Origin of the sequence: Arthrobacter sp. C9C5 (assembly GCF_013359735.1) — a bacterium.
In the GTDB taxonomy this organism is placed as follows: domain Bacteria; phylum Actinomycetota; class Actinomycetes; order Actinomycetales; family Micrococcaceae; genus Arthrobacter.
In genome coordinates this window covers 170,583-226,305 of the sequence record NZ_JABFMX010000003.1, presented here as the reverse complement: position 1 = coordinate 226,305, position 55,723 = coordinate 170,583, and the positions used below count along the sequence as shown (strand labels likewise).

Here is a 55,723-nt window from a genome sequence, read left to right as displayed (position 1 = left end):
AAAGGCCCCCGGGCTGGGCGACGCCGTCTCGCCGGGCCAATGCATTAAGAAATAGCCAGCGGTAGGAACCAAGCGGGAACCGCTTGCGGGCACCGTCAGGCCGGAGCCGCTTCGATCCACTCCAGGCTCTGGCCGTGCGGGCCCGCCATGGCCACCGGCAGGCCGTCCTCCAGCAGCAGGAAGCGGCCGCGGAGGCGGGATTCGTCCATTTCGGGAACCACGCTGGAGCCGTCCGCCTGCAGGATGACCGTGTGGCCCTCGTTCGAAATCCAGTGGCAGCCCCGGTCGGCGGCCAGCAAAGCGATGGTGTCGCGGAAACGTTCGCGGCCGGCGGCGTCGAGGTAGGCCATGACGGCACTGTGGAAGACCACCAGAGCGGTCTCCGGCGGCGCCTGCTCCGCCAATGACACAAGTTGTTCGTTGAGGTCCCCGGCCACCAGCAGCGGCGGATCCGTCCGTGCGACGGCGATCGCCTGGCGCAGCCGCTCGCGGCGGAAGTCCTGCTCCGGCCAGATCAGCGCCTCCAGCCAGTCGACGTCGTCGGGGTCCCGGATGTCCAAAGGGTTCAAATCGATGCCGGCGCGCCATACCACCGCGGGCAGCGCGGCCGGCAGCGGCACCGGGCCGGCCGTGGCGCAGCTCAGCACGGGGTAAGTCCCGGGCGCCGCACCGGCCGGGAACAGCCGCGTCACGGCGCCGGAGCCGCCGTCGAACTCGTAGCCGTAGCGGTCCGGGTACAGCGTCAGGCCGGCCGAAGCGCCGACTTCGATGAGGGCCAGCGGGCGTCCCTCCGCAGCTGCGATCCGGGCGAGGGACGGGAGCAGGGCGGCGCAGCGGCCGGCCTCGTTTGTCTGGGTGGACCGGGACAGGACAATTCGGGAGACCCCGTCCCAGTGGGTATCCAGGAAACTCCGGAACTCGGCGTAGGGGCCGATCCGGGCGCCGAGGAAGCGGGCGGCGGCCAGCATCAGCAGCGGCTGGCGCTTGTTGTGCGGCCACTCGTCGATGCGGCTGATCAGCTCGGGGTCGTCCGCGATGGCCGTGGACCATTCCGCGTAGCACGCGGAATTGCCGGGCGCGTCGACGGTGCCGAAATGGCGGTACCAGTCCGCGGTCCCCGGGGGCTCCGGCGCGGGGGACATGCTCAGCCCCGGCCCGCGTTCAGCTCGGCGAGGTACTCGACGGCGAAGCGGTACCCGAGGATGCCCGCGCCGGCGATCACAGCCTTGCTGATGTCCGAAAGGTAGGAGTGGTGCCGGAACGGTTCCCGGGCGTGCACGTTGGTGATGTGCACCTCGACGGCGGGCAGTTGCACGGCCGTGATTGCGTCCCGGATCGCCACCGAGGTGTGCGTGTAGGCGCCGGCGTTCAGGACGATGCCCACCGCTTTCCCCCGGGCGGCGTGGATGGCGTCCACGAGTGCGCCCTCATGGTTGGACTGGAAGCACTCGACGTCGAGCCCGTGCGCCGCTCCGGTGTCCTTGGCGAGCTGTTCGACGTCGGCCAGCGTGGCCGTGCCGTACTTTTCGGGCTCACGGGTGCCCAGCAGGTTCAGGTTGGGCCCGTTCAGGACCAGGATGGTGCCGCGCCGGGCGTCCGAGGGGGTGGCTTCGCTCATGCCTGCCAATGTATCGCGTTGTCCGGGACCGTACCCTGATGTTTCTTGCGGAGTCCATCAATCATGGTCAGGTCCGCGACCGGCGGGGGTCCCCGGGCCGGTCGCGAGCCGTTCTATCCGCCGCAGCGCCAGGGCGCAGACCGGCAGGTAGGCCGGTGCCCACCAGGGCACGGTGAAGGTGAGCAGACAGCCGTCGTCCTGCGGGGTTAACCGGTGGCCGGTGGCCGGGATGCCCGCAACGGACCACGCCCAGTACCGCCCGGCTTCAAACCCTGTCACCGCGTACGGCAGCGCTACCCCCAGGACGGTGCGTACCTTTCCGCGGCTGCCCGGCGCGAGTCGCGGGGAAGCGGCCGCGGCGGTGGCAGGTTCGACGCCGGTGACCGACGGGCCCCACGCCGGCCACTGCCCGGTGTCCGTGAGCAGCCTCCACACCACGCCCGCGGGCGCGGCCACCCGGCGCGAAACGGAGAAAGTCACCCGGGCCGGCCCAGAACGGCCAGCGCGGCGCGGTGGCCGCTGACGAGCGCGCCCTGGATGGAAGCCGTCTCCCGGTGGTCGCCGCAGACGGTGATCCCGTCCGGGCCCTCCACGGGCTGCCGGGTCCGCAGCGGCGGCGGCTGGTGCGGCAGGGCATCCGGGATCTCGTGCCTTGCCACCAGTTCCCAGCCGGCCGTGGAGCAGCCGAAAATGTCCCCGGCGTGCCGGAGGACGTCCGCGTCGCTGGGAACCGGCCGGCCCGCGCCGAACAGGGCAGAGGTCTGGATCAGGTGCCGGCCGGCGGGCGCGTAGCTTGGTGCAGAGTTGGAGATGACGGCCGCGTTGAGCAGCGGTCCGCCGGGGCGGGTACGGCCGTCGATGCAGAGCATGCGCGCGTCGGTCGGTGCCGAGTCGGCGGCGAACCAGTGCGTGAGCACTCCCTTCATGGCCGGCGCCTCGCTCCCGGCGAGCCTGGCCGCGTCCACCGGATCGGCGGCGAGAACGACGTGGCGGGCCCGGATGGCGGTCCCCGATGCGGTGACCAGGGCCCCGTTCCCGTCCGGCGTGATCTTCTCCACCCGGGTAGAGGTGCGGACCGGGGCGGCAAGGCCGTCCGCCAACTGCTGCGGGAGGGCCTGCATCCCGTCGCGCGGCACTCCGGGAACCCCGGTCGCGAAAACGCGCACCAGCTGCAAGGCAAAGTCGTTGGAGGTGCTGCCCACGTCCTCCAGCAGTACGCCGGCGAGGAACCGCTGCACCACGGTGCGGAGTTCGCCCGAGCAGCCGGCCCGGTCGAGGGCGTCGCGCAACGCAACATCCTGGCCGCTCCGCCGAAGGGGCCCGGCGAAGGCCGGGACGGCCCAGCGCAGCAGCCCCGCGACGGCGCGCGGGGTGAGAATCCCGCTGCGCAGGGTCTGCAGGATGAGCCCCGGCTCGCGCAGGGGATGGGCCAACACCGCCAGGGACTCCGGCAGCCGCACCCGGAGGCCGGCGCCGAAGGCCTGCAGCGCCAAGGCATCGACGTCGACCCACTGCCGGACCGCCGGGTACGCCGGGTTCAGGACCTGAAAGCCGCGGTCCACGAGGAACCCGTCCACCCGGTCCGTCCGGATCCTGCCCCCGACGGCGTCGGAGGCCTCCCAGACCACGACCTCGCGCCCGGCGGCCTGCAGTTCCCGGGCGCACTGCAGCCCGGCAAGACCGGCCCCGACCACCAGCACCTCGCACGAATCCGTCACGGCCTCATCGTTCCGTCCCGTGCAGCCCGGCCCGGATCCGCGCTCACTTCTTAAGCGAATGCGCGATCTGTGCCATCACGGTGTTGTCGGCCAGGGTAGTGGCATCGCCCACCTCGCGGCCCTCGGCGACATCCTTGAGCAGCCGGCGCATGATCTTGCCGGAGCGGGTCTTAGGCAGTTCCGGCACCACGAGGATGGTCTTGGGCTTGGCGATCGGCCCGATCTCCTTGCTCACATGGTTGCGGAGCTCCTGGACGATCGCATCGCCCGAGTTCACCGCGTCCCCGCGCAGGATCACGAACGCCACGACGGCCTGCCCGGTGGTCTCGTCCGCCGCGCCCACGACGGCGGCTTCCGCCACGGCCGGGTGGGACACGAGGGCGGATTCGATCTCCGCAGTGGAGAGCCGGTGGCCGGAGATGTTCATGACATCGTCCACCCGGCCGAGCAGCCAGATGTCGCCGTCGTCGTCCTTCTTGGCGCCGTCGCCGGCGAAGTACATCGTTTCGAAGCGGGACCAGTAGGTGTCCTTGAACCGTTCCGGATCACCCCAGATGCCGCGCAGCATGGCCGGCCACGGCTCGCGGATGACGAGGTAGCCGCCGGCGCCGTTGGGCACCGACTCGCCCGCTTCGTCGACGACGTCCACGGCGATGCCGGGCAGCGGGACCTGGGCGGAGCCGGGCTTGGTCGCGGTCACTCCGGGCAGCGGCGCGATCATCTGCGCGCCGGTCTCGGTCTGCCACCAAGTGTCCACGATCGGGGCCGGGTTCTGCTTCTTCTCCCCGTTCTTCCCGGCGTTGGCGCCGATGACCTCCCGGTACCACATCCAGGCCTCGGGGTTGATGGGTTCGCCCACCGAGCCCAGGACGCGGATGGAGGACAGGTCCGACTTTGCCGGGATTTCCTTGCCCCACTTCATGAAGGTGCGGATCGCCGTGGGGGCGGTGTAGAGGATGGAGACCTTGTACTTCTCCACGATCTCCCACCAGCGGCCCTGGTGCGGGGAATCGGGGGTGCCCTCGTACATGACCTGGGTGGCGCCGTTGATGAGCGGCGCGTAGGCGACGTAGGAGTGGCCGGTGATCCAGCCGACGTCGGCCGTGCACCAGTAGACATCCGTTTCCGGGTGCAGGTCGAAGACCGCCTTGTGCGTGTAGGCGCCCTGGGTGAGGTAGCCGCCGGTGGTGTGCAGGATGCCCTTGGGCTTGCCGGTGGTTCCCGAGGTGTAAAGGATGAACAGCGGGTGTTCGGCGTCGTGGCCGACGGCGGTGTGCTCGGCGGACGCTGCGCCGACCGTGTCGGACCACCAGTGGTCCCGGCCCTCATGCCAGTCGACGTCCTGGCCGTTGCGCTTGACCACCACGACGTTCTGGACGGTGTGCCCGGAACCGTCTCCCTCGTGGGCGAGCGCCTCGTCGACGGCGGGCTTGAGCGCGCTGGGCTTGCCGCGGCGGTAGGTGCCGTCGGCGGTGACCACGAGCTTGGCCTCGGCGTCGTCGATCCGGGAGCGGAGCGCCTCGGCGGAGAAGCCGCCGAACACCACCGAGTGGATCGCGCCGATCCGGGCGCAGGCCAGCAGGGTGATGACGGCCTCGGGGATCATCGGCAGGTACACGGCCACGCGGTCACCCTTGGCCACGCCGAGGGATTCGAACGCGTTGGCGGCCTTCTTGACCTCTTCGGTGAGCTGCGCGTAGGTGTAGCTGCGGGTGTCGCCCGGCTCGCCCTCGAAGTAGATGGCAACCCGGTCCCCGTTGCCGGCCTCGACGTGCCGGTCCAGGGCGTTGTACGCGGCATTGATCTCGCCGCCGACGAACCACTTTGCGAACGGCGGGTCGGACCAGTCCAGCGTCTGGGTGAAGTCCTTGCTCCAGCTCAGCAGTCCGCGGGCCTGCTTGGCCCAGAAGGCCGGCCGGTCCGCGTCGGCCTCGGCGTAGTCGGCGGCAGTGACCACGGCGTTGGCAGCGAACTCGGCCGACGGGGCGAACCTGCGGTTCTCCTGCGACAGGTTTTCGAACGCATCGCCCTGCCGGGGCGTCTGGGTTGTGGTGGTGGAGCCGGGGGTCTGCTGGGACATGGTGAACCTCATCATTCATCGTTCCGTGCTGCACGGAACGTCCGTCGCCGCCGCGGCGCCGGGCCGCTTGCGCGGCATCGGGCATCGGCTGGTCACGGGCGTACCGCAAAGAGCTGTTCCGAAATACACACTAACGCCCGGGTACGACAGAACGTGTGCCCCGTCACAAAGGGCGCCGTGAGCGGTGTTTATTAAGCGCCGAGTGGTGGGCGGCCGCGGCACGGCCGGCCGACATCGGCGTCGAACGCCGGTTTACGCGCAGGGCGAAAGGGTCCGCGCACTGGTGCTGGAGTGACGGCCGGGCAGTAGTGATCGGTCCTGCACTTGGCTAGGCTGAGATGGAGTTGTGACATCCGATGGGGGCAACAGGACCGCTGGCGGTCCTGTTTCTGCCTGCCGTTAGGCGGCACTGTCCAGAGTGCGGCCATGCTAAGGAGAAACAGAATGAACGAGCAGAGCAACGGGCAGCTCCATGCGCCCTCCCGCACCGAAGGCCAGACAGGGCCGGCGCAGTCCAATGGGCGGGGGGAACAGCCACGCTTCACGGTGGACAAGCCGAACTCGAAGAACAACGAGGCCGTCCTGGGGCCTTTCACGGTCCGCGACCTCACCGTCTTCGGCTCCACGCTGGTGCTCTTCATCGCCTCCCTGATCCCGATGTTCGCCGAGCGCTACAACCTGTGGAACCTGGGCAGCCTCTTCTTCCTGGGCCTCGGCGTGCTGCTGCCGGTGATCGTCGCTGCGCTTTTCGTGGCGCGACGGGTCAGCCCGGGCACGAAAATCCGGATCGGCTCCCTCTCGATTGACCAGTTCGCCTCCGTCGTGGCGTCCTTCAGCCTGGCCTTCTTTTTCCTGGCGACCGCCGGAGCGTTCGTGCCGAGCCTCCTGCTGGGCCTCGTGGGCGCTCTCGGCCTCTTCACCGCTACCGTACTGGCGCGGCTGATTCCCAGCCTCGCCGGTGATTTCCTGCACCGCGCCGAAGTCCCCGCCCACGTCGTGGCGCGGGAAGCCGCGGAGCCGGTCCGCAAGCCGCGTGCCCCCAAGGCTGCCAGCGAAGCCAAGGCTCCCAAGGAGGGAGGCAGTGCGCTGGCCGGCTGGGCCAAGCGCATAGCCCCTGGCAAGCAGGCGGGCGAGGCCAAGGCCACGCCGCAGGCCCACGAAGCCCAAAAGGCATCAGCGGGTGCTGCTGCGGGTGCCGGTGCCGCCGCCGCGTACACCCGTCCCGCGGCTGCCGAGCCGGCCACCCAGGCGCACGGCGTCGTTCCTTCCGCGTCCCCGTCGCCGACGGCTGCCGCATCCCCGACGCCGACGGCGGCGTACGCGCCGTCTGCCGCAGGAGAAGCGGTGCCGTCTGCCGCCGAGCAGACCCCGACTGCCATGGCACCCGCCGCGTCCGCTCCGGCCGAGCCCCCGGTCGCCTCCCCGGCACCCGCCGAGCAGGGAGCGGGCCTGGAGGCGACCCAGGCGGCCAGCGTCCCGGTGGCGGCATCGGCCGCGGCACCTTCCGCCGCAAGCCATGAGGCCCCCACCGCCCTCACCCCGCAGGTCCGTTCGCAGGAGCCGATCGGCGCCACCGTGGACCCCACAAGCCGCCCCCAGAGTGAGGCGGCCCAGCCTGCCTACGAGGCTTTCTGGTTCGCCGTCGCCCAGCCCCGCACCGCGGTGGACGAGCGCAGCGGCGCCCCGGCGTTCGTCGTCGAACCCGGCGGCTGGGTCCTTGCCCTTGAGGACCGCGGCCACGAATTCCTGGTCCAGCACACGGACGGCCGCGTCGGCGTGCTCCGGGACCTCAGCAACATCGAACGCGGCTAGCCGGACCGTGGCCACCGAACCCGGCACAGCCAAAACCGGCACCGCCAGAACAGGCACAGCCAAAACCGGCACCGCGAAGCCCCGCGCACAGGCTGGCGGGGAGACGTTGCTGGGGCTCAAGCGCCGCGCCCGCCGGATCAACAGGGCACTGGCCGAGCAGTATCCCTACGCGCATGCGGAGTTGGATTTCCGCAGCCCGTTCGAGCTGGTGGTGGCCACGGTGCTCTCGGCCCAGACCACGGATGTGCTGGTCAACCAGATCACGCCGCTGCTGTTCGCCCGGTACCCGGATGCCCGCAGCATGGCCGAGGCCGAGCCCGCCGAGCTGGAAGCCATCATCAAACCCACCGGGTTCTTCCGGGCCAAGGCGCGGAACCTGATGGCGCTGGGCACCAAGCTTGTTGACGACTACGACGGCGAGGTGCCCGGCCGGCTGGAAGACCTGGTGAAACTGCCAGGCGTCGGACGGAAGACCGCCAACGTCGTCCTGGGAAACGCGTTCGGGATCCCCGGCATCACGGTGGACACCCATTTTGGGAGGCTGGCCCGCCGCTTCGGCTGGACGGACTCGGACGACCCGGTCCGGATCGAATCCGACGTCGCCGAACTGTTCGAGCCGAAAGACTGGACCATGCTCTCGCACCGCGTCGTGTTCCACGGCCGGCGCGTCTGCCATTCCCGCAAACCGGCCTGCGGCGCCTGCGCGGTGGCGAACTGGTGCCCCAGCTACGGAGCCGGCGAGACGGATCCGGAGAAAGCCAGGACGCTGCTCAAGTACGAACTGGCCCCGGGCCAGGAAGAACTGCTGGCGAAACTGCTGGCCGAAACCCACCGGGCCGCCGAAATCCGGATGGAATCGCAGAGAAGGCCGCAATGACCGCCCGACAGGACCTGATTGACCTCGTGGCCGCGGTGCAGGCAGGCACCGCCCCGTCGCCGGATCCGCGCTGGCGCGAACTGGCAGTTGAGCCGGGCGAGCGGGTGCGCCGTGCCGCCGTGCTGATGCTGTTTGGCTCGCTGGATGATGTCCCGGCGACGTCGGTGAAGCTGCTGGCGCCGGCGGATCTGGACGTGCTGCTGCTCCAGCGCGCGCAGACCCTCGACGATCACCCGGGCCAGGTGGCGTTCCCCGGCGGCGGCATCGACCCCGGCGAAACCGTCATCGAGGCCGCCCTGCGCGAGGCCGAAGAGGAAACAGGGCTGGATCCGCAGGGCGTGGAGGTCCTCGGCGTCATGCCCGAACTGGCGCTGCCCCGCGGGAACTTCCTGGTCACACCCGTCCTTGGCTGGTGGGCGTCCCAGTCACCCGTCCGGGTAGTGGACTACGGCGAGTCCTCGCAGGTCTTCCGGGTGCCCGTCCGGGACCTGCTTGACCCCGATAACAGGGTCATGGCAACCGTCAGCCGGGCCGGCCAGACCTTTCAGAGCCCGGCCTTCACCGTCAACGGCGTGGTGGTCTGGGGTTTCACCGGCATGATCCTCAACCAGCTGTTCGACCAGCTGGGCTGGTCCGTCCCGTGGGACCGGACGCGCCTGCACGGGATCGACGGGTAGCGGCGCGCCTCCGGTAGAGCGCCTCCGCTACAGCGCTTCCGCTAGCGAGCCGTCAGCAGCGGCGCAGGCCGCGAGGACGCCGTCGCGGCGGGCTTGCTTCCGGACTGGGTGACGGCCTTCCGGGCGGAGCGATCCACGACCAGCCCGGTAGCGGCGTTCTCGCGCACCGCCGTGATGCCGGCGGCCGCTCCCTTGATGGTTTCAAAAAGAGGTGAAACGGCAACTACTGTCCCGTCCGGTGCCGTCAGCCTGAAGAAATACGACTCGTTCCCGGCCTCTGCAATCTCGAATACGCCAGCCACTCTGCTGCCTCCCCGGTTCCCTGCCTCGTTGCATTTGCGCCGGCGGATCAATCGGGATCATCGCCGGCCTTTTCGACTGTAACGGGGCCCGCGGAGCAGGCGCAACGCTACTGGCGGGTACGTTACCCGGGGTGTCCAGCCCGGCGTCGGGCAGCGGTTGACGGCAGCTATTTGGCGTTGTCGTAAGAGTCGACGACGGCGATGCTGACCGGAAATTCCACCGGGATCCTGCCGAACAGCAGCTCCTTGGCCGCTGCCGCGGATTCCTCGATGGCCCGGATGCAGGCATCGACGGAGTCCGCCGGGCAATGGACCATGACCTCATCGTGCAGGAAGAAGACCAGCTCCCCGGCGGGCGAGCCGTCGGCGCGCAGTCCCCGCAGCCGCCGTCGTAGTTCCGCCAGCCAGCAGGCCGCCCAGTCGGCCGCGGAACCCTGCACCACGAAGTTGCGCGTGAACCTTCCGCGAGAGCGCGCCAGTGACTCGGCCCGGCGTTGTTCCTCCGCGGTGGCGGACTGCTGGCTCCGCAGCCACCGCTCCGAAGGTGGCGGGCTGCTGCGGCCCAGCCGGGAGGTTACGGTCTTACCCGCCTCGCCTTCGCGGGCGGCCTGCTCCACGAAGCCGACGGCGCGCGGATAGGTCCGGGCCAGCTGCGGCATCAGCCGGCCGGATTCGCCCGTGGTGGCGCCGTAAATCGCGCCTAGCAGCGCGATCTTGGCCTTGCCCCGGTCCCCGCCGAAACCCTGCGCGGCGATGCCGGCGTAGAGGTCCTTGTCTCGGGCGGCTTCCGCCATCTTGGAATCCTGTGCCAGCGCCACCAATACGCGGGGCTCCAGCTGCGAGGCGTCCGCGACGATCAGCTTGTGGCCGGGGTCGGCGTGGACCGCGCCGCGGATCTGGCGGGGAATCTGCAGCGCCCCGCCGCCGCGGGAGGCCCAGCGTCCGGACACGACCCCGCCCACCACGTATTCGGGCTGGAAGCGGCCGTTCTTGACCCAGGCGTCGAGCCACGCCCAGCCGTTGGCGGAGTGGAGCCGGGCGAGCTTCTTGTAGGCCAGCAGCGGTTCGATTGCCGGGTGGCTGGACTCCTTCAGCTCCCACTGGCGCGTGCTCTTCACCTCGATGCCGTTCCGGTGCAGGGCCCGCATCAGTTCCTGCGGGGAGTCGGGGTTCAGCGCCGGGGACTGCAGCAGCCGGCGGAGTTCGCTGTTGAGCGCCTCCAGCTTGGCCGGGCGGTGGCCCTGGGGCGGACGCGGACCGAGGTAGTCGGCGAGGATCTGTTCGTGCAGCTCCTCGCGCCAGGGAACGCCGGTGTGCTGCATCTCGGCGGCGATCATGGCCCCGGCGGACTCGGCGGCGAGAAGGAGCTGGAGCCTCTGCTTTCGACGGTCGCCGTCCAGAGCGACGCCGGCCAGTGCCTCCTGCTGCGCGGCGTATTCGGCGCGCAGTTCCTCGCCGGAATACCGCGGCACAGCGCTCAGGCCCGGGTCCTCGAACAGGGCGCCCTGGTCCGCGGGCGGGGGAGGGGGCTGCAGGGCCCGCGGCGGCTGCTGGACGTCGTCATCCTGGGTCAGTTTCTCCGCGTTCCGGGCGTACTCGGTGTGCGCGGTGAACTCCGAATGGGCCAGGATGGCACCGCACAGCGTCAGGTCATGGCAGCGTTCCAGCTCGACCCCTGCGGCCAGCAGCGCCGGGTACCAGTCCTGCGTGCGGTGCCAGATCCAACGCGGGCGCTGCTGCTCCAGTTGATGCACGACGCCGGGCAGCTCGGCGGCGCTGACGATGCGCGGTTCCGGCGCGGCGGGATCGGGGGCGCCCGACGGCGTGAGTCGTTGTAGGGCTGCGCCGTCGGCGTGGGCGGCAAGCAGCAGATGCATAGGCTCAATTCTGCCCTGTGGATGCCTTCCCGGCGGACCGGGCCGGGCGGGGCCGCGTCGCGCCGCCCGAATCCGGCCCGGTTTTCCACATAGCCGAAGACGGCGTGCAGCTGCGGCGTCCGTAGCGCCGAAAGTGGTGGCATGAGCAGTCATCAATTACCCGAGCCAGTCACCAGTCAGGCCCCGTCCCGACAGCCCGTGTCCAGGGCCGGCCCCCAAGCGGGACCGGACCCGGTGCCCAACCCCGGGTCGTGGCTTCCCGAAGGGGCGGCGGAGACGCTGCTGGTCACCGGGTCCGAGGTCCTGCGCGGGGAGGTGGAACGGATTGTGGCCGCGGCTGGCCGGCAGCTAAGTCTGGCGCGGGATGCCGCGGAAGCGGTCCCGTACTGGGACTCTGCCGGCGCAGTGCTTGTGGGCAGTGACGTCCGGGAACTCCCGATCCGGCGCCGTGCACCGGCAGTTCTTGTGGGACTGAGCGGCGAAGGCGACAGGCTCTGGCAGCTGGCCGCGGCCATGGGGGCCGAACGGGTGGCCGTCCTCCCCGAGGGCGGACCCTGGCTCGCCGAGTACCTCAGCCGATCGCACGCCCCGGAACCGGGCGGGCATGTCCTCGGCGTGGTTGGCGGCTGTGGCGGCGCCGGGGCCACCACCGCCGCGATCTGGCTGGCCCAGGCCGCCGCGGGGCTGGGCGCCAGAGTCCTCCTGATCGACGGAGACCCCTGGGGCGGTGGTCTAGAACTGGCCCTCGCTGCCGAAGAAGAACCAGGGCTCCGCTGGCCGGACCTCGCCGAGGCCAGCGGCAGCATCGACCCGGATCAGCTCCACGAGGCGCTGCCCGAAGCGGGCGGATTCTCTTTCCTGTCCTGGCCGGGCAACCGGGAACGGCCGCAGGCCATCGACGCGGCAGCGGTCGCCGGGGTGCTCGACGCCGCGCGTCGCTGCTATGAGCTAGTGGTGCTGGACATCGGCCGCGGACGCGAGGCACTGCGGACCTTCGCCTGGGAATGCGACCGGGTCGTCGTGGTGCTGCCCGCCCAGCTCCGGGCGGCGGTGGCATCCGCCCGTCTGGTGCCGGAGCTACCGCCGGTGGAGACCGCACTGGTGATCCGGACGAAACCCGGGGTCGCGTTCGACTACCAGCTGATTTCCCAAGCCGTGGGGCTCCCGGTGCAGGGCATCATGCCCGAGGTCCGGGGGACGGCCGCCGCCACGGAACTCGGGCGCCTGCTGGATGCCGGCGGACGGCGGAGCGTGCAACGCTTCACCGAAGGAGTCCTGGCCTTCGGCACGGACGGGTTCCCGTGAGTTCGCATCTGGCGGCGGACCCACCGGACCCGGAGAGTCCACGGTTGCGCAGGCAACTGCGCCCGCCCCAGCGGCGGGTAGACGCGCGGCTGCTCGAAGCGGTCCGCGAATCGGTCATGGCGGACGCCGGCCCGGTCACCCCGTCACGGGTGGCCGCGGCCGTGCAGGCCAGCGGCAAGCTCCTTGGCACGGCCGGTGCCTTAGCCGCCGTCGAAAGCATCAGCGCGGAACTGAACGGGCTGGGACCGCTGCAGCCGCTGGCGCGCGACCCGCTCGTGACGGACATCTTCGTCAACGGCCCGGACTCGGTGTGGCTGGACCGGGGCCGCGGGCTTGAGCGCGCCCCGGTCGCCTTTGCCAACGAGGCCCAGGTCCGAGCGCTGGCCGTTCGACTGGTGGCCTCCGGCGGGCGGCGGCTGGATGACAGCTCGCCCTGCGTGGATGTCAGGCTCGACGGCGGTTACCGGGTCCATGCCGTGCTGCCGCCGATCTCCACGGCCGGAACGCTGCTGAGCGTGAGGATCCGCCGCGAGGCCGTTTTCTCGCTGGACGAGCTCTCCCGGGTCGGTATGTTCGGCCCGCTTATCCAGGACGTCCTCACGCGAATGGTGGCGCGGCGCCTGAGCTTCCTGGTGAGCGGCGCGACGGGCTCGGGAAAAACGACGCTGCTTGCCACGCTGCTCGGACTCTGCGGGCAGGGGGAGCGGCTGGTCCTGATCGAGGATGCTTCGGAGCTGAATCCGGTCCATCCTCACGTGGTGTCCCTCGAATCGCGCCACAGCAACCTGGAGGGCGGCGGCGCGGTTGATCTCGGCGAGCTGGTCCGGCAGGCCCTGCGGATGCGGCCCGACAGGCTCGTGGTGGGGGAGTGCCGCGGCGCCGAGGTCCGGGAGCTGCTCTCCGCGATGAACACCGGGCACACTGGAGCCGGCGGCACGATCCATGCCAACACCGCCGCCGCGGTCCCGGCCCGGCTGACGGCGCTCGGCGCGCTCGCGGGGATGGGGCCCGACGCTGTCCGCCTTCAGGCAGCCAGCGCCCTCGACGTCGTCGTCCATCTGGAACGTACACGGCTCGGCCGTCAGGTGTCGTCCGTGGGACTGGTCGGAGAAGGCGCTTCGGGCCTGGCCGTAGCCGTGGCGCTGGCAACGGTCGGCGGCGAGGTACGCGCCGGGCCCGCGTGGCCCGAGCTGGCGGCCCGTTTGGGCCTGGATCCGGCCGTTACGCCCGGGACCGGCGTGCCCAGCGCGGCCCCCGGCCCGCCATGACGGCCGTCCTGGCCGGAATCCTGGCCCTCGCATCTTGGCTGGCTTTCGCGCCGCCGGGGGCGTCCGGCCGGCGCGTCCGGCGGGCTCTGTCCGGTCGCTCCGTGGGCGCCGCCCGCGAACCGGCCGTCGGGCGGCCGGGACAAGGACGGCGTGGCCGCTTAGCGCCGTGGCGCAGGAGGGGTAGAGCCGAGGCGGAGGTCCCCATGACCGTGGTGGTGCAGCAGCTGGCCGCGTTGCTGAAGGGCGGCCGGACTCCTGCGCGGCTGTGGGAGGAACTCTGGCTTCTTTATGGTGACCTGCGGGAGCCGGACCTTGCGAAGGGAGGGGGTGGACGCCCTAACCGCGCCGCGCCCACTGATGGTTTGGGCGCGACATCGCTTGAGATCCTGGCCGCAGCCCGGGCTGCGGCCCTGAGGGGTTCTCCGGTCGCCGCGGCCATCCGGAAAGGTGCCGCGACCGGCACCGGCAGTACTGCACGCCGCGGCCCCGGTCCAAGGGAACGGGCGATCTGGGTGGAACTCGCGGCGTGCTTCGACGTCGCCGAGGCTACCGGCTGTCCGCTTGCTGAGGTCCTGACGCGCTTCGCCGCCCATCTGGAGGCCGAAGACGACGCCGAAGCCGCACGGCAGACGGCACTGGCCGGGCCCAAGGCCACCGTCCGGATCCTGACCTGGCTGCCCTTCCTGGGGCTCGTCCTCGGTGTCCTGCTCGGCGTGGATCCCTCGACCATCCTGCTCGGCACCCCCTTCGGCATGGCGGCGCTCGTCGCTGGGCTCGCCCTCACGGCCGCGGGCCGGATCTGGTCCGCCCGTCTCGTCCGAGCGGCTGCCGGGCGGCAGTGGTGATCCCGCAGGCTGGCGGTCCCGCGGTGGCCGCGCTCATGGCGGCCGCGGTGATCGTGGCGCTCGCAGACCAGCGGCGCGCGGGCCTGCGCTGGAGGCGGCTGGGCCGGCGTCCGCCTGGCGGGGCGCCCGCGGGTGCCCCGAGCGGCGGCGGCACTGGTGCGGCGGCGCATCAGGTGGGCGGCCTCCGTGATCCGGCCATGATGTTGGAATTGATCGGTGCCATGCTGGATGCCGGATCCGGGCTGGGGCGCTCGCTGGAGTTGATTGCCATCCGCGCCGACCCCGCGATCGGGCGCCCGCTGGCTCCGGTCGTCTCCGCCCTCGCGATCGGCGCCGACTGGGAGACTGCGTGGCGGAATTCCCGCGCGATCCCCGAACAGTTGCTGGCCCTCCGCGATGCCTTGGGTTTCGCCGCGCTGACCGGCGTGCCGTCGTCGGCCATCCTCTATGCGCAGGCCGCCCGGCTGCGGCGCGAACACTTCCGCGCCGCCGAGCAGCGGGCCGCTGCGTTGGGCGTGAAGCTGGTCATCCCCCTGGGGCTGTGTTCGCTGCCCGCCTTCGTGTGCCTGGGCATTGTGCCGGTGTTGCTCGCGATGGTGCCGCATGGCTCCTGACGGCTGTCCCCGGCGCGTCGACTCGTCCTCCACAGCCGAAGTTGTCCACTTGGCCACGCAGCGCCCTTACCGGCGACGGGCGTGGGCGCGACATTGGAATCAGCCGGCAACTGCGCCGGCATCACCTGAGAGGAAAGCTCATGACACTCCACCGAAACGCCCCCGCTGGCCCCGTCCGTGCGGAGGCCGACACTGGAACCGCGGAGGTGCGGGAAATCTATCCCGGCGCCCGGCAGGCACCACCGGTGCGGGACGTTTCCCGGCCGGCACGCAGATGGAAAAACCTCCCCGGTTCCGAAGCGGGGATGGCAACGGCTGAATATGCCATCGCCACTCTGGCTGCCGTCGGCTTCGCCGGCCTGCTCGTGCTGATCATGCGCAGCGACGAGGTCCGGGGGTTCCTGCTGAACCTTATCCGCACGGCGCTGGCACTGCCGTGACCAGGGGCTCCCGGAGTGCGCCGGCGGCCCCGGCCAAGGCGTCCGCGCAACCGGGATGGCGCTTTCCGAAGCACCTGGACGCATCGAAGCCGGGGTCCCGCGCGGCCCGAGTCGCAGCGGCGGCCCGGGGCGCGGTCACGGCCGAGTTCGCCGTCGCGCTGCCAGCCGTTGTGCTGCTGCTGGGGTTGTTGCTGGCAGGGTCCGCCGCGGGGTTGACGCAACTCCGGCTTGAGGAAGCCGCGCGGGCCGGTGCGAGGGCGCTCGCGCGCGGTGAGGACGCCGCCGTCGTCGGCGGAATCGTCCGCCAGTTGGCCGGGGATTCGGCGCTGGCTGCCGTGGCGTCCGATGGGGTCTGGCTCAGCGTCACGGTGTCCGGAACCGTCAGCGGTGCGATGGGTCCGCTGGTTCCGTGGACCCTCACCGCGAAAGCGTGGGCGAGGAGTGAATCCTCTGACGCGCCCGCCCTCTCCGCTCCGGCGACGGCGGATCTCGCCCTGGGCTGGCGCGCGTGATGCCGGCCGTGATGCGGGACCCTGAACTGGGGGCGGGCAGCGCCCTGGCGTTGGGCCTGGGGATGGTGCTGCTGCTGGCGATGACCGCTGTCGTCTTGCTCGGCCAGGCCGCGGTGATGGCGTCGAAAGCCGCGGCGGCGGCGGATCTGGCGGCACTCGCGGCCGCGGATGCCGCCCGTGGACTCTCCGCCGGCGAGCCGTGTGCCGTCGCCGCCGACGTCGCCGGCCGCCATGATGCGCGGCTGGTGGGCTGTTTGGTCGGACCCGGCGACACCGTCCAGGTCCGCACGGAACTGCGAGCCCGCACGGTGTTCGGTCCGGCCACCGGCCTGGCGAGGGCCGGACCTCCGCCGGCCGAGGGCACCGGACCGGCGTTCGGGGTCCGGTAAGCGGGTGCCGGCCTAGCCTGGCTGGCTGATGACGTGCCCGGCGGCCGGGGCTGCCCCCTGCTCCTCGGCAGGGCCGCCCATAAGATCGGTGGCGTCGGTCAGCAGCATCTCGAGCAGCGTGACGGCGGCGTCTTTGTCCAGCGGGTTGTTCTTGTTGCCGCACTTGGGCGACTGCACGCAGGACGGGCAGCCCGACTCGCATTCGCAGGCCTTGATGGCGTCGCGCGTCGCGGAGAGCCACACCCTGGCCTTGTCGTAGCCGCGCTCGGCGAAGCCGGCCCCGCCGGGGTGGCCGTCGTACACGAAGATCGTCGGCACCCCGGTGTCGGCGTGGATGGCCGTGGACACGCCGCCGATGTCCCACCGGTCGCTGGACGCCACCAGCGGCAGCAGCCCGATGGCCGCGTGCTCGGCCGCGTGCAAAGCGCCCGGGAACTGCGCCTCGATCAGCCCCGCGCCCGTCAGGGAGCGGTTGTCCATCACGAACCACACCGCCTTGGTGAACAGGTCCCGGGCGCCCAGTTGCAGCGGTTCCTCGCCGAGGATCTCGTTCGAAATCAGCGCCTTGCGTTGGAAGGAGACCACCTGTGTCGTCACTTTCACGTCACCGAAGTGCACCGCGACGTCCCCCCACTGCGTGGTGCGGAGTGTCTCCAGGACCTCGATCTGCGTCACGTCGCGCGCGGTCGTGTAGTAGTCGGGGTTGGCCCGGCGCACCACGACGCAGTGCTCGCCTTCGTTCAAATCCTCGACGACGTAGCTCTCGCCCTGATGAACGTAGATGGCGCCGGTGTGCGCCTGATAGTGGGTCTGGGGTGAATCCATGGTGCCGAGCAGGGAGCCGGTGTCGGCGTCCACGATGCTCACCGGACCCCCGCCGTCGGCCCGCAGGTTCACCATGGCCGCGGCGCTCTGGGGGTGGGTCCAGAACCAGCCCGCGGGGCGTTTGCGCAGGTAGCCCTGGGCAACCAGCTGGTCCAGCAGCTTCTCGGCTGTCGGGCCGAACAGCTCCAGCTCCGCATAGCCCAGGGGAAGTTCGGCCGCCGCGGCGCACAGGTGAGGGCCCAGCACGTACGGATTGGAGGGGTCGAAGACCGTCGCCTCCACCGAGACATCGAAGATCGCCTCCGGGTGGTTCACCAGGTAGGTGTCGAGCGGATCGTCGCTCGCGACGAAGGCGGCAATGGCGTCCTGTCCGGCGCGGCCCGCCCGGCCGATCTGCTGGAATAGCGACGCCCGGGTTCCCGGCCAGCCGGCGACCAGGACCGCATCGAGCCCTGAGATGTCGATGCCAAGTTCGAGCGCGGAGGTGCTCGATACGCCCAGCAGCTCGCCGGAACGCAACGCCTTTTCCAGACCCCGCCGTTCCTCCGGCAGGTACCCGGAACGGTAGGCCGCCACCCGCTGCGGCAGGCTGGGGTCCACTTCGTCCAGGAGGCGCTTGGTGATGGAGGCGATCGTCTCGGCGCCGCGGCGCGATTTGATGAACGCGATGGTCCGGATCCGGGAGGAGACCAGATTGGCCAGCAGGTCCGAGGTTTCGGCGACGGCGGTCCGGCGTTCCTTGGCGCCGTTTTCGCCGCGCAGCTCGGTCAGCGCGGGTTCCCAGAACGCCACGGTGGTGGCGCCGTGCGGCGAACAGTCCTCGGACACCGCCCGGACCGGAGCGCCGATGAGCCGGCCGAAGGAGGTGCCGGGGTCGGATGCGGTGGCCGATGCGGCGATGAACACCGGCCCGGGGTGGGACGTGCCGGGGCTGTAGTAGGCGCAGATCCGTCGCAGCCGTCGCATCAGGTTGGCCACGTGCGAGCCGAACACGCCCCGGTAGCTGTGTGCCTCGTCCACGATCACGTAGCGGAGCCGGCGGAAGAACCGCGCCCACCAGGTGTGGTTCGGCAGGATCCCGAAATGCAGCATGTCCGGGTTGGCGAGGATGACGTTGGCGTGGTCCCGGATCCAGCGGCGGGACGCCGGGTCGGTGTCGCCGTCGTAGGTTTCCGCGCGGACGGTGGGCAGCTTGAGCGAGCGGATGGCGGCCAGCTGGTCGGCGGCCAGGGCCTTGGTGGGGGAGAGGTAGAGGGTGACGGCGCCGTCGTCGTGGATCTTGCCGGGGTCGGCCAGGACGCGCAGCTCGGAGCGGTGGACCGCATCCAGCGCCGGCAGCTGGTAGGCCAGGGACTTGCCGGAGGCGGTGCCGGTGGCGATCACCACATGTTCGCCCGCGTGGGCCAGTTCGGCGGCCTGCACCTGGTGGCGGTAGGGCTCGTGGATGCCGAGAGAGCCGTAGGCCTGCACCAAGTCGGGGTGCACCCACTCCGGCCACGGTTCATTGACCGCCTTCCGGGCGGGAATCGTGCGCACATGCCGCAGCTGTTCCGGGTCCGGGCCGCGGCCCAGCAACGGGATCAGGGACTCATGTGGATTCACTCCAACATTGTTTCACCCGGGCTCAAATCGCCCGGCGGGGGCGCGGATCGTTGCCTGGGCCCGTGCCCCGCTCATCCCACGGAGAGGTCGGCGCCCTCGTCCGAGGCGGAAAGCATCAGCACATGGCATACCGTGGTCCAGCCGAGATGCGAGTACAGCTGCTGGCCGTCCAGGGAGGCCAGCAGGAGCCCGCCTTCGACGTCGTGTTCAAACGCCTGGGCGGCCAGTGCCCGCATGATGAAGCTGCCGAGTCCGCGCCGCTGGAACCCGGGCTCGGTGACGATCTTGTCGAAGACGGCGGTGTGGTCCGCGACGAATACCCGCCCGCTGGCGGCCACCTCTTCGCCTGCGTAGACGACGGCATGGTGGACCCCGCCCGTGGTCGACGGCACCCAGCGCAGATCGTCGTCCGGAAGCCAGGGGTCCTCGGCGTCCTGGGTTTCCATGTCCACGATCATCATGGTCTGCGACGCCGAGGTGACGTTCAGCCCGTTCTTCTCGGCCAAGGCGGTGTAGCGAGCCACATCGTTGGTGAGGATCGTAAGGATCCGGGCCGGGACCTCGGCGGTCTTGGCGGCCAGCTCCGCGAACTCGGCATCGGAGGGGTCATGGGCGAAATATTCCCATTCGTGGGTCGTGTCCGCCCTCAGCGCCGCGGGGAAGCGGCCCTCCCTGCGGGTCTCATAACCCCGGCAACCGGCCCACCCGGCAACCCAGACCTCGAGGAGGTGGGTGGTGTCGTCAACCATGGCGTCAAGACTCATGACACGAGCGTATTCCAGCCCCGCCGCAAGCAACAGAGGCCGGGATCCGCGAGGCCGCTTGCTTACGCAATTGTGACAGTGGCTCGCGGGTAACCCCTTGGCGCCGTCGGCCGACGGCGCCGGGTTTTGCCCCGCCCAGTACGCTTAAATGCGTGGCTTTGAATCGAATTGTGCTCTTTTACGGCTTTACCCCGATCGCGGACCCGGACGCCGTCCGGCTCTGGCAGCGCGCCCTCTGCGAAAAGCTCGGGCTGACCGGCCGGATCATCATCTCCAAGGACGGTATCAACGCGACCGTCGGCGGCGAGATCGGCGCCGTCAAGCAGTACGTCAAGACGACCCGCGAATACAAGGGCTTCCGCGGCATCGACGTGAAGTGGTCCGACGGCGGTGCCGCGGACTTCCCCCGGCTGAGCGTCAAGGTGCGCGACGAGATCGTCTCCTTCGGCGCCCCGGGGGAGCTCAAGGTGGACGAAAACGGCGTCGTCGGCGGCGGGACGCACCTTGCGCCCGAGGAACTGCACCGGCTCGTGGAAGCGAAGAAGCAGGCCGGGGACGAAGTGGTGTTCTTCGACGGACGCAACGGCTTCGAAGCCCAGATCGGAAAATTCAAGGACGCCGTTGTCCCCGACGTCGCGACGACCCACGATTTCATCAAGGAACTCGACTCCGGCAAATACGACGCCCTCAAGGACAAGCCCGTGGTCACCTACTGCACCGGCGGCGTCCGCTGCGAGGTCCTCTCGAGCCTGATGGTCAACCGCGGCTTCAAGGAGGTCTACCAGCTCGACGGCGGGATCGTCCGCTACGGCGAGGCGTTCAAGGACCAGGGGCTCTGGGAGGGCTCACTCTACGTCTTCGATAAGCGGATGCACCTGGAGTTCAGCGAGGACGCCAAGACCATCGGCCAGTGCGTCCGCTGCGCGGCGGCCACCAGCAAGTTCGAGAACTGCTCCAACCCCAGCTGCCGCACCCTGACGCTGTACTGCGCCGACTGCGCCTCGGACCCGGCGACGCTGCGCTGCCCGGACGGCTGCGCCGCCGCCTGAGGATGCTGCTGCCCGGACGGCTGCGCCGCCGCCTGAAGACGCGCGCGGCCGCTTGGCGACACACGCCCGCCTGAGCGCACTGGCTCCTGACGGCGCAGGCTCAGATCCGGCTCACGCGGTACGCGAAATTCGCCGGCGACAGGGACCCGATCCGTACCTTCAGCACCGTGTCCGCCCCGAGCTGCACCACGTTCACCCGCGAGGTGCCGCACCGCAGGCTCAAGTCCACCAGAATGCTCTCCTTGTCCACGATGGTGAACGAAACCCGCCGGGCACTTCGGCAGACCAGGGTCAGGGCATAGGTCCCGCTCGGCAGCTGCGTGGTGGTCTCATTGCGCGTCGCGCTGGCGTCCAGCAGCCCGTAGCCGGTATGGAAGACCTGGCCCTGGGTTTCCGGTAACACTTCCGTCACCCAGTGTTTGAGTTCCGGCCCGGTCACTGGCCGGTTCAGGTCGGGGTCTTGGGGGAGGGCGGCATCGGTGAACGTGGTCGCTTGCGACGGCGCGTCACGGGCGGAAAGCCCGTCGTCGTACTCATACTCGCAACCGGCCAGCCCCGAAGTGCACGCCAGTGCGACGGCCAGCACGACGGCGGTGAGCGCGCCGCGCGACCGCAGCGGCAGGGGTGCCTGCGCGGTGGGCATACTCCGACTTTAAGCCCGGCCGCCACGGCGGGCCAGAGCAGGCAGGCCCACGGGATCGCGACACTAGGGGGTCGGCAGTCGCTCGAGCCGGATCGCGACGGCGGCGCCTGGAGCGGGCTCGGCTGACAGCGGGTCAATCTGCACCGTGGTCGGCCCGGACTCCAGCTTCACGGTCGCCTGGACGGTGCGCCCGCACGGAACGTTGAGCGTGAGCCTTGTCCCGTCCCGGCGGTCAACCTGGGTAACCGTCAAAAGCGCGGTGGGCGTACCGGCGCAGGCCACTGTCACCCCATACAGGCCCTTGGCTGTGCCGTGCATGGTCTGCCGGAACCCGATCCCGCTCAATGCCGACGTCAGTTCGTTCTTCGGCCGGGGGCCGAGGAGCCGCTGAACTTCCGTCGTGTTCTTGGCCGCTTCGGCGGCATTAGCTACGTCCTGCGTCGGAAACGGCAGCGGTGCGGCCGACCGGACCGATGGCCCGGCGTCGGCCGCCGGGAGCCCGACGTCGTCCGCGACCTCACAGCCAGCCAGCCCCACCACCGCAAGAAACGCCAGTGCGATCAGCGGCGCGCAGGCGCGGACCCTTTGCTTACCCCCAGCAGCAACCATGCCCCGAGCCTAGCTACGCTTCCGGCCGGCGCAAGTCACATCAGGCTGCGGCCACCAGTTGGTAGGCAAAGATGAGCGGCGCGTCCACGCTCGAAGCGCTGATCTTCAGCGTGCCCGCGGCGGGCACCTTGATCCTGGCGGTTTCCCGGCTGCCGTTGCAGGCGGCACCGGCCTCCGTGAGGTGGTTTCCGTCGAGGGAGACCTCAAAGAATTCCTTGCCGCCGCCGTCGCAGCTCATCGTCAGGGTGTAGCTGCCGGCCGGGACGCTGGCCTCCTTGGCGACCGGGTCGCGGTTAAGGATCTTGCCCGCATCTGCCAGGACGATTCCGCTGGCCGACGGCATGGCGGTGGCTTTCCAGGCGTTCACGTCGGCGGATTCGATGGAGCCCCCGGCGGAGCACGCCGAGGCTCCCAGGACGACGGCGACGCCGGCCGCGGCGGCGAAGACGCGTCCGAAAGCGCGGGGGCGGGAGGGCGAGGGCAGAGCGAAAAGCATGCCTCCAACTTACCCGCCGGGGCGCCCGGTCACTGCCCCGTCCCCGCCCCAGCGTCGTCCCGCGGCCGCTAGCCGGCAATCAGCTCCAGGACCCGTCCCCGGTGCAGGGCCAGGTACACCCTGTCGCGCAGCCGGTTGGCCTCCTCATCCGTCAGCGTCCGGTCCAGCGGCTGCAGGACCAGCCTGACGAGCACGTTCACCTGGTCCGGGCCCAGCCTGAGGCGTTCGACGGCGGACGCCGGCAGCGCCGCCGCCGGCGTCACGGCCCGGATCTCGAGGGCCGCCAGGATCTCGGCGTCCGCGCCGAGTGCGGTGCGGGCGAGGTCGCCGAGCAGCTCGACGTCGGCCTCTTCCGCGCTGCCGAGCACCAGGGACAGGTCGCGCCGGACCTCCGGCATGGCCGACACCGGCCGGTACGGCTGCAGGTCCTGCAGCTGCGCCTGAACCTCCGGATGCTCCGAGCGCAGGAGCCGGATGTCCCGGATCCCCTTGCGCAGCATGAGCGCACGGTCCAGCCCCAGGCCAAGGGCGAGCCCTGCCCACCGCCGGGGATCCAGCCGGGCCCCGCGCAGGACCCGCGCCGCCACGAGCCCGCATTCGGCCAGTTCCAGCCACTCCCGGCGGCCGTCGGGCAGGGTGAGCAGCACGTCCAGCTGCTGCCCCAGCGCCGTATAGCTGTGCTCCGACGGCGTGGCCCGCCACTGGACATCCGGATACTGCGCGGCCGGCAGCACTGCTTCCACCACCGCGGCCATCATCGCGTGCAGTTCCGCGGGACCGAGGAGTCCCCGGGCCTTGAGCCGCCACAGATCCACCTGGTGCGGGGCGCCGACATGGGTGCGGTCCACCGCGTCGCGGCGGTACACCAGGCCCGGCAATACATGCAGCCGGTCGTAGCGGCCGAGCTCGCCTCGGAGGGTATCGAGCAGCGCGGGGACCCCGGCCGAGGTGTGGCTGCGGAGCATCACGGTGGGGCTGACATGGCGGGAATAGCGTGAGTCGCGGGTGACGTCGTCGGCCGAGTAGCCTAAGCGGTCGTAATTGTCGGCGGTGGCCACCAGGGGCCTGTGGCGGTGCGTTGCGGCCGGGATATCCCAGAGCCGTTGCACCCCGTCCACCACCTCCGCCAGCAGCAACTGGATGGCGTGCGGTCCGGCGGCAGGATCGGACAGATCGCGCACGGCAAGGGCGGAATTGAGCTCGGGCAGGGAAAGGTACGTCTTCATGGCGGGGGTCCTTGGGTTCCAGGGGCGGAGAGGGGGAAATCACCCTCAGCCGCTGCGCCGGACGGACCCCCGCGGCCGCAGTTAGGTGCGCGTCAAGAAGCCCGTGCGGCCGGGAAGCGGCCGAGGGCTGATAAATCGCTGCTGCGTGTGCATGGGTCCATCGTACGTCAGGGCATGCCCGGCGCAACGGCACGGCCGGCCGGTAAGAAGCACCCTTGACCTTGACGCGGCGTCAACATTTAGGCTCGGGGTAGCGGCCGGATAGCGCGGGCGTTCGAGGGTCAACGAGAGGGGCGCCATGGACTGGTCCGTGCAGCAGATCGCGAAGATCGCCGGCACCACGAGCCGGACGCTGCGCCACTACGACGCCGTCGGGCTGCTCAAGCCCAGTCGCACCGAGGAAAACGGCTACCGGTACTACGACCAGGCCGCGTTGCTCCGGCTGCAGCGCATCCTGCTTCTGCGTGAACTGGGCCTCGGCCTGCCGGCGATTGCCGAGGCGCTCGCCCGCGAGGGGGAGGCGGAACGCGCCCTGGCCGGCCACCTCAAGTGGCTGCGCCAGGAGCAGGACAGGCTGGCGCGGCAGATCGCCTCGGTCCAACACACACTCAGGGAAGTCAAGGCAGGAAAGGAACTCATGGCAGAGAAAATGTTCGACGGCTTCGACCATACGCAGCACAAGGACGAGGTGGAGGGACGCTGGGGCACGGCCGCGTACGCGCAGGGCGACGCCTGGTGGCGCGGCATGGGTGCCGCCGAAAAGGACGCCTGGAAACAGCGGTCCAAGCAGCTGGGCCTGGACTGGATTGCCGCGGCGGAATCGGGTGCGTACCCGGATGGTCCGGAAGCGCAGGACCTCGCACGGCGCCAGGTCGAATGGCTCACCGGTATTCCGGGGACCCCGGCGGCAGGCGGCGGGAACGTGAAGGAATACGTGTCCGGTCTCGGCGACATGTACGTGGCAGATCCGCGTTTCGCCGCGAACTACGGCGGGCCCGCCGGCGCGGCGTTCGTGCGGGACGCGCTGCGGGCCTACGCGAACAAGAACCTCTGACGCAGGAGCACCTCCGATACGGCGGGGGCCGGCAGGCCCCGCGCCTAAACTTGTCCGGTGACTCCTTCTACGCTTTTCACGGCCGGCAACACCCCCGACGCTCCCCGCAGCGACTTCCCGGACCTGCTCCAGGCGCTCGCCGCGGACCTCCGTTCCATCGGCTACACGGTCGACGGCGTGGCCGAGCTCCTGGGCCCGGCCGCCCACGCGGCCCTGGGCCGGGACCAGCTCATCCCCGCGCTGATCGCGACCGAGGCCGCCGTCAATGGCGGGACGACGACGGCGGCGCTCGCCGCCGTCGTCCGCCTGTGGCTGCTGGCCGAGCCGCAGCCGGCCGGAACCCTCGACGCCGCACTGCCCGGCATCCGCACGGCGGGCCTGCTGGAACTGGGCCTCGTGGAGCCGTCCGCGGAGGGCCTGGTTCAGGCGAAGGTGGATCTGCGGCCGTACGGCTGGGAGGGAACGTCCGGGGAAGATACCGTCAGCAGCGGCGGGGCCGAGCTCTGGGTGGCCAGCGACCTGGCCGCCCACCAGCGCCCGGGCGTGCTGCGGCACGACCACGTGCTGGGGATCGGGCAGGCGTCCACCACCCTGGTGCAGGTCACCGCCCGCCGGCACGTGGCCCGCGCCTTGGACCTCGGCACCGGCTGCGGCATCCAGACCTTCCACCTCCTGCACCACGCCGAGCACGTCACCGCCACCGACATCTCGGAGCGGGCGCTGGCGTTCACCCGCTTCAACCTGATGCTGAACGCGGCGGTGCTGCACCTGGATCCCGCCGAGCCGGAGGCCCGGGTGAGCCTGCGGCTGGGCTCGCTGCTGGATCCGGTGGCGGGGCAGGAGTTCGACCTCGTTGTTTCCAATCCGCCGTTCGTCATCACCCCGCGAGGGGCCGGGGAGACCGCCTCGGACCAGTTCACCTACCGCGACGGCGGCCTGCCGGGCGATGACATCGTCGCCGCGCTGGTCCGGGACCTCCCCACGGTCCTCGCCCCCGGCGGCACAGCCCAGCTGCTGGGCAACTGGGAGATCCCGGCGGGCGCCGCGTGGGCCGACCGGCCGCGAAGCTGGGCCAGCCCGGACGCGGACGTCTGGTTCATCCAGCGCGAGCAGGTCAGCCCGGAACAGTACGCCGAAACCTGGCTGCAGGACGCCTCCGAGGCCCGCGACCGGCGGCTCTACCAGGACTCCTATGCCGCCTACCTGGACGACTTTGCCGCGCGGAACGTGGAGGCCATCGGCTTCGGGATGATCTGGCTGCGGCGCCCCGCGGCCGGCGCCCGGCCGGTGATTTCCCGGTTTGAGGAGATCACCTACCCGATCGAACAGCCCGTCGGCCCGCACCTGGGCGCCGCCGTCGAGCGCGCCGACTGGCTGGCCGCCCACGAGCTGCAATCCGCGCACCTGCTGGTTGCGGACGACGTCACCGAGGAACGGCACCAGCGCCCCGGCGCCGAACACCCCGGCGTGATCCTGCTGCGCCAGGGCGCCGGGCTGCGCCGCACCAACCTGCTCAGTACCGAGCTGGCCGGCTTTGTTTCAGCGTGCGACGGCGAGCTCTCCGTCGGGCAGATCATCGGCGCCCTGGACGCCCTGCTGGGCGGCTACGAGGGATACGACAGCGCGGCGTTCCGGCAGGGGCTCCTCGACGAGGTGGGGAACCTGGTGCGCGACGGCTTCCTGCTCCCCGCCTAAGAAGGACGACGGCGGCACCGCTACCGGCACCGGCACCGGCGTCGCGCGCGGCACCGCGCCCGGCGTCGCGACCGGCGCTGCGCCTTCGCGGCCGAAGCGGGGCAGCACGTAGGCGGCGACGGCGAGGGCCACGAGCACGCCGCCCGCCCCGGTGATGAGGAAACTGAGCCGGACCGGCAGCAGTGCGCCGAGCAGGCCGCCGATGGCCAGGGCGGCAATGGAGACGGCGCGGGTCATGCCGCCGATGATTGCCATCGCCTGGCCCCGCCCGCTTTCCGGAATGCGCAGGATCGCGATCGCACCGAAGCAGGCGTTCAAGGCGCCGCAGGCCGTGCCCATCGCCGTGTAGGCCACGAACAGCAGCTCCACGGTGGGCACCAGCCCCATCACTCCCAGGAAGGCCGAGGTCAGGGCCATGTCGGCGAGCAACACCCGCAGCCGGGCCGGCGGCGTCTTGATCCGTCCCGCCAGCGCCGCGCCCACCGCCATGCCGAGCCCGAACGCCGCGGCGAGCAGCCCGTACTGGGTCTCGGTGGCGCCTAGTTCGCCCCGGGCCAGGAAGACCTCCAGCACGTTGGTGGCCTCCCCGACGACAATGAAGAACAACGCCCCGAGCACCAGCGCCCAGACCAGGCTGTCCCGCCGGATCAGCCGCAGGCCGTCCAGCAGTGCCGGTGCTTCCCGGCCGGCCAGCTCGGCCGCGGTACCGCGCCGGGTGCGGATCAGCAGGGCACCGGCGCCCATGGCCAGATAGCAGCCGCTCGCGACCGCAAACACCAGCCCCGAGCCGCCCCAGCCGCTGAGCAGGCCCCCCGCAGCCGGGCCGGCCATTCCCGCGATCATGATGGTGGCCTGCATGGTGCCCATCGCCCTCGGGGTTCGCTCCTCGCCGACGATCCGGGGCAGCAGCGCCTGCCAGGTCGGCCCCGCCACGGCCTGCGCGGCGTCCAGCAGGAACGTCATGGCGAACAGCACGGGCATGTGGTTGTCCACGTACTGCAGGCTCAAGCCCATGCCCGCCACGGCCACGGCGCTGACCGCGGACGACGCCGTCGCAAGCGTGCGGGAATCACGCGTGTCGGCGAGCCGGCCCGCCCACGGCGCCAGCAGGACCAGCGGCAGCGCCGAGCACAGCAGGTAAGCCGCCACGAGCCACGGCCCGGCAGCCGGCGCCGCGCCGTCCGCCGCAACGTTCTGCAGGTGCAGCATGACGCTGACGACGACGGCGCCCATGCCTGCGGTCGCCAGGAAGCGGGAGCTGCTGGCGAGCAGGAAGTCGCGGTTGCGCCAGAGTGAAGGCTCGTCGGATGCGCCGCGCACTTTATGAAGTATCTGTTTCATAACCGCAAGGTATCCCGCCGCTGGAGGTAGTGTCAAGCATTTCTTTCATAGTTTGGCGGGCCTCGGTAGACTGGAAGCGTGAATGCAGAAACCCCAAAGGCGGTCGGCCCCGCCGACACCGCCGCTCCGGCCGCCAAGCGCAGGCCGCGTCCGGAAAAGAAGGTCGAAATCACCGACCCGAAGGCGATCCGGGCACTGGCCCACGCCGCGCGGCTCGAGGTCATTTCCGAGCTGTATTCCACCCAGGTGAGCCGGACCGCCACCGAACTTGCCGCCCAGACCGGCCTCACGCCGAGCGCCATGAGCTACCACCTGCGCGCCTTGCAGAAGTGGGGCATCGTGGTGCCTGCGGCCACCGCCGGCGATGCCCGCGAACGCCGCTGGAAAGCGGCCGGCACTGACTTCACCATCAATTCGGGCGGGGGAGTGGCCAGTCCGGAATTCGCCGTGCTGGACCTGGAGCTGGACGCCTACCGCCGGCGCGTCAATGCTTACGCCAGGACCCGGGACGAGCGGCGCCAGCGCGGCGAAGCCGTGGACGGCACCTCCGCCGTGGTGCTGGCCAGCAGCCTGCTGCACCTGACCCCGGCCCAGGCCGGGGAGCTGAACGAGAGGCTCTTCGATCTGCTGAAGGACTACGAGCTCGAGGACCCGGACCGGGTGCCCGAGGGGGCGGTCCGGATGGCCACCATGTGGTCGATGATTCCGGACGACCGGGGCAAGGCCGCGCCGGCCTCCTGAGCGGCCGTGCGGCGCTCCCGAAGGCCGCAACTGGGGGTGCTTCGTTACGTCCGCAAGACGTGCCCGGGAGCCTGACTTTTGCACCCGGATGCGCGGGAATCTGCAAAATATGGTGAACTAGGCGGGTATGGGCGCATCTGCCCGAGCAACCTTTTTCTGTAGGAGCACCGTGCCAAGCAAGGCCCCCACCGGCAAGAAACTCGTGATTGTGGAGTCTCCCGCCAAGAGCAAGACCATCGCCAAGTACCTGGGCGAAGGTTTCATCGTTGAGGCCTCCATCGGTCACATCCGCGACCTGCCGCAGCCTTCGGAGCTCCCCGCAGAGTTGAAGAAAACGCCGCTGGGCAAGTTCGCCGTCGACATTGAACACGACTTCAAGCCGTACTACGTGGTGTCTCCGGACAAGAAGAAAAAGGTCGCCGAACTCAAGGCCCAGCTCAAGGGCGCCGACGCCCTCTACCTCGCAACCGATGGGGACCGCGAGGGCGAGGCCATCGCGTGGCACCTGCTGGAAGTCCTCAAGCCCAAGGTCCCCGTGTACCGGATGACCTTCGGTGAAATCACCAAGGAAGCCATCCACCGCGCGATGGACAACCTGCGCGACGTGGACCAGGACCTCGTGGATGCGCAGGAAACCCGCCGCGTGCTGGACCGCCTCTACGGCTACGAAATCTCCCCGGTGCTGTGGCGCAAGGTGGCCCGCGGACTCTCCGCCGGCCGTGTGCAGTCCGTCGTCACCCGCATGGTGGTGGACCGCGAACGCGAACGGATGGCGTTCAAGTCCGCGGCCTACTGGGACCTGACCGGCCAGTTCGGCGCCGAGTCCGGCTCCTTCAAGGCCAAACTGGCCGCCGTCGACGGCTCCAAGGTCGCCAGCGGCCGGGACTTCAACGACGACGGCGAGCTCACCTCGCGCGGCGTCGTGCACCTGAACGAGGAACTCGCCGGTGCCCTTGCCGCCGGCCTGCAGGACGCGGACTTCCGCGTCCGCTCCGTCGACACCAAGCCCTACACCCGCCGTCCCGCGGCGCCGTTCACCACCTCCACGCTGCAGCAGGAAGCCGGCCGCAAGCTCCGCTTCTCCTCCAAGAGCACCATGCAGGTGGCCCAGCGGCTCTACGAAAACGGCTACATCACCTATATGCGTACGGACTCGAATGCGCTGAGCAACGAGGCCATCACCGCCGCGCGGCGCCAGGCTTCCGAGCTGTACGGCCCCGAGTACGTCCCGCAGTCGCCCCGCGTCTACAGCGGAAAGGCGGCCAACGCGCAGGAAGCCCACGAGGCCATCCGCCCCGCCGGCGACTCCTTCCGCACCCCGGCGCAGGTGGCCAAGCAGCTCTCCGGCGACGAGTTCCGCCTCTACGAGCTGATCTGGAAGCGCACCGTCGCCTCGCAGATGGCCGATGCGAAGGGCTCCACCGCGACCATCCGCCTTGGCGCCGTCACCGTGGGTGGCGCGGCGGCCGGCCGGGACGCAGAGTTCTCCGCCTCCGGCACCGTCATCACCTTCCCGGGGTTCCTCGCGGCCTACGAAGAAGGCAAGGACGAGAGCCGCGGGGACGAGGACTCCGAGGAGGCGCGCCGGCTGCCCAACGTGGCGAAGGACGACGCGCTGACCGCCTCGGAGATCGTCGCCGTCGGGCACGAAACCTCGCCGCCGCCGCGCTACACCGAAGCGTCCCTGACCGCGGAACTGGAAAAGAAGGGCATCGGCCGCCCGTCGACCTACGCCTCCACCATTTCCACCATCCAGGACCGCGGCTACGTCCGGAAGCAAGGCTCCGCGCTGGTCCCGAGCTGGATCGCATTCTCCGTGATCCGGCTGCTCGAACAGCACTTCCACGACTACGTGGACTACGACTTCACGGCCGACATGGAAGCCGACCTGGACAAGATCGCCAACGGCCAGGAAGCCGGACCCGCCTGGCTCAAGCACTTCTACTTCGGTCAGGATTCCGAGCCCGGCCTGCTGAGCATCGTCAACAACCTTGGCGAGATCGACGCCCGCGAAATCAACTCCATCCCGATCACCGACGGCATCACGCTTCGCGTCGGCAAGTTCGGCCCGTACCTGGAAAGCTCCGTCCCCACCGTGGACCCGAAGACCGGCGAAGTCATCGAGTCCGCCCGCGCCAACGTCCCCGAGGACCTGGCCCCGGACGAGCTCACCGCCGCCAAGGCAGTCGAGCTGATGGAGACCGCCGCCCCGGAGGAGCGCGTGCTCGGCACGGACCCGCACACCGGGCACACCGTCGTGGCCAAGAACGGCCGCTACGGCGCCTACGTCACCGAGATCATCCCGGAGATGACCGAGGAACAGCTCGCCAACCAGCCGGTGGAGTACTACAAGAACGGCAAGCCGAAGCCGCCGAAGAAGCCGGTCAAGGCCAAGCCGCGCACCGGCTCGCTGTTCGCCTCCATGAGCGTGGACACCGTGACCCTTGATGAGGCCCTGCAGCTGATGAGCCTGCCGCGGGTGCTCGGCCAGGACGCCGACGGCAACCCCATCACGGTGCAGAACGGACGCTTCGGCCCGTACCTGAAGAAGGGCACGGACTCCCGTTCCATCGGCTCGGAGGAGGAAATCTTCACCATCACGCTGGAACAGGCGCTGGAGATCTACTCGCAGCCCAAGCAGCGCGGCGCCCGCGCCGCCGTCCCACCGCTGGCGGAGTTCGGCCCGGACCCGGTCTCGGAGAAGAACATCGTGGTGAAGGAAGGCCGCTTCGGTCCGTACATCACCGACGGCGTCACCAACATCACGGTGCCGCGCAGCACCGCCATTGAGGAACTGACCCGGGAACGCGCCGTCGAACTCCTCGCCGAAAAGCGGGCCAAGGGCCCGGTCAAGCGTACGACGACGGCCCGCAAGGCCCCCGCCCGCAAGGCCGCCGCCAAGAAGTAGGTCATTTCGCTCCGCTCGCGGGTTCCTTCCCAGCTCGACGTCAGAAAACGCCGACGGCGGACGGAACCCGCGAGTCGTTGTGCACATGAGTGCTTCACGGACTTTCGGAGGGCTAGCGGCGGCGGCAGGCTGGCGCCATGGATTACCCCGTTGCCCAGCCTGAGGATCCCCTCGCCGCCGTATGGGACGGTTCCGCGGGGTCGGCCCGTCCGCTGACACCCGCCCCGGAACTCTCGACAGCAACCCTGAGCACAACGCTTCCCGAAGCCGTCAACTTGTGGCGCACCGAGGAACTGTTGGACCGAGGTCTGTCCGCGCGGCAGATCCTGCAGTTGACTGCCGACGGCGCCCTCGTCAAACTGCGCCGCGGCTGCTACGTCCGCCGCTCTTTCTGGGCAGCGCTCGATGCGAACGGTGCCTCGCGCTGCCGGATCGAAGCCTACGCCCACCGTCGCCTGACGAGCTCAACGGGCACCTACGTTTTCAGCCACACCACGGCAGCCCGGCTCCACGGCCTCTTTCTATGGCAAGTAGGCGACACCATCCACCTCACGGTGCCGTTTCTCCCGTCGTCCGGTGGCCACGCGAGCGACGTGAAGGCGCATACCCGTTCGCTGGCTCCCGCCGACATCGTGCACGTGGCAGGGCATCGCGTTACGTCGCTGGCCCGAACGGCCGTGGACAGCTGCCTCGTCCTGAACTATTCGCAGGGACTGATTCTGATGGACCATGCCCTGCGACTCGGTGCCAGCCGGGAGGCTTTGGAACTGGAGTGCGCCCGGCTTCGCGGAGCGCCGGGTGTCGCGACGCTGAAGAAGGTGCTCGCCCATGCCGATCCGCTCTCCGAGTCGCCGGGTGAAACCCTCGTCCGAGACCTGGTCAGGCGACTGAGGCTTCCTGCTCCGCAGCTCCAGTTCGAGGTCCGGACACGGCTGGGGAAATACAGGCTGGACTGCGCGTGGCCGGAGCGGAGCGTGGCGTTGGAGTTTGACGGCCGCGGCAAATACTTCGACTATGCCCCCACCGCGGAGGCCATTTTTGCCGAGCGGCGCCGTGAGAAGGCCCTCATGGAACTGGGCTGGAAGTTCATCCGGGTCGAATGGCGGGACCTGTTCCGCGAGCAGGAGCTGAAGACGAGGCTGCTGCGGGTGCTCGGGCGCTGAGATTGCCGTCTGCTCGCGGCTTTGAGCCGGGCTCGCGGTGTCCAAACCGCGAGCCCGGACGGAACCCGCGAAGCGGCTGGCCGGATGCGAAGGAATTGCGGACCGGGGCGCGACGTGATCGAGTAGGAACATGACTGAACAGCCAGAACCCATGGATCTCCAGCCGCTCAACGACCTCGAAGAGAAGCTCGCCCGGGGGGAGCAGCCGGACGCCAACCCGGTGGAGGTCATCCTGTCCTTCCTCAACAACGAGGTCTACATCGTCAGCTCCGACACGATCGACGGCCCGGACTCCCAGGTGGAGCCGCTGGTGCTCGCCAACGCTTCGGGGGAGCCCGTGCTGGCCGTCTTCTCGCACCCGAGCCGCGTCGCCGAACAGTTCCTCGCCGCGGCGCCGAACGTGCTCGGCACCCAGGGCTCGGCAATCATCGGCAACCTCGGCGACCAGCTGGGTATGGTCATCAACCCCGGCGCCGTCTACGGTTTTGAAATCGACCCGGAGGGCGTGGCGAACATCCGCCGGGACTTCAAACCGTCCGAGCAGGAGCCGGACGCGGCCCAGGACGACAGCCAGGCCTAAGCGCCCGGGTAAGCGCCCGGGCGCAACCGGCACCGGCGCGAGGTTGCGCAATTGCGCCCGGTTAGGGCACAGCCCCTACGGGGAGAATAATGGCAGCATGCGGCTAGGCGTCCTCGATATCGGGTCCAACACTGTCCACCTCCTCCTCGTGGACGCCCACCCTGGCGCGCGCCCGGTTCCGTTCGCCTCGCATAAGCGCCCGCTCTCCCTGGTGCAGTTCCTCGACGCGGACGGCAATATCAACGACGCCGGCCAGCATGAGCTGATCGAGTTCGTCCTCGAAGCGTGGGAGTTCGCGGCTAAACACAAGGCCGAGGACCTGCTGGCGTTCTGCACCTCCGCGATCCGCGAGGCCACCAACGGGTCCGCCGTCCTGGCCCGGGTCAAGCATGAAACCACCGTGACGCTCCGGGAACTGACCGGCAGCGAAGAAGCCTCGATGACGTTCTTCGCCGTCCGCCGCTGGTACGGCTGGGGCGCGGGTCCCATGCTGAACCTCGACATCGGCGGCGGTTCCTTCGAAATGGCCTACGGGGAGGACGAGCTTCCCGAACTGGCGACGTCGGTCCCGCTCGGGGCGAGCCGGCTCACCCGGGACTGGCTGCAGGAGGACCCGCCCTCGGCCAAGAGCGTCAAGGAGCTTCGCCGTCATATCCGGACCACACTGAAGCCGGTGGTGCGGGACTTCGCGAAGCTCGGCAAGGCCAACCACGTGGCCGGCACCTCCAAGACGTTCCGCTCGCTGGCCCGCATCGCCGGGGCCGCCCCCAGCGGGGCCGGGCCCTACGTCAAGCGGGAACTATTTGCCACGGACCTGGGCCTGTGGGCGCAGCGCATCTCGGCCATGGAGGTGGAGGACCGGTTGAATCTTCCCGGTGTCTCGGAGGCCCGCGCGCACCAGCTTCTGGCCGGCGCGCTGGTGGCGGAAGCGGCCCTCGAAATGTTCGAGTTTCCAAGCCTGGAGATCTGCCCCTGGGCCCTCCGCGAAGGTCTGATCCTCCGCCGGTTGGATCAGCTGGTCTTTGAGGGGCCGCTGCAGCCCGCGCCCCACGTCGCCCAGGCCGACGAGCCCGCCGAGCCGCAGTTACCCGACGCCGACTGGCCGGAGGCCACGTAACAGGCGCAACATAACAGGCGCAACGCAACATCGATCGGCCGGCGTCAGGTGAACGGCTTGCGCTCCGAACCGATAATGCCCGGCAGCGAGGTGTCGAACCGGACGCGCGGCGTTCGTCTGGTAGGTGAGAGGCCGGTAAGGAACCGGCCCAATCGTCAAGGAGGACAGCACCATGGCACAGTACCTGCTCAGCGTTTACCAGCCCGTCGGCCCGGCCACCGCCCCGGAGGTCCTGGAACCCATCATGCGGGACCTTGAGGCCCTGAACCGCGAAATGAAGGCCGCCGGGGCCTGGGTGTTCGCCGCGGGGCTCCACCCCACCGACACCGCCACCGTCGTGCGGCAGGAGGGCACCGAGCTGCTCATCACTGACGGTCCATTCGCTGAAGCGAAGGAGCACCTTGGCGGATTCACCGTGATTGAGGCGCCGGACCTCGACGCCGCCCTCGGCTGGGCCGGGAGGCTGGCCCGCGCCACCACTCTCCCCATCGAAGTGCGGCCCATCCAGCACTAGCCCAGCAGTAGCCGGGGGTGTGCTGTTTACGGGGGCCGTTTAACGGCGAAGGCACCGGCGGTCTGCCACGGGAAAATGGGGGAAACCCGCTGCAGCCCACCGGTGCCGGGCAGACATCCGCATGACTGCCTATCATCACTCGCACCCTCAATGAGGTAGTACCTACGCTAATCTCCGATTTTGTGAGCAAGCTGCGCCCAGGATGTGAGCTGGCTGTGAATCGGGCCGGACTGCAATGATGGGGGAATGAGCAACCGAATCGCATTCCTGGGCTGTGGGTCAATGAACGAGGCAATCATGGGCGGCATGATCGCGGGCGGCACGGACCCCGCGGACATTGTCGCCACGGTGCGCCGGGCTGAACGGGCGGCCGAACTGGCCGAGCGGCACCACGGCATCACGGCCATCGCCGGCGAAGAAGAGCCGGAGAACAACACGCAGGCCGCCACCGGCGCCGCCGTCGTGGTGCTGGGCGTCAAGCCGGTGGGAATCGCCGCCTTGGCCCGGGAGATCAGCGGTTCGCTCTCGCCGGACACCATCGTGGTCAGCGTTGCCGCGGCGGTGTCGCTGGAGCAACTGGAAGCGGCGCTCCCGGCCGGACAGCCGGTGATCCGTGCCATGCCGAACACGCCCGCACGGCTGGGCCGCGGCGTCGTCTCCGTCTCGGCCGGGAAGCACTGCTCGGCGGAGCAACTGCAGCAGGCGAAGGACATCTTCGCCGCCGTCGGCACCGTCGTCGAGATTCCCGAGGAACAGGTGGACGCGCTGTCCGCGATCAGCGGCTCCGGCCCGGCCTACGCCTTCTACCTGGCCGAGGCAATGGCGGCGGCCGGGGCCGAACTAGGCCTGGACCCCGAACTCTCGCTGCTGCTGGCGCGCGAAACTGTCGCCGGCGCCGGGCTCATGCTGGCCGAGCCGGGCGCCGACCCCGCGGCCCTGCGCAAGGCAGTGACCAGCCCGAACGGCACCACGGAACGGGCGATCGCCACCTTCGACGAGCGCGGACTCCCGGCGATCATCGCCGACGGCGCCCGGGCCGCCGCCGAGCGGGCCGCCGAAATCACCAGGCAGCTCGGCTAGCCGGAACGCGGGCGCAACCCATGACGCAGACCGGGCCGGGTGGCAGGATGGGACCCATGGAACTGCACATCACAGGGGATCCCGCAGCGGACAAGCTTCTCAGCGACGACGCGTTTGCCCTGCTCACCGGCATGCTGCTGGACCAGCAGGTGACCATGGAATCGGCCTTTGCCGGGCCGGAAAAGATCAGGTCGCGTCTCGGGTCCATGGACCCCGCCGCGATCGCCGGTTACGATCCGCAAGGGTTCGTGGAGCTGTTCAAGGAGCGCCCGGCCGTCCACCGGTTCCCCGGATCAATGGCCGGCCGCGTCCAGGCCCTTGCTGAGACGGTGCAATCTGAATGGAACGGCGACGCCACGGCCATCTGGACTCAGGGTGGGCCCGACGGGAAGGAGGTGCTGCGCCGGCTCAAGGCATTGCCGGGATTCGGCGAGCAAAAGGCCAAGATCTTCCTGGCGCTGCTGGGAAAGCAGTGCGGGCTCCAGGCTGACGGTTGGCGCGAGGCCGCCGGCCACTACGGCCAGGAGAACGCCTTCCTGTCCGTCGCTGACATCGTGGATCCGGAGTCGCTGAACAAGGTACGGGCCAGCAAGCAGGCAGCCAAGGCCGCCGCGAAGGCTGCGAAGACCGCCGGGCCCTGATCCTGCGGTAGCTCAGCCAGCGACGCCGGGACGCGCCCGACGGCGGAGGGAACCTAGTGCGTGGAGGTCGGGACCGTGAATGAACAGCCGGCAGGACGACTACTTTCCCTCTGGTCTGCCACCGGCGGAGCCGCCACGTACGCGCCCCTCGACGCGTCCCTGGACGTGGACGTTGCCGTGATTGGCGGCGGCATCGCAGGACTGACTGCCGCGCTGGCCCTGAAACGGGCGGGCCAGACGGTGGCGGTGCTGGAGGCGGCGCGGGTGGGCACCGGCGTCACCGGGAACACCACGGGCAAGGTCACCTCACTGCACCGGCTTGCCTACGCCGACCTTGCGGCCCGCCACGGCGACGCCACGGCCGGCATTTACGGGCAGGCCAACGAGGCGGCAATCGAACACGTGGCGGCCGTTGTGGCGGCGGAGGGAATCGACTGCGGCTTCCGGCGGGTGGCCAATTACACCTACGCCGTATCCGTGCAGGCGCTTGCGCTGGTCCGGGAGGAAGCGGCGCTGGCCGCGCGGCTGGGGCTGCCGGCATCCTTCACGACAGAGGTTCCGCTGCCCTTCGCGGTCCGGGGCGCCGTCCGGTTCGATGGCCAGGCCCAGATCCACGCGCTCAGGTATGTGCAGGGCTTGGCCCGTGCCGTGCACGGGAACGGCAGCTTCGTCTTTGAGGAGTCGCCGGCCACGAGCTTCCGCGACGGCGCTCCGGCTGTGGTGGTTACGGAGCGGGGCTCCGTCCGGGCCAAGGAGATCATTGTGGCGACCAACCTGCCGTTCGGGGATGTCGGGCTCTACGCCGGGCGATGCTACGCGCACCGATCGTATATCGTCGCTGCCCGGAGCGCGGTGGCTCCGCTGGACGCAACCTTCGTCAGCGTTGATGAGCCGATGCGCTCCATCCTGACCGTCGACGTCGAAGGCACCAGTTACGTGCTGGCCGGCGGTGAAGGACACCCGGCCACCGAAAGCGTCGATTCCGCCGAACGATACCGGCGGCTCGCGGCTTTCGCCCGCGACCGCCTGGGCGCCGGGGAGATCGCCTTCCGTTGGTCCACCCAGGACGCCATGCCTGCCGACGGGCTGCCGTACGTGGGCCGCATGGCTCCGGAGTCCCGGCACGTCCACGTGATCACCGGGCTGCGAAAATGGGGCCTCACCAACGGCACTGCCGCCGCCTTGATCCTCCGGGACACTCTGGGCGGCACCGCCAACCCGTGGGCCGCCGTGTTCGACAGCACCAGGGGCGCACCGACAACGCGTGCGGAATCGGCGCGCCCGGCGGAAGGGGTGCGCCCGGCGGGCGGGATACCGGGCGCCGACGGTGCGGCTCCGCCTGCTGCGTCTGCTGCGCTGGTCGTTCCGGCGTCGGTGGCCCCGGGAGAGGGGAAGGTGGTGGACGTCAGCGGGGCCAAAACCGCCGTGTACGTCAGTCCCACGGGGGACGTCCACGCGGTCTCGGCCGTCTGCACGCACCTGGGCTGCACCGTGGAGTTCAATCGGACGGACGTGACGTGGGACTGCCCCTGTCACGGGTCCCGGTTCACCACTGACGGCACCGTTATCCAGGGGCCGGCCACAAGGAACCTGGCCGCCGGCCCCGCCCCTGACGTCATCGCTTCCGGCCGCCGCGGCGTCTAGGCCGGGCTCCGGCCGACGGCACGGGGGGTGCTATGGCCGCGCTGCGAACCGTTCCAGCAGGTCCACGTGGCCGGAGACAATGAGCATGTCCCGCGCGGAAACCTTGGTCTCCGGCCGGGCGTAGGTGAAATCCTCGCCCGGGGATTTCACGCCCACGATCGTGACGCCGTACTTCGAGCGCACTTTCGATTCGTCGAGGGTGAAGCCCACGGTCTCGCGCGGCGGGTACATCTTAACGATCGCGAAGTCGTCGTCGAACTCGATGAAGTCCAGCATCCGGCCGGAGACGAGGTGCGCGGCACGGACCCCTGCGTCGGCCTCCGGATAGATCACGTGGTTGGCGCCGATGCGGGTCAGGATCTTGCCGTGCGAGGGCGTGATCGCCTTCACCCAGAGGTGCTCGATGCCGAGGTCCACGAGGTTGACCGTGATCAGCACCGATGACTCGATGGAGGTGCCCACGCCCACGACGGCGGAGCTGAACTCCTGCGCGCCGAGCTGGCGGAGGGCGTCAATGTTGGTCGCGTCGGCCTCCACCACGTGGGTCAGCACGCTGGCCCACTTCTGCACGAGGTTCCGATCGCGTTCGATGGCCAGCACCTCGCGGCCCTGCTTCACTAGCTGCTCTGCGGTGGACGCGCCGAAGCGGCCCAGCCCGATGACCAGCACGGGCGCATTGTGGGCGGGACGGTTGACGGCGCCTGAGGAACTAGCCAATGATCGGTCTCTCTTCCGGGTAGTGGTACAACTGGCTGCGCTGGCGCAGGGCCAGCCCAGCGGCGAGGGTGACGGTGCCGACGCGGCCGGCAAACATCAGGACGGTGAGGACATAGACGCCGGCCGGGGGCAGTTCGGCGCTCAGGTTGGTGCTCAGGCCCACGGTGGCGAACGCGGAAATCGTTTCGAACAGCACCCGGTCCAGCGACGCGCCGCTGATCTGCAGCAGCAGCAGGGCCGAGACCGCCACCAGGGTGGCACCGGCGACGATGACCGAGATGGCCACCCGCATGGTGCCCTCCGGGATGGTGCGGCCGTAGATCTTCACATCCGCGTCGCCGCGGGCCTCGGCGATGATGGCCAGGAACATCACCGCGATGGTGGTCACCTTGATGCCGCCGGCGGTCGACGCCGAGCCGCCGCCGGCAAACATCAGCGCGTCGGTCAGCAGCATGGTGGTGGAGTCCATCTGGTTCTGGTCCACCAGGTTGAAGCCGCCCGAGCGGGTCATCACGGAGGCGAAGAGCGAGTGCGTGAGCTTGTCGCCCAGGCTCATGCCGCCGATGGTGCGCATGTTTTCCCACTCCATCAGCCCCCAGAGCACGGTGCCCGCGGCCAGCAGGATCAGCGAGACCTGGATGGTCAGCTTGGTGTGCAGGTTCCATTTCTTCCAGTTCAGGCCGTTCTGCTGCAGCACCATGACGACCGGGAAGCCTAGGCTGCCGAGGAAGACGCCGATCATGAGCGGAATCAGGATCCACAGGTCGGTTTCGTACGGCACGATGCCGTCCGAATGCGGCGTGAAGCCCGCGTTGTTGAACGCGGAAATGGAGTAGAAGACGCCGTGCCAGACCGACTGGCCGACGCTTTCGCCCAGCGCCAGGAACCTCGGAATCAGGGCCGCGGCCAAGGCTGCCTCAATGACCACGGACGTGACGATGACGATCCGCAGCAGGGTGCCCACCTCGCCCAGGCGGCCCGCGTTGTTCATGGCCTCCTGGGCGATGAGCTTGCCGCGGACACCGAGTTTCTTGCTGACCATCAGTGCCAGCAGCGACGCCAGGGTCAGGGTACCGAGGCCGCCGACGAAGATGCCGACCAGGATCACGAGCTGGCCGAAGAAGGACCAGTGCACGGCCGTGGAAACAACGGTCAGCCCGGTCACGCACACGGCGGACACAGCGGTGAAGAGGGCTTGGTGCAAGGGCGTCGGCTGCCCCGCGGCCGAGGATACCGGCAGGGAGAGCAGGGTGGTGAAGATCAGGACGACCACGACGAAGGCGGACACGGCCAGGCGGGCCGGGGAGGTGTTGGCGATGTCGTCGACGAAGTCGCGCAACCGGGTGAAGATCCACAGGCCCTCGCGCTCCGGCTGGCCGGGGTGCCAGCTGGCCGGGCTCGGTGACCTCGACTGGCTTTGCGTCATGTGCGGCTTGTCCTCGGTTGAAACGGCGTCCTTCAGTAGTAAACCACTATATTCCGCGCAAGGACGGGGATCGGGGCGGTGCGCTCCGGTAGCCTGTGATTGATGACCTTCCTGCCCGGACTCGCCCAGACCGCCCTGCCGACGACGGTGGTGTGGGACTCTGCCATGACGGCCTACAACTTCGGCCACAGCCACCCGATGGCGCCGGAACGGATGGAACTCACCGCACGGCTGGCCCGCAGCCTGGGACTGTTGGACCTGGACCACGTCAGCGTGGCGGCCCCCTCGGTGGCTACCGACGAGGAATTGGAAGCCGTGCACAGCGCGGAATATGTCGCCGCCGTCCGCCGCGTCAGTGCCGACCCGGACACCCCGGACCTGGAACGCGGCCTCGGCACCGAAGACGACCCGGCCTTCGCCGGCATGCACGAGGCCAGTGCGCGGCTGGCTGGCGGCTCCCTGCTGGCGGCCGCCGCCATCCTGGACGGCAGCGCGGTCCGGGCCGTGAACTTCGGCGGCGGCATGCACCACGCCTCCCGCGAGCGGGCCAGCGGCTTCTGCATCTACAACGACGCCGCCCTGGCCATCCAGCGGCTGCTCGACGGCGGCGTGCAACGGGTGGTGTATGTCGACGTCGACGCGCACCACGGCGACGGAACGCAGAGCATCTTCTGGGACGATCCGAGGGTGCTGACGATCTCGCTGCACGAGACCGGGCTGACGCTGTTCCCGGGCACCGGCTTCGCCAACGAGATCGGCGGCCCGAACGCCCAGGGCAGCGCCGTGAACGTGGCGCTCCCGGCCGGGACCGGGGATGCCGGCTGGTTGCGGGCCTTCCACGCGATCGTTCCGCAGCTGGTGGGAGCCTTTGAGCCGGAGGTCATCGTCAGCCAGCATGGCTGTGACTCGCACCGCCTGGATCCGCTGACGCACCTGAACATCAGCGTGGACGGTCAGCGGGAGGCCGCCACGGCGATCGGCAACCTCGCGGCCCGCTACTGCGAGAACCGCTGGATCTCCACCGGCGGCGGGGGCTACAACGTGATCACGGTGGTCCCGCGCTCCTGGAGCCACCTGATCGCGATCGCCGCCGGGCGCCCGGTCCCGCTGCGGACCGCCGTCCCCGAGGACTGGCGGCACTATGTGCAGGAAAAGTACGGCGCCAAGTACGGTGTCGAACCGCCTACGGTGATGGGCGACGACGTCGATCTCTGGTGGCGTTCCTGGGAGGTCGGGTTCGACCCCAACGACGAGGTGGACCGCACCGTGATGGCCACCCGCAAGGAAGTTTTCCCGCTCTACGGACTGGATCCCTGGTTCGACTAGGCGGCGGTTCCGGACTGCCGGGCCAAGCCCGCGCAGGCGCCCGTAATTAGTGGATGCCATCTGGCGTATATGTCGCTAGGGTGGAGGGCATGGTGACAGACGACGTATTTGCCGTCATTGCTGAGGCAACCCGGCGTGACATTCTGGTGTCCCTCCGCAACGGGGACAAAGCGGTGGGGGAGCTGGTCCAGGAGCTCGAGGCGAGCCAGCCCACCATTTCCAAACACCTCAAGGTCCTGCGCGAAGCAGACCTGGTCAGCATGCGCGCCCAGGGCCAGAAACGCTATTACGCCCTTAACCCCAAGCCGCTGGCCGGCGTCGCCAGTTGGCTGGAGACGTTCGACGTCGGCCGTGCCGCCGCCGCCGAGCCCTCGACGCCGGCCGCCACCCCGGCACCCGGCCCGGACAGCCTTGCCGCCGCCGTCACCACCCCGCCGACCGCACCGGAACCGGCCGCATCGGCGTTGGCCGAACGCCCCGCGGGCAGCGCGCTCAGCCCCGCCGTCGCCATCCCCGTCGGCACCGCCGGGGAGGACAAACGGCCGCAGCAGATCGGCCGGACGGTGGGCCGCGCCGCCACCCGCGCCGCGGACCTGCTGGCCAACCTGCCGAAATTCGGCCGCAGGAAGTAACCCGCCCCCCACTGCCCTCTCGCGGAACCGTGGGCTACCGGGCGAGGAGCCGGACGTGGTCCGGGGTGAGCTCGGAGATCCGGCTGACGCCCAGCAGCGCCATGGTGCGGCGCATGTCCGTCTCCAGGATCTGGATGGCCCTGTCCACCCCGGCCCGGCCGCCGGCCATCAGACCGTAAAGGTAGGCGCGGCCGATCAGGGTGAAGTCCGCACCCAGCGCCAGTGCCGCGATGATGTCCGCGCCGCTCATGATGCCCGTGTCCAGGATGACCGCAGCGTCGCTGTTGTCCGCCTTGAGCGCCGCGGAGACCTCCGGGAGCAGGTGGAACGGGATGGGGGCCCGGTCCAGCTGGCGGCCGCCGTGGTTGGAGAGCACGATGCCGTCCGCGCCGTGGTCCACCACCTTGCGCGCGTCGTCGACGGTCTGGATGCCCTTGACCACGAGCTTGCCCTTCCACGTTTCGCGCAGCCAGTCAAGGTCCGCGAAGGTCAGGGTGGGATCGAACATGGAGTTGATCAGGTCCGCCACGGTGCCGGTGTAGCGCGACAGCGAGGCGAAGGTCAGCGGCTCGTGCGTGAGGAAGTTGAACCACCACGCCGGCCGGTAGGAAGCGTCCAGCACGGTCTTCAGCGTCAGCGCCGGCGGGATGGTCATGCCGTTGCGGACATCGCGGAGGCGGGCGCCCGCGACGGCGGTATCCACCGTCACCATGAGCGTGTCGTTGCCTGCCCTGGCGGCGCGTTCGATCAGCTCCAGCGAACGGTCCCGGTCCGTCCAGAGATACAGCTGGAACCAGTTGCGGCCGTCCGGGGCCGCGGCGGCAACGTCCTCGATCGACGCGGTGCCCATGGTGGAGAGCGTGTACGGAATGCCGGCGGCCGCGGCGGCCCGGGAGCCGGCGTACTCGCCCTCGGACTGCATCATCCGGGTGAAGCCGGTGGGCGCGATGCCGAACGGCAGCCGGGCGGCCTTGCCCAGGATCTCGGTGCCGAGGTCCACGCTGGAGACGTCGCGCAGGATGCCGGGACGGAATTCGATGTCCAGAAAGGCCTGGCGGGCCCGGCGCAGGGTGATCTCGGCCTCGGCCGCCCCGTCCGTGTAGTCGAACGGCGCCTTCGGGGTGCGCCGCTTGGCCATCTCCCGCAGGTCCCAGATGGTGCTGGCCCGGCGCAGCCTCGCCTCGCGGCCGAAGTCCGGCTTCTTGAACTGCATCAGCGGTGCGAGGTCCGCGTACTTCGGCACCCGGCGCTTGAGGGCGGCAGGCAGTCCGCCGCCGCGGGGCGCCGGGCCCCCAACGCCGGCGGGCGTCCCGCCGGTGTGATGGTCGGTAGCGGTGTCCTCCGGCGTCGTCGGGGCCTCGGGGTTGCCGATGATTGGGGGTTGCGTCATTGCTGCCTCCGGTGCGTCTCGTCACAGTCTGTGGTCCAACCACACTCTAGGGGACGCCGTCGGAATATTACGGCGCCGCTTTGCCCTTCGGCGGTTGACGGGGCTATGGTCGGTGGCATGACTAACCGTTGGTATGCGTATTTTTCGTTGGCTCTGGAGGGGCCCGCGTCTAACTGACACGCATCCAACACACCTTCAGAGCCAACAGGGCAGAGATCATTCTCTGCCCTTCGCCATTTCTCCGGCGGGTTCTGATCAGGGCCCGCTCCGCACCTGGAACAGGACCCCAACATGAGCATCGAAGCAGCCCCTGACAGCCAGCAGACCACGTCCAACCTGCGCATCAGCCAATTCACCGCGCTGCCCACCCCGCAGGAGATGATCGCGGAACTCCCGCTGGACGCCCGGGGCTCCGACGTCGTCGGCCGCGGCCGGGACGAAGTGCGCGCGATCATGGACGGCGTCGACGACCGGCTCCTGGTGATCGTGGGCCCGTGCTCCATCCACGATCCCAAGGCCGGACTGGAATACGCCCGCCGGCTGGTCAGCCAGGCCGAGAAGCACCGCGAAGACCTGCTGATTGTCATGCGCACCTACTTCGAGAAGCCGCGCACCACGGTCGGCTGGAAGGGCCTAATCAACGATCCGCGGCTGGACGGCAGCCACGACATTGCCGCGGGCCTGCGCGCCGCACGCCAGTTCCTGCGCCAGGTCACCGCGCTGGGACTGCCCACCGCCACGGAATTCCTCGAGCCCATCAGCCCGCAGTACATGGCGGACCTCGTCGCCTGGGGTGCCATCGGGGCGCGCACCACGGAAAGCCAGATCCACCGCCAGCTGGCATCCGGGCTTTCCATGCCGATCGGCTTCAAGAACGGGACCGACGGCGGCCTGCAGGTGGCGCTTGACGCCTGCAGTGCCGCGGGTGCCGCCCAGGCCTTCCTGGGGATCGACGGCGACGGAAGGGCCGCGCTGGTCAGCACCGCCGGAAACCCCGACACCCACGTCATCCTGCGCGGCGGCAGCGACGGCCCGAACTTCTCCGCCGCCGACGTCGAAGCCGCCTCCGCCCGGCTCGCCGCCAAGCAGCTGAACCCGCGGCTGATCGTGGACGCGAGCCACGCCAACAGCGGCAAGAACCACCACCGGCAGGCCGAGGTCGCGCTGGAGATCGGTGCCCAGCTCGAGGACGGCGGGGCCTCCGCGTCCGCGATCGCCGGCGTCATGCTGGAGAGCTTCCTGGTGGGCGGGGCGCAGTCCCTTGACGTTGCCGAACACGCCGCGGGAACCGACCAGCTGCTGTACGGCCAGAGTGTCACGGATGCCTGCATGGATTGGGACGTGACGGCGGCGCTGCTCGGCCAGCTGGCGGCGTCGGCACGCACCCGGCGGGTCCGGGGCTGAGTGCGGGGACCCAGGAGGGGCCAAGTGGGACAATCCTGCGGAAATCCTTCGCAGAATCCTGCGGAAACCTTTCACATTGGCACCATGAACCCCTAGAGTATCTAGCACATGGTTGTTTGATGGCTCAGCATCGGCACACCGCCATGTCGTTCAGACGGGGCAGCCGTTCGCTTGAGCAAAAGGAATAGGGAAATGTCTTCGGAGGCCAACTTCTCCAACGCGCGCTTTCTCACCGTGGCCGAGGTCGCGGATGTAATGCGGGTATCAAAGATGACCGTGTATCGCCTGGTGCACTCCGGCGAAATGCCGGCGGTGCGCTTTGGCCGCTCCTACCGGGTTCCGGAAAACGCCGTCGAACAGTATCTCAAGGGTGCTGTTGTCGACGGACGTACTGAGTCGGCCTGAGTCTTCTGCTGTCGCACAGGGCCACGGCAGACCCCCTCGCGGGGCCTGCGGTCGTGGTGTGCCCCGGATAGGCGGTACCCTGTTAAGGAACGTTTTACGTCATTGTAAGAACCTGTCAGTTGTTCAGTCTGCTTGCTTAGCCCGCGGACCCTTCCCAACGGGCAGGTACTGCATCTAGCCGGTAAGGAACTTTCGTGGGTTCAGTTATTAAGAAGCGTCGCAAGCGTATGGCCAAGAAGAAGCACCGCAAGCTGCTTCGCAAGACGCGCCACCAGCGTCGCAACAAGAAGTAGAGATACTTCGAACAGCGTCAATGCCCGTTGCCTTCACGGCGGCGGGCATTTTCTTTTCGGCAAAGCGCGCCGGATTCGGGAAAACGCGGCGGTTCCGGACAGGGGCACCCGGGTCCGGGGTGCGCCCGTCCGAACGCGTAGCCGAAAGCCGGCCGGGCCCCGGGAAGCGCCTAGGCCGCGGGGCCCCGGAAGCGGGAGAAGCCCCGCCAGAGACCGTAGATGGCCCCGCCGACGGTCGCGGCCTTCAGGCCCAGGGTCGCGGCGCGGCGGCCGGACCGGAAGTCGTAGACCGGCCAGTTGTGTTCGCGGGCGTGGCGGCGCAGCCGGGCGTCGGGGTTGATGGCCACCGGGTGCCCGACCATGCTGAGCAGCGGAATGTCATTGTGGGAGTCGCTGTAGGCCCAGCAGCGGTTCAGGTCCAGGCCCTCCGCCTCGGCAATGCCGCGGACTGCGACGGCCTTGGCCGGGCCGTGCAGGATCTCGCCCACCAGCCGTCCGGTGTAGGAGCCGTCGCGGATCTCGCCGACGGTGCCGAGGGCGCCGGTGAGGCCCAGCCGGGTGGAAATGACGGTGGCCACCTCGATCGGCGTCGCCGTGACCAGCCAGACCCGGCGGCCCACCCGCAGGTGCTGTTCGGCCAGGGCCTTGGTGCCGGGCCAGATCCGGGACTCGATCATCTCGTCGTAGACTTCCTCGCCGAGAGCTTCGATGTCCTGCACGGTGAAGCCCGAGGCGAGGCTCAGGGCGGTGTCGCGGACGGCGTGGACGTCGTCGATGTTTTCGCCGCGGAACACGAACATCAGCTGCTTCCAGGCGAACCCCGCCGCCTGGGGAATGGTGAACGCCCCGCGCTGATGCATTTTGCGGGCCACGTGGAAGAGACTGGCGCCCCGCATGAGGGTGTTGTCAACGTCGAAGAAGGCGGCTTCGCCGTGCTGCGGTGACGCAACAGGCCGCGTGGCCACAGCGACGATCTTCTCCTCGGGCATGCCACGAGTCTAGTCAATGCCGGAGGATCCCACGCGCAGAATGGGCCCCCGCACCGGCCGCCCGGTTGGAACACCGGGTCGCGTCGACGCCGGACCGGGCGCCGGGCTACCGTGGAACCATGGCCAAACCCGCGCCCCTTCCCGATGTCGTACTCATCACCAAAGCTGACTGCCACCTGTGCGCGGACGCCCGCGACGCCGTCGGCCGGGTCACCGCTGCGCTGGGACTCGGCTGGTCCGAGCGGTCCATCGACGACGACGACGCCCTGCGCGAGCGCTACGCCGAGGAGATCCCGGTGCTGCTGGTGGACGGGGTCCAGCGGGATTTCTGGCGGATCGACGAGGTTCGGCTGGCCCGAACCCTGCGCCGCGCCCTCGGCCAGTCAGCCTGACTGCACCCCGGGCAGGCGGCTGCGGGGCCGCGGGCTGCTGCTTTGTGGCCCGAACTACAGGGGCTCTAGAGTGGAGTCACAACGCGACGCAATGGAGCAGATAGTGACTTCGCTGGATTCCTCACCCGACGCCCTGCCTGGGGGAGCCGGACCTGCCGCCAAGCAGATCCCGCCCGCGGCCGTGGCACGGCTGACGCTCTATCTGCGCGCCTTGACCACCCTGCTGGCTGAAGGGGTGGACCGGGTTTCCTCCGAATCGCTCGCTGAGGCTTCGGGCGTCAGTTCCTCCACCCTCCGCAAGGACCTCTCCTATGTGGGCTCCTATGGAACGCGGGGGGTCGGCTATGAGGTGCAGTACCTGAACCGGCACATTGCCGCGGCCCTGGGCCTAACCCACGACTGGAAAGTTGCGATCGTCGGCGCCGGCAACCTCGGCAAAGCCCTCGCCCGGTATGGCGGCTTCGAGTCCCGGGGCTTTGACATCGTGGCGATTTTCGACGCCGACCAGATGGTGGTGGGCAGCGAGGTGGGCTGGCTGCGGGTGAGCGACGCCGCGGATCTGGAAGCCGTGCTGCGCCGCACCGGGACCAACATGGTGGTTCTGGCGCTGCCCGCGGCCGTGGCGCAGAGCGTGTGCGACCGGGTAGTGGCCGCGGGCGTGCGCAGCATCCTGAGCTTCGCCCCCGTCATGCTGCAGGTCCCGCCGGGGGTCAATCTCCGCAAGGTGGACATGGCCACCGAACTGCAGATTCTCGCCTACCACGCACAAAGGGCGCAGGACCCGGAAGACGCCGACTGACTTCAGTCGGCCCATCCGGTTCCCGCGCCCTCTGCAGGGGCCCTGGGTTAGCGGCCGTAGGGGTTCTGCGCGTACGGGTTGGAGAACGGCTGCTGCTTCTGGAAGTAGGGGGAAACCGTCGGCAGGTACAGGATCACAATGCCGGCCACGCCCATCAGGATCACGATGATCTGCAGCACGCCGGAGACGACGCCGAAGGCGAACACGCCGCCGAACAGGCCAAACAGCGACAGGGCGGCAAAGACCGTTCCCAGGATGCGGGCCCAATTCTTGCCCTTGCGGACCGGGAATGCGACCAGCGCGTGAAGCCCGAAGGAGATGAGGCCGCCAATGATGCCGCTGATGGGGACGATTGCCCGCACCGCATTGAGTTCGTCCGCAGAGAGCCTTCTGCCCTGCTGGGCGCCGGCCTGCTGCATGGCGGTCTCAAAGTAGTCCGCCCCGGTAAAGGACACAACCAGGCTGCTGATGAGGGACAGGATGCCCGCACCGATGATGAGCCAGAAGGCGAGGTCGAGCTGCGGCGGCCTGGTCCCGGCGCCACCGGTGGGAAGCTCCGACGGATACTGCGCGTAGGGGGATTGGCCGTAGGGGCTCTGGCCGAACTGGCCCGGGGCCTGACCGTAGGCCGGCGGCTGCTGGCCATAGCCGGGAGCCTGCTGTCCGTACTGGGGAGCCTGCTGGCCGTACTGGGGAGCCTGCTGCCCGTACTGTGGGGCGTTCTGGCCATACTGGGGAGCCTGCTGGCCGTACTGGGGTGCCTGCGGGGCGTTCTGCCCGCACTGCGGAGCCGGCGGCTGCTGTCCGTACTGGGGAGCGTTCTGGCCGTACTGCGGAGTCTGCTTGCCCGACTCGGGTCCGTCCGGGCTGGAAGGCTCGACTGGCGGGTTACTCATGGCGGTCCTTGCATTTCGATGACGGGATGGGCTACCGGGACCAGTGTCTTCACCCTGCCCCCAGCATGGTTTAGCTACACCGTACCCCGCGCTTGCGGCGGTTTGGGTCATTCCGCAGAAGTATTCTGAGGGGCATTTTTGGACTCGCCGGCACGGAGCAATCCGCGTTTTTCGGACACGAAGCCGCCAAGGAGCAGCCTGGTGCAGAGGGAGGTCAGGAACGGCCCTTGAACGCGTCGAACCAGGCCTGCGACTTCGGCAGCCACATCAGCACGGTCGCCACCAGGCTGATGACGAAGCCGGGCCAGCTTCCGCCTCCCGCGACGCCGATGCTGGCCAGGGCGAGCACCAGGCTGACGCCGGCGGCGATGGTGAGGGCGAACCTGGCCCATTCCCAGCCCTCCTTCATCTTCATCGCCAGCGTGACCTGTGCCGCGGCCAAGGCGACCGCCACCAGCACCAGCAGTAGCAGCAGGATGCCCGCCGGCGGCGAGACCACAAAGAGGACCAGGGTGCCGAAGAGCCCGATCACGCCTGCGAGCAGGCCCAGCAACCCGCCAATCACCCAGACCCAGTAGGAGATCTTCAGCTCCGTGGGCATGGCCGGGAGGTTGAGGATCCCGGAGTAACCGCCCAGGGGGAGTGTGTCCCGGAAGTTCCGCGGCCGGTCGGCCGGCCACTCGATCCGTAGCCTGCCGAACCGCCTGGGCTGACCCGGTCCGACCGGCGGAACGCTGCCCGGTTCCGGCGGATTGGCGCCTGGCTGATCGGGCTCGGGGACGTCGCCGGTATTGCTCATGGATTTCACTTTAGACCGCGGAACTGGTGGTTCCTAGCCGACTCCGGAGCGGGAGCGGAGGCTGCCCGGCGCCTTCGTAGAACGCGCCGAAGTCAGCCCCGGCAGCGGCCCCGATTAAAGCAAACACCCCGCGCCATCCGGGGATGGCGCGGGGTGTTTGAAGAGGGCGGCGCGTGGACGGGCCCTGTGCGCCACTCGGGGCGGCGTGGACTACGCTGCGGGGGCGATGAAGGCCAGTTCGAGGTTGATGGCAACCTTGTCGCTGACCAGCACACCGCCAGCCTCGAGGACGGCGTTCCAGGTCAGGCCGAAGTCCTTGCGGCTGATCGTGGTCTCGGCGGTCAGGCCGGCGCGGGTGTTGCCGAACGGGTCAACGGCCACGCCGTTGAGCTCGGTTTCCAGCGCTACGGGACGGGTGACACCCTTGATCGTCAGGTCGCCCTGGAGCTCGTAGGCGTCGCCCTTGGGGACGATGGCGTTGGAGACGAAGGAGATCTCCGGGAACTTCTCGACGTCGAAGAAGTCTTCGCCGCGGACGTGGCCGTCGCGGTTGACGTCGCCGGAGTCGAAGCTCGCGGTCTTGATGGTGGCGTTCACCTTGGAGTCGGCGACGTTCTCGGCGAGGTCCAGGGTTGCGTCGGCTTCCTTGAACTGGCCGCGGACCTTGCTGATGCCCGCGTGGCGGACGGTGAAGCCGATTTCGCTGTGCGAGGAGTCGAGGGTCCAGGTGCCGGTGGTGAGGTTGGCGGGAAGTGCCATGGTGGTTCTCCTTGAGTCGGGTGGGTCGTGCGGAAGTTCATCTGGTCGTCGGTCGCCACTTCTTTGGTTGAAGTCTCAACTAACTGCTTCACCCAGTATAAACATGCATTTGCATCTTTTATTCCGCCGCCGGGGAACATTTCCGAAAAAGTTTCAGTTCTACCTCTCGTAGAAGATTTCGTCATTGCCCCTGCCCTTTGAGAAACTGGTACACATGCCCCAAGCCACTGTTCACTTGCTCCGCCACGGCGAGGTCCACAATCCCGAAGGCGTCCTGTACGGCAGGCTGCCCGAGTTCCACCTCTCCGAACTGGGTCAGCAGATGGCCCGGATGCTTGCCGAGCACTTTAGTGAACGCGCCGCGCAGGGGGCGAGGATCGTGCACCTCGCGGCCTCCCCGCTGACCCGTGCGCAGGAAACGGCGCAGCCGATCTCCCAGGCCCTCGGCCTTGAAATCGCCACCGAGGAGCGGATCATCGAGGCCGCGAACTACTTCCAGGGGCTGCAGGTGTCCAAGGGCGAAATCTTCAAGCCGAAGCACTGGCCGATGCTGCGCAACCCGCTCCGGCCGTCCTGGGGCGAGCCGTACAAGGAGCAGGCTGCGCGGGTGACCGCGGCGGTGCAGGACGCACGCCTGCGGGCCATCGAGCTCGGCGGCGACGGCGCCGAGGCGATCCTGGTGAGCCACCAGCTGCCCATCTGGGCCACCCGGCTCAGCGCCGAGGGCAGGCCGTTGTGGCACGACCCGCGCAAGCGCGAATGCACGCTCACCTCCGTGACCTCCCTCATGTTCGACGACGGCGGAACGCTGCTGCGCGTCGAGTACAGCGAGCCCGCTGCCGCCCTCCTGCCCGGTGCCTCCCGCACCCCGGGGGCCTGAGCATGTTCGAAAACGACTCGCGGCTGTCCCGGCGCAGCGTCCTCACGGCCGGCGGCGCGGCCCTGGCCGTCGTCCTGGGCCTGACCGGCTGCGCCCAGGAGGACGACCTCGCCAAGCAGGCCAAGGCGGGGGACAACAAGAACTACGTTGCCGGCGACGGCTCGGTGACCGAATTCGCCGCTGCTGACCGGAAAAAACCGGTGGAGATCAAAGGGACCCTGTTCGACGGCACCGAAGTCACGGCGTCGCAGTTCCAGGGCAAGGTGACGGTGCTCAACTTCTGGTTCGCCGCCTGCGCCCCGTGCCGGGTGGAGGCGCCGTCGCTGGAGGCCCTGCACCAGGAGTTCAAGAGCCAGGGCGTTCAGTTCTTCGGCGTCAACCTGAGGGACGAAAAACCGACGGCCGAAGCGTTCGACAAGACCTTCAACCTGACGTACCCGAGCTTCAACGACAAGGACGGCGCGGTTCTGCTGGCCGTCTCCGGGCTGGTTCCGCCCGGCGCGGTCCCGACCACGCTGGTGCTCGACAAGCAGGGCCGCGTCGCCTCCCGGGTGCTCGGCGAAATCCAGAAGGGCACCCTCAAGTCCCTCATCGCCGCCGCCGTGGCCGAGTAAGGCCGGCGCCGTGAACAGCCCCTTCGCCGAAGCCATCCTGAACGGTTCGCTGTTGCTCGCCATCCCGGTGGCGCTGCTGGCCGGACTCGTATCCTTCCTCTCGCCCTGCGTGCTGCCGTTGGTGCCTGGATACCTTGGCTACGTGACGGGCCTGACCGGCGTCGACCTGCAGAAGCAGAAGCGGGGCCGGATGCTGGCCGGGATCGGGTTGTTCGTCCTGGGCTTCTCGGTGATCTTCGTGCTCCTCGGCGGGGCCTTCGGCCAGCTGGGCACACTGATCACCGGCTCGCAGAACGCCTGGATTACGCAGCTGCTCGGGGTTCTGGTAATCGTGATGGGCGTGGTGTTCATGGGCGGCTTCTCCTGGCTGCAGCGCGACGCGAAGATCCACGCCAAGCCGCCGGCCGGGCTTTGGGGTGCGCCGCTGCTGGGCATCACCTTCGGCCTCGGCTGGGCCCCGTGCATCGGCCCGACCTATTCGGCTGTGCAGCTGCTGAGCCTTTCCGGCGGATCGTCGGCCGCGAAGGGCGCCCTGCTGGCCTTCGTGTATAGCCTTGGGCTGGGCATCCCGTTCCTGCTGATCGCCCTGGCCGTCCGCCGCGGCATCGGGGTGCTCTCCTTCTTCCGCAAACACCGGCTCGCCATCCAGCGCACCGGCGGCGGGATCCTGATTGTGCTGGGCGTGCTGATGGCCAGCGGGGTGTGGGGAGCCTGGGTGTCCGGGCTGCAGTACTGGTTCCAAACCGATGTGAAATTGCCGATCTGATGAGCGAGCGAGTGAACGTAGAGAAGAAATCCCCGTCCCCCGGCACGCCCGAGACCGGCACCAATTCCGCCCAGGCGGGTGTCTCCGCCGCGAAGGCAGGCGCTGTCCTGCCCTCGCTGGGGCCGGTGGGCATGCTCCGCTGGGCGTGGACGCAGCTGACCAGCATGCGCACCGCGCTGTTCCTGCTGCTGCTGCTCGCCGTGGCCGCGGTGCCCGGATCGCTCTTCCCGCAGCGGCCCGCTAACCCTGCGGTGGTCACCCAGTACATCAAGGACCACCCGGACTACGGCAAGATCCTGGACTCCCTGCAGCTCTACGATGTCTACTCCTCGGCGTGGTTCTCCGCGATCTACATCCTGCTGTTCATCTCGCTGATCGGCTGCGTGGTGCCCCGCGCCATCGTGCACTACAAGGCCATGCGTTCCCAGCCGCCGCGCACCCCGGCGCGGCTCTCCCGGCTGCCCGAGTACGGCACCCTGGTGGTCCCCGCCGACGCCGGAATCCCGGCGTCGCGCGCCATTGACGACGCCGCCGCGCTGCTGAAGAAGCGCGGCTACCGCGTCGATGTGCGGGACCGCGACGGCGACCGGCCCTCGCTCGGCGCGGAACGCGGCTTCCTCCGGGAGGTCGGCAACCTCGTCTTCCACACCGCCCTGATCGGTGTCCTGGTATCCGTCGCGGCCGGCGGCCTGTTCGGCTACAGCGGCCAACGGATCCTGGTCGAGGGGGACACCTTCGTGAACACCCTGGTGGGCTACGACCAGTTCACCCCGGGCACCAATTTCCAGAGCAGCCAGCTGGAGCCTTACTCCATCCAGCTGGACAAGTTTCACATCACCTTTGACCGCGAATCGAAGGGCAAGTTCGGCCAGCCCATCGACTTCAAGGCGGACGTCACCACCAAGGAGAACCCGGGCGCGCCGGCCAAGCAGGAGGTGCTGAAGGTCAACGACCCGCTCAGCCTGGGCGGTACCAGCATCTATCTGACCGGCAACGGCTACGCCCCGGTGGTCACGGTGCGGGACGGCGCCGGCAACATCGCCATGCAGGGCCCGGTGGTGGCCAAGCTGCAGGGCGATAACTACTACTCCTCCGTGGTCATCAAGGTCCCCGATGCCAAGCCGGAGCAGCTCGCCTTCGCGGGCTTCTTCCTGCCCACCGCATTCATCACGAAGGAAGGCGTTTCCTTCAGCGGCGATCCTGAACTGTTCAACCCGCAGCTGACGCTGAACTCGTACTACGGCGACCTCGGCCTGGACAGCGGCTCGCCGCAGAACGTGTTCGAGCTCGATGTGAAGAAACTGACGCCGCTCAACGCCCGCAACCTGCCCACCAAGGGCATCGTGCTGACCCCCGGAACCACCCACACCCTGCCCAACGGCAAGGGCACCATCAGCTTCGACGGCGTGAAGCGCTACGTCGGCGTGGACATCCACCACAACCCGGGCCAGGGCTACGCCTTGTTCTTCGCGCTGCTCGCCGTCGCGGGCCTGGTCACCTCGCTGTACGTCAACCGCCGCCGCGTCTGGGTCCGCACCGGCACCCACGAGGACGGCCGCACCATGGTGGAGTACGGCCTCCTGGCCCGCGGCGAGGACCACCGCCTGGCCGGGGAAGCCGCCGCCATCCGGGCCCTGCTGTCGGCCGCCTGGCCGCTCGATGACAGGCCGGCGGACGATTCCGGGGCGGATTCCCAGCCTGTTCCCAGCGCGACAGCGGATAATGACCGGGCGGACACCGGCGCACGCGCCGACGCCGGCACGCAGGCCTCCACGGACCAACCCGCAGCAGACTTCATCCAGTCCACAGCAGGCTCGCCTGAGTCAAAGAAGGATCAGTAATGTTCCCCATCAACGAAACCATGGGCCAGTACAGCGAGCTCTTCATGCTGCTCGCAGCCGGCACCTACACCGTGGCCTTCATCGCCTTCGCCTGGGACCTGGCCAAGAGCAGCAAGACCCTGCGTGCGGTGGACCTGAAGGCGGCGGAACTGTCCGGCGCCGAGACGGCCCGTGTCCCGGTGGGTGCCGGCGTCGGAGGTTCCTCCGTAGCCGTGGACCGCGCAGACTCCGAGGTCAGCGGCCCCGTCGGGCGTGCCGAGCGCCCGACGTCGTCGGTCTCGGGCAGCCAGGCAAACGGAGCCGGCGTAACCGCCGACGGCGGCATGCGCTACGGTGCCGAGCGCCGGGTTCCGGCCCGGGTCGCCGTCGCCCTCGCCGTGCTGGGCGCCGCCATCCACGCGGCCGGCGTCATCACCCGCGCGATCGGCGCGGGCCGGGTGCCGTGGGGCAACATGTACGAGTTCCTGACCACCGGCGCGTTCGTGGCGGTGGCGGTCTTCCTGCTGGTGCTGATCCGCCGCGACCTGCGCTTCCTCGGCACCTTCGTGATCGGCCTGGCCATCATCATGCTGGTCGCGGCCTCGATCGCGTTCTGGACGCCCGTGGGGCACCTCGTGCCGGCGCTGCAGAGCTACTGGCTGATCATCCACGTCTCCATCGCCGTGCTGTCCTCGGCCCTGTTCACCCTGACGTTCGCGATGTCCGCGCTGCAGCTGGTCCAGTCGCACCGGCAGAAGACCATTGCCGCCGGAGGGGCCGACAAGCTGGGCTTCATGCGCCTGGTCCCCAACGCCCTGAGCCTGGAGAACCTTTCCTACCGGATCAACGCGATCGCCTTCGTCGGCTGGACGTTCACGCTGATGTTCGGCGCCATCTGGGCCGAGAAGGCCTGGGGCCGCTTCTGGGGCTGGGACACCAAGGAAGTCTGGACCTTCGTGATCTGGGTGGTTTACGCCGGCTACCTGCACGCCCGCGCCACCCGCGGCTGGACCGGGACCCGCGCGGCCTGGCTCTCGATCGTCGGCTACCTGTGCGTGGTCTTCAACTTCACCATCGTGAACCAGTTCTTCAACGGCCTGCACTCCTACTCGGGGCTGTAGGGCGCCGGGAGTTCGTCGATTCGCCATCAATGGCCGCTAAGCCACCCCGCTTAGCGGCCATTCCTGTCAGATGGGCGCGGGGTGGGTGCGGGCGGGTTCGCGGCTGTTTCGGACCACCGCAGCCCGCATCCGCGCGCACCTTCTACATTTCCGCTACGGTTTCGGTCTGGCGCGATCCGGATCCGCGTAGCGCTGGTCCGAATCCGTAGCGGAAAGGAAGTCGAGGCGCGGGGGAGGAGGGCCGGGGAATCCGACGGACGGGCCTACTT

56 protein-coding genes and 1 pseudogene (2 of these 57 only partly in view) are annotated in these 55,723 nt (G+C 69.3%); 35 read left to right on the top strand and 22 right to left on the bottom strand.

Translation table 11 applies throughout. From position 1 onward, the window contains the following. Positions 1-55 carry the final stretch of a MarP family serine protease gene (locus tag HNO80_RS03810; protein ID WP_175321493.1) on the top strand. It extends 1,127 nt beyond the left edge of the window, so only the last 55 of its 1,182 coding nucleotides appear in the window; its start codon lies beyond the left edge, outside the window; its stop codon occupies positions 53-55. 40 nt (positions 56-95) lie between these two features. Here the strand turns inward: HNO80_RS03810 and HNO80_RS03805 are convergent, their stop codons facing one another. The 5 genes from HNO80_RS03805 to acs are packed head-to-tail and all read right to left on the bottom strand — an operon-like array spanning position 96 to position 5,416. Then, positions 96-1,142, bottom strand: coding sequence for a DUF2332 domain-containing protein (locus HNO80_RS03805; RefSeq protein WP_175321492.1), 1,047 nt, complete (start codon positions 1,140-1,142; stop codon positions 96-98). 2 nt (positions 1,143-1,144) lie between these two features. Continuing rightward, on the bottom strand, positions 1,145-1,618 hold the full coding sequence (gene aroQ / locus HNO80_RS03800) for a type II 3-dehydroquinate dehydratase (RefSeq protein ID WP_175321491.1): 474 nt from the start codon (positions 1,616-1,618) through the stop codon (positions 1,145-1,147). Between the two features lie 57 nt (positions 1,619-1,675). Beyond that, a complete protein-coding gene (locus HNO80_RS03795) occupies positions 1,676-2,098 on the bottom strand; it encodes an SRPBCC family protein (RefSeq protein ID WP_175321490.1) in 423 nt (140 codons plus the stop codon). Continuing rightward, on the bottom strand, positions 2,095-3,336 hold the full coding sequence (locus HNO80_RS03790) for an NAD(P)/FAD-dependent oxidoreductase (RefSeq protein ID WP_349627199.1): 1,242 nt from the start codon (positions 3,334-3,336) through the stop codon (positions 2,095-2,097). Before HNO80_RS03790 ends, HNO80_RS03795 begins: the two co-directional genes overlap by 4 nt. A gap of 43 nt (positions 3,337-3,379) precedes the next feature. Next, a complete protein-coding gene (gene acs / locus HNO80_RS03785; protein WP_175321545.1) occupies positions 3,380-5,416 on the bottom strand; it encodes an acetate--CoA ligase in 2,037 nt (678 codons plus the stop codon). 444 nt (positions 5,417-5,860) lie between these two features. Here acs and HNO80_RS18055 point away from each other — a divergent pair, with 444 nt between their 5' ends. The 3 genes from HNO80_RS18055 (at position 5,861) to HNO80_RS03770 (ending at position 8,782) form a co-directional block, all read left to right on the top strand. Next, complete coding sequence (locus HNO80_RS18055; RefSeq protein ID WP_175321489.1) at positions 5,861-7,228, top strand: hypothetical protein; 1,368 nt, start codon at positions 5,861-5,863, stop codon at positions 7,226-7,228. Between the two features lie 106 nt (positions 7,229-7,334). Beyond that, a complete protein-coding gene (gene nth, locus HNO80_RS03775) occupies positions 7,335-8,105 on the top strand; it encodes an endonuclease III (RefSeq protein ID WP_175321544.1) in 771 nt (256 codons plus the stop codon). After that, entirely contained in the window at positions 8,102-8,782 is a 681-nt protein-coding gene (locus HNO80_RS03770; RefSeq protein WP_175321488.1) for an NUDIX hydrolase, read from the top strand. The genes nth and HNO80_RS03770 overlap by 4 nt, the downstream gene beginning before the upstream one ends. Before the next feature lie 41 nt (positions 8,783-8,823). On the opposite strand, the gene HNO80_RS03765 is transcribed toward HNO80_RS03770, so the two are convergent. Both HNO80_RS03765 and HNO80_RS03760 read right to left on the bottom strand, forming a co-directional pair. Then, entirely contained in the window at positions 8,824-9,084 is a 261-nt protein-coding gene (locus HNO80_RS03765) for a YegP family protein (RefSeq protein ID WP_175321487.1), read from the bottom strand. Positions 9,085-9,251: 167 nt separating this feature from the next. Beyond that, a complete protein-coding gene (locus tag HNO80_RS03760) occupies positions 9,252-10,961 on the bottom strand; it encodes a bifunctional 3'-5' exonuclease/DNA polymerase (RefSeq protein ID WP_175321486.1) in 1,710 nt (569 codons plus the stop codon). Between the two features lie 234 nt (positions 10,962-11,195). Between HNO80_RS03760 and ssd the strand changes: the two genes are divergently transcribed. The 7 genes from ssd (at position 11,196) to HNO80_RS03725 (ending at position 16,334) form a co-directional block, all read left to right on the top strand. Further along, the gene (ssd, locus tag HNO80_RS03755) at positions 11,196-12,266 is read left to right on the top strand and encodes a septum site-determining protein Ssd (protein ID WP_349627197.1); all 1,071 of its coding nucleotides are present in this window, start codon (positions 11,196-11,198) and stop codon (positions 12,264-12,266) included. Positions 12,267-12,310: 44 nt separating this feature from the next. Continuing rightward, entirely contained in the window at positions 12,311-13,534 is a 1,224-nt protein-coding gene (locus HNO80_RS03750) for a TadA family conjugal transfer-associated ATPase (RefSeq protein WP_249777138.1), read from the top strand. 203 nt (positions 13,535-13,737) lie between these two features. Further along, a complete protein-coding gene (locus tag HNO80_RS03745; protein WP_349627196.1) occupies positions 13,738-14,379 on the top strand; it encodes a type II secretion system F family protein in 642 nt (213 codons plus the stop codon). A gap of 35 nt (positions 14,380-14,414) precedes the next feature. Further along, a complete protein-coding gene (locus tag HNO80_RS03740; protein WP_175321543.1) occupies positions 14,415-14,993 on the top strand; it encodes a type II secretion system F family protein in 579 nt (192 codons plus the stop codon). Positions 14,994-15,133: 140 nt separating this feature from the next. Then, positions 15,134-15,433, top strand: coding sequence for a DUF4244 domain-containing protein (locus tag HNO80_RS03735; RefSeq protein ID WP_175321482.1), 300 nt, complete (start codon positions 15,134-15,136; stop codon positions 15,431-15,433). Beyond that, positions 15,430-15,945, top strand: a complete 516-nt coding sequence (locus tag HNO80_RS03730) for a TadE family type IV pilus minor pilin (protein ID WP_502707803.1) — start codon at positions 15,430-15,432, stop codon at positions 15,943-15,945. Before HNO80_RS03735 ends, HNO80_RS03730 begins: the two co-directional genes overlap by 4 nt. Further along, positions 15,945-16,334, top strand: coding sequence for an Rv3654c family TadE-like protein (locus HNO80_RS03725; protein ID WP_175321541.1), 390 nt, complete (start codon positions 15,945-15,947; stop codon positions 16,332-16,334). Before HNO80_RS03730 ends, HNO80_RS03725 begins: the two co-directional genes overlap by 1 nt. A gap of 12 nt (positions 16,335-16,346) precedes the next feature. Here the strand turns inward: HNO80_RS03725 and HNO80_RS03720 are convergent, their stop codons facing one another. After that, positions 16,347-18,761 carry a DEAD/DEAH box helicase gene (locus tag HNO80_RS03720; RefSeq protein WP_349627195.1) on the bottom strand — a complete coding sequence of 805 codons (2,415 nt, stop codon included), beginning with the start codon at positions 18,759-18,761 and terminating at the stop codon, positions 16,347-16,349. Between the two features lie 71 nt (positions 18,762-18,832). Further along, complete coding sequence (locus HNO80_RS03715; RefSeq protein WP_175321481.1) at positions 18,833-19,525, bottom strand: GNAT family N-acetyltransferase; 693 nt, start codon at positions 19,523-19,525, stop codon at positions 18,833-18,835. Positions 19,526-19,677: 152 nt separating this feature from the next. On the opposite strand from HNO80_RS03715, the gene trhO reads away from it, so the two are divergent. Then, a complete protein-coding gene (trhO, locus tag HNO80_RS03710; protein ID WP_175321480.1) occupies positions 19,678-20,574 on the top strand; it encodes an oxygen-dependent tRNA uridine(34) hydroxylase TrhO in 897 nt (298 codons plus the stop codon). 100 nt (positions 20,575-20,674) lie between these two features. Here the strand turns inward: trhO and HNO80_RS03705 are convergent, their stop codons facing one another. From HNO80_RS03705 to srmL, 4 genes are all read right to left on the bottom strand, one after another. Then, positions 20,675-21,217, bottom strand: coding sequence for a DUF6023 family protein (locus HNO80_RS03705; protein ID WP_175321479.1), 543 nt, complete (start codon positions 21,215-21,217; stop codon positions 20,675-20,677). Positions 21,218-21,280: 63 nt separating this feature from the next. Continuing rightward, entirely contained in the window at positions 21,281-21,826 is a 546-nt protein-coding gene (locus HNO80_RS03700) for a hypothetical protein (protein ID WP_175321478.1), read from the bottom strand. A 40-nt stretch (positions 21,827-21,866) separates the two neighbouring features. Then, positions 21,867-22,322 carry a DUF6023 family protein gene (locus HNO80_RS03695; protein WP_175321477.1) on the bottom strand — a complete coding sequence of 152 codons (456 nt, stop codon included), beginning with the start codon at positions 22,320-22,322 and terminating at the stop codon, positions 21,867-21,869. Positions 22,323-22,390: 68 nt separating this feature from the next. Beyond that, positions 22,391-23,548 carry a PheS-related mystery ligase SrmL gene (gene srmL / locus HNO80_RS03690; RefSeq protein ID WP_175321476.1) on the bottom strand — a complete coding sequence of 386 codons (1,158 nt, stop codon included), beginning with the start codon at positions 23,546-23,548 and terminating at the stop codon, positions 22,391-22,393. A 298-nt stretch (positions 23,549-23,846) separates the two neighbouring features. Between srmL and HNO80_RS03685 the strand changes: the two genes are divergently transcribed. Together HNO80_RS03685 and HNO80_RS17900 are read left to right on the top strand one after the other, a co-directional pair. Beyond that, positions 23,847-24,602, top strand: a complete 756-nt coding sequence (locus tag HNO80_RS03685; RefSeq protein WP_175321475.1) for a MerR family transcriptional regulator — start codon at positions 23,847-23,849, stop codon at positions 24,600-24,602. A gap of 57 nt (positions 24,603-24,659) precedes the next feature. Beyond that, positions 24,660-26,297: a DUF7059 domain-containing protein gene (locus tag HNO80_RS17900; protein ID WP_349627193.1), complete on the top strand. Its 1,638-nt coding sequence runs from the start codon at positions 24,660-24,662 to the stop codon at positions 26,295-26,297. Positions 26,298-26,387: 90 nt separating this feature from the next. Here HNO80_RS17900 and HNO80_RS03680 read toward each other — a convergent pair. Beyond that, a pseudogene (locus HNO80_RS03680) lies at positions 26,388-27,530 on the bottom strand (MFS transporter); the annotation flags it as partial. A gap of 186 nt (positions 27,531-27,716) precedes the next feature. On the opposite strand from HNO80_RS03680, the gene HNO80_RS03675 reads away from it, so the two are divergent. The 9 genes from HNO80_RS03675 to HNO80_RS03635 all read left to right on the top strand — a co-directional run bounded on the left by HNO80_RS03675 (position 27,717) and on the right by HNO80_RS03635 (position 38,026). Further along, complete coding sequence (locus HNO80_RS03675) at positions 27,717-28,379, top strand: ArsR/SmtB family transcription factor (protein ID WP_175321473.1); 663 nt, start codon at positions 27,717-27,719, stop codon at positions 28,377-28,379. Between the two features lie 169 nt (positions 28,380-28,548). After that, a complete protein-coding gene (gene topA, locus HNO80_RS03670) occupies positions 28,549-31,287 on the top strand; it encodes a type I DNA topoisomerase (RefSeq protein ID WP_175321472.1) in 2,739 nt (912 codons plus the stop codon). 137 nt (positions 31,288-31,424) lie between these two features. Next, positions 31,425-32,450: a type IV toxin-antitoxin system AbiEi family antitoxin domain-containing protein gene (locus HNO80_RS03665; protein WP_175321471.1), complete on the top strand. Its 1,026-nt coding sequence runs from the start codon at positions 31,425-31,427 to the stop codon at positions 32,448-32,450. 130 nt (positions 32,451-32,580) lie between these two features. After that, positions 32,581-33,030 (top strand): SseB family protein, encoded by a 450-nt coding sequence (locus HNO80_RS03660; RefSeq protein WP_175321470.1) that lies wholly within the window; start codon positions 32,581-32,583, stop codon positions 33,028-33,030. A 97-nt stretch (positions 33,031-33,127) separates the two neighbouring features. Beyond that, positions 33,128-34,147 carry a Ppx/GppA phosphatase family protein gene (locus tag HNO80_RS03655; RefSeq protein ID WP_175321469.1) on the top strand — a complete coding sequence of 340 codons (1,020 nt, stop codon included), beginning with the start codon at positions 33,128-33,130 and terminating at the stop codon, positions 34,145-34,147. Between the two features lie 172 nt (positions 34,148-34,319). Continuing rightward, positions 34,320-34,661: a YciI family protein gene (locus tag HNO80_RS03650; RefSeq protein ID WP_175321468.1), complete on the top strand. Its 342-nt coding sequence runs from the start codon at positions 34,320-34,322 to the stop codon at positions 34,659-34,661. Positions 34,662-34,907: 246 nt separating this feature from the next. Continuing rightward, on the top strand, positions 34,908-35,741 hold the full coding sequence (gene proC / locus HNO80_RS03645) for a pyrroline-5-carboxylate reductase (protein ID WP_175321467.1): 834 nt from the start codon (positions 34,908-34,910) through the stop codon (positions 35,739-35,741). 47 nt (positions 35,742-35,788) lie between these two features. Further along, positions 35,789-36,382, top strand: a complete 594-nt coding sequence (locus tag HNO80_RS03640) for an HhH-GPD-type base excision DNA repair protein (RefSeq protein WP_175321540.1) — start codon at positions 35,789-35,791, stop codon at positions 36,380-36,382. Positions 36,383-36,457: 75 nt separating this feature from the next. Continuing rightward, entirely contained in the window at positions 36,458-38,026 is a 1,569-nt protein-coding gene (locus HNO80_RS03635; RefSeq protein WP_175321466.1) for an FAD-dependent oxidoreductase, read from the top strand. Positions 38,027-38,056: 30 nt separating this feature from the next. Here the strand turns inward: HNO80_RS03635 and HNO80_RS03630 are convergent, their stop codons facing one another. Both HNO80_RS03630 and HNO80_RS03625 read right to left on the bottom strand, forming a co-directional pair. Continuing rightward, entirely contained in the window at positions 38,057-38,695 is a 639-nt protein-coding gene (locus HNO80_RS03630) for a potassium channel family protein (RefSeq protein WP_175321539.1), read from the bottom strand. Positions 38,696-38,735: 40 nt separating this feature from the next. Next, the gene (locus HNO80_RS03625) at positions 38,736-40,169 is read right to left on the bottom strand and encodes a TrkH family potassium uptake protein (RefSeq protein ID WP_175321465.1); all 1,434 of its coding nucleotides are present in this window, start codon (positions 40,167-40,169) and stop codon (positions 38,736-38,738) included. Between the two features lie 102 nt (positions 40,170-40,271). On the opposite strand from HNO80_RS03625, the gene HNO80_RS03620 reads away from it, so the two are divergent. Continuing rightward, the gene (locus HNO80_RS03620) at positions 40,272-41,495 is read left to right on the top strand and encodes an acetoin utilization protein AcuC (protein ID WP_175321464.1); all 1,224 of its coding nucleotides are present in this window, start codon (positions 40,272-40,274) and stop codon (positions 41,493-41,495) included. Between the two features lie 89 nt (positions 41,496-41,584). After that, on the top strand, positions 41,585-42,127 hold the full coding sequence (locus HNO80_RS03615) for an ArsR/SmtB family transcription factor (protein ID WP_175321463.1): 543 nt from the start codon (positions 41,585-41,587) through the stop codon (positions 42,125-42,127). Between the two features lie 34 nt (positions 42,128-42,161). Here HNO80_RS03615 and HNO80_RS03610 read toward each other — a convergent pair whose 3' ends face one another. Further along, the gene (locus HNO80_RS03610) at positions 42,162-43,517 is read right to left on the bottom strand and encodes an alpha-hydroxy acid oxidase (RefSeq protein WP_283810439.1); all 1,356 of its coding nucleotides are present in this window, start codon (positions 43,515-43,517) and stop codon (positions 42,162-42,164) included. A gap of 291 nt (positions 43,518-43,808) precedes the next feature. On the opposite strand from HNO80_RS03610, the gene HNO80_RS03605 reads away from it, so the two are divergent. The 3 genes from HNO80_RS03605 to HNO80_RS03595 all read left to right on the top strand — a co-directional run bounded on the left by HNO80_RS03605 (position 43,809) and on the right by HNO80_RS03595 (position 45,619). Beyond that, positions 43,809-44,921, top strand: coding sequence for a 3-deoxy-7-phosphoheptulonate synthase (locus HNO80_RS03605; RefSeq protein WP_175321462.1), 1,113 nt, complete (start codon positions 43,809-43,811; stop codon positions 44,919-44,921). A gap of 192 nt (positions 44,922-45,113) precedes the next feature. Next, entirely contained in the window at positions 45,114-45,326 is a 213-nt protein-coding gene (locus HNO80_RS03600; RefSeq protein ID WP_175321461.1) for a helix-turn-helix domain-containing protein, read from the top strand. Between the two features lie 194 nt (positions 45,327-45,520). Beyond that, complete coding sequence (locus tag HNO80_RS03595; RefSeq protein WP_003792170.1) at positions 45,521-45,619, top strand: 30S ribosomal protein bS22; 99 nt, start codon at positions 45,521-45,523, stop codon at positions 45,617-45,619. 170 nt (positions 45,620-45,789) lie between these two features. Here the strand turns inward: HNO80_RS03595 and HNO80_RS03590 are convergent, their stop codons facing one another. Then, positions 45,790-46,608: an HAD family hydrolase gene (locus tag HNO80_RS03590; protein WP_175321460.1), complete on the bottom strand. Its 819-nt coding sequence runs from the start codon at positions 46,606-46,608 to the stop codon at positions 45,790-45,792. A 119-nt stretch (positions 46,609-46,727) separates the two neighbouring features. Between HNO80_RS03590 and HNO80_RS03585 the strand changes: the two genes are divergently transcribed. Both HNO80_RS03585 and HNO80_RS03580 read left to right on the top strand, forming a co-directional pair. Beyond that, positions 46,728-47,000: a glutaredoxin family protein gene (locus tag HNO80_RS03585; protein ID WP_175321459.1), complete on the top strand. Its 273-nt coding sequence runs from the start codon at positions 46,728-46,730 to the stop codon at positions 46,998-47,000. A 103-nt stretch (positions 47,001-47,103) separates the two neighbouring features. Continuing rightward, a complete protein-coding gene (locus tag HNO80_RS03580; RefSeq protein WP_175321458.1) occupies positions 47,104-47,799 on the top strand; it encodes a redox-sensing transcriptional repressor Rex in 696 nt (231 codons plus the stop codon). Between the two features lie 47 nt (positions 47,800-47,846). Here the strand turns inward: HNO80_RS03580 and HNO80_RS03575 are convergent, their stop codons facing one another. The 3 genes from HNO80_RS03575 to HNO80_RS03565 all read right to left on the bottom strand — a co-directional run bounded on the left by HNO80_RS03575 (position 47,847) and on the right by HNO80_RS03565 (position 50,253). Continuing rightward, complete coding sequence (locus HNO80_RS03575; protein ID WP_175321457.1) at positions 47,847-48,695, bottom strand: GtrA domain-containing protein; 849 nt, start codon at positions 48,693-48,695, stop codon at positions 47,847-47,849. A gap of 214 nt (positions 48,696-48,909) precedes the next feature. Continuing rightward, a complete protein-coding gene (locus HNO80_RS03570; RefSeq protein ID WP_175321456.1) occupies positions 48,910-49,494 on the bottom strand; it encodes a hypothetical protein in 585 nt (194 codons plus the stop codon). Between the two features lie 210 nt (positions 49,495-49,704). Next, positions 49,705-50,253, bottom strand: coding sequence for a YceI family protein (locus tag HNO80_RS03565; RefSeq protein WP_175321455.1), 549 nt, complete (start codon positions 50,251-50,253; stop codon positions 49,705-49,707). A 214-nt stretch (positions 50,254-50,467) separates the two neighbouring features. Here HNO80_RS03565 and HNO80_RS03560 point away from each other — a divergent pair, with 214 nt between their 5' ends. From HNO80_RS03560 to ccsB, 5 genes are read left to right on the top strand one after another with little or no spacing between them, the layout of a single operon-like run. Next, positions 50,468-51,133 carry a histidine phosphatase family protein gene (locus HNO80_RS03560; protein WP_175321454.1) on the top strand — a complete coding sequence of 222 codons (666 nt, stop codon included), beginning with the start codon at positions 50,468-50,470 and terminating at the stop codon, positions 51,131-51,133. A 2-nt stretch (positions 51,134-51,135) separates the two neighbouring features. Then, complete coding sequence (locus HNO80_RS03555; RefSeq protein ID WP_175321453.1) at positions 51,136-51,747, top strand: TlpA family protein disulfide reductase; 612 nt, start codon at positions 51,136-51,138, stop codon at positions 51,745-51,747. A gap of 10 nt (positions 51,748-51,757) precedes the next feature. After that, entirely contained in the window at positions 51,758-52,513 is a 756-nt protein-coding gene (locus tag HNO80_RS03550; RefSeq protein WP_175321452.1) for a cytochrome c biogenesis CcdA family protein, read from the top strand. Next, positions 52,513-54,354 (top strand): cytochrome c biogenesis ResB family protein, encoded by a 1,842-nt coding sequence (locus tag HNO80_RS03545; RefSeq protein WP_175321451.1) that lies wholly within the window; start codon positions 52,513-52,515, stop codon positions 54,352-54,354. Before HNO80_RS03550 ends, HNO80_RS03545 begins: the two co-directional genes overlap by 1 nt. Further along, complete coding sequence (gene ccsB / locus HNO80_RS03540; RefSeq protein ID WP_175321450.1) at positions 54,354-55,454, top strand: c-type cytochrome biogenesis protein CcsB; 1,101 nt, start codon at positions 54,354-54,356, stop codon at positions 55,452-55,454. Before HNO80_RS03545 ends, ccsB begins: the two co-directional genes overlap by 1 nt. Before the next feature lie 263 nt (positions 55,455-55,717). Here the strand turns inward: ccsB and HNO80_RS03535 are convergent, their stop codons facing one another. Beyond that, on the bottom strand, positions 55,718-55,723 hold the 3' portion of the coding sequence (locus tag HNO80_RS03535) for a PLD nuclease N-terminal domain-containing protein (protein ID WP_175321449.1). The gene runs 420 nt beyond the window's last position; 6 of the gene's 426 nt are visible here — the last part of the coding sequence; the start codon falls outside the window, past its right edge; it ends in the stop codon at positions 55,718-55,720.

What these genes read in the sequence shown, in the direction of transcription:
- HNO80_RS03805 (WP_175321492.1), bottom strand. Translation starts at nt 1,142, where the DNA reads ATGTCCCCCGCGCCGGAGCCCCCGGGGACCGCGGACTGGTACCGCCAT.
- aroQ (WP_175321491.1), bottom strand. Translation starts at nt 1,618, where the DNA reads ATGAGCGAAGCCACCCCCTCGGACGCCCGGCGCGGCACCATCCTGGTC.
- acs (WP_175321545.1), bottom strand. Translation starts at nt 5,416, where the DNA reads ATGTCCCAGCAGACCCCCGGCTCCACCACCACAACCCAGACGCCCCGG.
- HNO80_RS18055 (WP_175321489.1), top strand. Translation starts at nt 5,861, where the DNA reads ATGAACGAGCAGAGCAACGGGCAGCTCCATGCGCCCTCCCGCACCGAA.
- HNO80_RS03770 (WP_175321488.1), top strand. Translation starts at nt 8,102, where the DNA reads ATGACCGCCCGACAGGACCTGATTGACCTCGTGGCCGCGGTGCAGGCA.
- HNO80_RS03760 (WP_175321486.1), bottom strand. Translation starts at nt 10,961, where the DNA reads ATGCATCTGCTGCTTGCCGCCCACGCCGACGGCGCAGCCCTACAACGA.
- HNO80_RS03745 (WP_349627196.1), top strand. Translation starts at nt 13,738, where the DNA reads ATGACCGTGGTGGTGCAGCAGCTGGCCGCGTTGCTGAAGGGCGGCCGG.
- HNO80_RS03740 (WP_175321543.1), top strand. Translation starts at nt 14,415, where the DNA reads ATGGCGGCCGCGGTGATCGTGGCGCTCGCAGACCAGCGGCGCGCGGGC.
- HNO80_RS03735 (WP_175321482.1), top strand. Translation starts at nt 15,134, where the DNA reads ATGACACTCCACCGAAACGCCCCCGCTGGCCCCGTCCGTGCGGAGGCC.
- HNO80_RS03725 (WP_175321541.1), top strand. Translation starts at nt 15,945, where the DNA reads ATGCCGGCCGTGATGCGGGACCCTGAACTGGGGGCGGGCAGCGCCCTG.
- HNO80_RS03715 (WP_175321481.1), bottom strand. Translation starts at nt 19,525, where the DNA reads ATGAGTCTTGACGCCATGGTTGACGACACCACCCACCTCCTCGAGGTC.
- HNO80_RS03705 (WP_175321479.1), bottom strand. Translation starts at nt 21,217, where the DNA reads ATGCCCACCGCGCAGGCACCCCTGCCGCTGCGGTCGCGCGGCGCGCTC.
- HNO80_RS03700 (WP_175321478.1), bottom strand. Translation starts at nt 21,826, where the DNA reads ATGGTTGCTGCTGGGGGTAAGCAAAGGGTCCGCGCCTGCGCGCCGCTG.
- HNO80_RS03695 (WP_175321477.1), bottom strand. Translation starts at nt 22,322, where the DNA reads ATGCTTTTCGCTCTGCCCTCGCCCTCCCGCCCCCGCGCTTTCGGACGC.
- srmL (WP_175321476.1), bottom strand. Translation starts at nt 23,548, where the DNA reads ATGAAGACGTACCTTTCCCTGCCCGAGCTCAATTCCGCCCTTGCCGTG.
- HNO80_RS03685 (WP_175321475.1), top strand. Translation starts at nt 23,847, where the DNA reads ATGGACTGGTCCGTGCAGCAGATCGCGAAGATCGCCGGCACCACGAGC.
- HNO80_RS03665 (WP_175321471.1), top strand. Translation starts at nt 31,425, where the DNA reads ATGGATTACCCCGTTGCCCAGCCTGAGGATCCCCTCGCCGCCGTATGG.
- HNO80_RS03660 (WP_175321470.1), top strand. Translation starts at nt 32,581, where the DNA reads ATGACTGAACAGCCAGAACCCATGGATCTCCAGCCGCTCAACGACCTC.
- HNO80_RS03655 (WP_175321469.1), top strand. Translation starts at nt 33,128, where the DNA reads ATGCGGCTAGGCGTCCTCGATATCGGGTCCAACACTGTCCACCTCCTC.
- HNO80_RS03650 (WP_175321468.1), top strand. Translation starts at nt 34,320, where the DNA reads ATGGCACAGTACCTGCTCAGCGTTTACCAGCCCGTCGGCCCGGCCACC.
- proC (WP_175321467.1), top strand. Translation starts at nt 34,908, where the DNA reads ATGAGCAACCGAATCGCATTCCTGGGCTGTGGGTCAATGAACGAGGCA.
- HNO80_RS03640 (WP_175321540.1), top strand. Translation starts at nt 35,789, where the DNA reads ATGGGACCCATGGAACTGCACATCACAGGGGATCCCGCAGCGGACAAG.
- HNO80_RS03625 (WP_175321465.1), bottom strand. Translation starts at nt 40,169, where the DNA reads ATGACGCAAAGCCAGTCGAGGTCACCGAGCCCGGCCAGCTGGCACCCC.
- HNO80_RS03620 (WP_175321464.1), top strand. Translation starts at nt 40,272, where the DNA reads ATGACCTTCCTGCCCGGACTCGCCCAGACCGCCCTGCCGACGACGGTG.
- HNO80_RS03615 (WP_175321463.1), top strand. Translation starts at nt 41,585, where the DNA reads ATGGTGACAGACGACGTATTTGCCGTCATTGCTGAGGCAACCCGGCGT.
- HNO80_RS03610 (WP_283810439.1), bottom strand. Translation starts at nt 43,517, where the DNA reads ATGACGCAACCCCCAATCATCGGCAACCCCGAGGCCCCGACGACGCCG.
- HNO80_RS03605 (WP_175321462.1), top strand. Translation starts at nt 43,809, where the DNA reads ATGAGCATCGAAGCAGCCCCTGACAGCCAGCAGACCACGTCCAACCTG.
- HNO80_RS03600 (WP_175321461.1), top strand. Translation starts at nt 45,114, where the DNA reads ATGTCTTCGGAGGCCAACTTCTCCAACGCGCGCTTTCTCACCGTGGCC.
- HNO80_RS03590 (WP_175321460.1), bottom strand. Translation starts at nt 46,608, where the DNA reads ATGCCCGAGGAGAAGATCGTCGCTGTGGCCACGCGGCCTGTTGCGTCA.
- HNO80_RS03585 (WP_175321459.1), top strand. Translation starts at nt 46,728, where the DNA reads ATGGCCAAACCCGCGCCCCTTCCCGATGTCGTACTCATCACCAAAGCT.
- HNO80_RS03575 (WP_175321457.1), bottom strand. Translation starts at nt 48,695, where the DNA reads ATGAGTAACCCGCCAGTCGAGCCTTCCAGCCCGGACGGACCCGAGTCG.
- HNO80_RS03570 (WP_175321456.1), bottom strand. Translation starts at nt 49,494, where the DNA reads ATGAGCAATACCGGCGACGTCCCCGAGCCCGATCAGCCAGGCGCCAAT.
- HNO80_RS03565 (WP_175321455.1), bottom strand. Translation starts at nt 50,253, where the DNA reads ATGGCACTTCCCGCCAACCTCACCACCGGCACCTGGACCCTCGACTCC.
- HNO80_RS03560 (WP_175321454.1), top strand. Translation starts at nt 50,468, where the DNA reads ATGCCCCAAGCCACTGTTCACTTGCTCCGCCACGGCGAGGTCCACAAT.
- HNO80_RS03555 (WP_175321453.1), top strand. Translation starts at nt 51,136, where the DNA reads ATGTTCGAAAACGACTCGCGGCTGTCCCGGCGCAGCGTCCTCACGGCC.
- HNO80_RS03545 (WP_175321451.1), top strand. Translation starts at nt 52,513, where the DNA reads ATGAGCGAGCGAGTGAACGTAGAGAAGAAATCCCCGTCCCCCGGCACG.
- ccsB (WP_175321450.1), top strand. Translation starts at nt 54,354, where the DNA reads ATGTTCCCCATCAACGAAACCATGGGCCAGTACAGCGAGCTCTTCATG.